A 55621-nucleotide genomic window follows, 5' to 3' on the forward strand; every position below is an offset into this window, starting at 1 on the left:
GCAGGCTGCGTGACATGGCGGTGAGGGGCACCCACGTATATTGCACCTTCCGGCCATCCACGGAATCGCGCGCCATCAGCCAGGTCATTGGCGGCGGCAGGAAGCGATAGGCGATCACCCAGATCAGGCTGAGCACGAAAACAGCCCCGAGCACCCGGAAGAACCAGCTGACAAGAAATCCGATGGCGCGCCCGATCATGGCTGCATCTGCCGCCAGTCGGGCGTGGTCGTCAATGTGTTAGCGCTTGTTTGGGCGTGCGAAGGGTTGGGATAGCGAGCGATTTTTCGTCACCACAAGGAGCAGCCGCAGCCGCGATGTCTTGCGCATCGAGGCAAGGATGCGACGCCGGGGTGGCGGAAAAGCGCCGCTAGGCCGGCCCGCCGCACGGCCAAACAGGCGCTCAGACTTGTTCCGGCAGCAAGCGCTGTTCGGTCGCGGCTTCCTGCATCGCCTTGGCCAGCTTTTCAAACGCGCGCACCTCGATCTGGCGCACGCGCTCGCGGCTAATGCTGTAGCGCTGGCTCAACTCCTCCAGCGTTTCCGGCTCGTCGATCAGGCGGCGCTGGGTGAGAATGTCGCGCTCGCGCTCGTTCAGGCTCGCCATCGCGGTCACCAGCAACGTGTGGCGCTGGTCACGCTCTTCGCTGTCGGCCAGCAGTTCGTCGGCCAGCGGGCCATCATCGGCCAGCCAATCCTGCCACTGGCCTTCGCCTTCCTCGCGCAGCGGCGTGTTGAGGCTGGCGTCACCGCCATGGCCCATGCGCCGGTTCATCGAGACGACTTCGTCTTCATTCACGCCCAGCGTGGTGGCGATATGTTCAACCTGTTCGGGGCGCAGATCGCCATCCTCCACCGCGCCGATCTTGCCCTTCAGGCGGCGCAGGTTGAAGAACAGCTTCTTCTGGGCCGCCGTCGTGCCGATCTTCACCAGGCTCCAGCTGCGCAGGATATATTCCTGAATCGCCGCCTTGATCCACCACATGGCATAGGTGGCGAGGCGGAAGCCCTTTTCGGCATCGAATTTGCGCACGCCCTGCATCAGGCCGATATTGCCTTCTGCAATCAGCTCGTTCACCGGCAGGCCATAGCCGCGATAACCCATGGCGATGCGCGCCACGAGCCGCAGGTGGCTGGTCACCAGCTTGGTGGCGGCCGCCGGGTCCTGATGCTCGGCCCAGCGCTTGGCCAGCATATATTCCTGTTCCGGCGCCAGCAGCGGGAACTTGCGGATTTCGGCCAGATAGCGGTTCAGCCCGGCTTCCGAGCCCAGGGAAGGAATGCTGGTCTGCTTCACGGCGGGAAGATTTGAACTCATCGTGTCACTCCAGTCCGGTCCCATCAAGGCGACCGATCAACGCCACCATATCGGCTGGCAGGGGGCTTTCGAAACAAAGCTTTTCTTGGGTCACGGGATGCACAAACCCCAGTGTCGCGGCGTGCAGGGCTTGCCGCTCAAAGGCCAGATCCTTCAGCAGAGGAGCCAGCTTGCCAGGGGTGCGTCCGTACACGGCATCACCCAATAGGGCATGGCCGATGGACGCCATGTGAACGCGGATCTGGTGGGTGCGGCCCGTTTCCAGCCGGCATTCCACTTGCGCTGCGCCGTCAAAGGCCGCCACGGTGCGGAAATGGGTGATGGCATGCTTGCCGCGGCCATCCTTCACGATCGCCATCTTTTGGCGGTTGGCCGTGCTGCGCGCCAGCGCGCCTTCGATGCGGCCGGCGGGCGGCACCGGCACGCCACCAACAACGGCGGTGTAGCGGCGATCGACATCGTGGCGGGCGAATTGCGCGGCGAGGCCTTCGTGGGCCTTGTCCGTCTTGGCGACGACCAGCAGCCCCGATGTGTCCTTGTCGATGCGGTGAACGATGCCCGGCCGCGCCACCCCGCCGATGCCCGAAAGCCGCCCGGCGCAACGGTGCAGCAGCGCGTTGACCATGGTGCCATCATAATTGCCGGCGGCGGGATGCACGACCAGCCCGGCCGGCTTGTCCACCACCAGCAGATGATCGTCTTCATGAACGATGGTGAGCGGGATATCCTGGGCGACGGTGTCCGATGGGCGGGCTTCGGGCACGTCCAGCGTTAGCGCCTCGCCGCCCTTCATCTTGGTGGCCGGATCCCAGATCACTCCAGCCGGGCCGGACAGGCGCCCGCCCTGCACCAGGTTCTTCAGGCGCTCACGGCTGTACAGCGGCACGGCTTCGGCCAGCGCCTTGTCCAAGCGCTGGCCGGCCGCCGTGGCCGGCAAGGTGATCAATATCGACTTTTCAGCCCCCATAGCCTAGCGATGTTGGCATGAAGTTGCAGATATCAAGCGGGGATCGGCAGATTTTGCTGGAAGCAGCAGCCGCCTCCCCGCAAGCGGAAGTGTGCGGGCTGCTGCTCGGGCAGAACAGGGATGGGGCTGGCCGGGTGGAAAGCCTTGTGCCCGCCCGCAATGTTGCAGCCGATCCGGCGCGCAGTTTCGAGATTGATCCGGCCACGCTGCTTGCCACGCACCGCGCGGCGCGGGGCCAGGGCCGCCAGGTGATCGGCCATTGGCACAGCCACCCCAACGGCCGCACCGCGCCGTCGACCCGCGATGCCGCCCGCGCGACGGAGAATGGCCAGATCTGGCTGATCATCGCTGGCGGCGAGGTCACCGCGTGGGTGCCGCATGCCACTGGTCCCGGTCCGGCCACATTCCAGCCCATCGCCATCGAGGTGGCGTGATGGCCAGTGGCGAAGTGAAGTGGTTTGATGGCAAGAAGGGCTATGGCTTCATCACACCTGATCTGGGGCCGCGTGATGTGTTCGTGCATGTGTCCGCGGTGAATGCTGCAGGGCTGGTGCAATTGCAGCCGGGGCAGCGGCTGGACTTCGAGCTGGCGCAGGATGGCGATGGCCGCCTGATCGCGCTGGGCCTGATGATGCGAGACGATGGCGGGGTCCAGGATCCTTCCGCCGAACCGGGGGTGGTGCGATGAGCGACTTGAGCCATTGGGTGGTGCGCTGGCTGTGCCATGATCTGGCAACGCCGATCGCCAGCGTGATGACAGCGAGTGAGTTGCTGGACGATGAGACGCCCGATGCCGAGATCAACGAGTTGATCATGTCGGGCGCGCAGCGGTTGACCGGGCGGCTCCGGCTGGTGCGCCTCGCGCTGGGTGTCGGCGAAAACGCCATGGCGGGCGCTCCACTGGGCAAGCTGGTGATGGCCGGACTGGATGGCACCAGCGTTGATTGGCAATTTTCCAGCGATGCCATCGATGGCATGGCCCCGCTTGTGGCCGGCTGTGCCATGCTGGTGGCGGATCTGAACCGGATGCGGGCGCTGGTGGTCACACATGATGGGGTGGAGGTGCCGCAGGGCTGCGCCTGGCCTGATTCGGTGGCCGCCGTGTTTGCCGGCGCCCCGGCCAGCGACAACCGCAGCGCCGTGGCGGCGATGCTGGTGGCCACGGCCGCGCGGGCTGGCAAGACTCTTTTCAGTGATAACAAAGGTTTGCGCTGGAGCTGATCAGCACCGGCGGAAATTTGCTGCACCGCAACATACGGCCTCTTGAATCCGGGGCGGCATCTGCATATGTTGCATTGCAGCAAGCCGGAGACACAGATGACCGCCAAGACCTCAGCGCCCAAGTCCAAACCTGCCGCCAAGCGTGCGCCGGTGAAGGCAAACGCGCCGGCTGCGGCGGCGCCTGCACCAAAGGCTGTAGCCCTGACCATCGATTCTGCGCCGGAACCTGCCGTGGCCGAAGTGGTGGTTGAAACTGCCGCGGCACCGGAACCTGTGGTGGCACCTGCCCCCGCCAGGGTGCCGTTCACGCCGGAACCTGCCGATGTGGCGCCCGTCGCGGCTGTCCCTCCGATTACCTCCACTTCCCTCTCTTCTGATTCCGCACGAAAGGAACCGATCATGGCCACTGCCTTTGAATCCACCCAGGACACTGTTCGCTCTGCCGTCACCCAGCTCAGCACCCAGGCCGAAGCTGCACTCAGCAACGGCAAGGCTGCCATGGAGCAGGTGACCGCCAAGTCGAAGGAAGCCGTCGAAGCCAGCATGAAGAGCATGGACGAGATGGGCGAAATGACCCGCGCCAACGTCGATGCGCTGATGGTTTCGGCCAAGGCCGCCACGACCGGCGTCGAGCAGCTGATGACGCACCTGACCGAAGCGTCGAAGAAGTCGTTCGAAGATACCTCGGCCATGGTGAAGACCCTGGCCTCGGCCAAGACCCCGAACGATCTGATGCAGCTGCAGAGCGAATTCGCCAAGACCCAGTTCGACGAAGCCGTCGCTCAGTACAGCAAGATGACCGAAATGATGGTCAAGCTGGCTGGCGAAGTGATGGAGCCGATGCAGAACCAGATGGCAGTCGCCACCGACAAGCTGAAGTCGGCCTGGACTGCCAAGTAAGTTCTGGCACACAAGCGCGCCGCCTGTCTGACGGGCGGCCTGCAACAGCAAGGGGCGAGCGGCCGGCATGGTTGCTCGCCCCTTTCGCTTGGGCCGGCTGTGACGGCAGCGCCCCTTTTTTCGCGAGTATTTTTTGCTATATAGGGGTGGATTGCTCGCCTTTACCCTCCGGAATTTCCTTGATGCTGGCAGGCCTTGATCCGCGCATGACCGATGAAGAGCGCGACGCTGGCAGTGGCGGCGGCGGCCGCACCGGCGTGGGCCTGGCCACCAAGCCGCTCGCCAAAACGGCCAAGCCAGCACTGTACAAGGTGCTGATGCTGAACGACGATTACACCCCGATGGAATTCGTCGTCCTCACCCTGCAGCGCTTCTTCAAGATGAGCATTGAGGATGCGACGCGGGTGATGCTGCACGTGCACCAGCGCGGCGTGGGCGTGTGCGGCATCTTCACCTATGAAGTGGCCGAGACCAAGGTGAACCAGGTCATCGATTTCGCCCGTCAGCACCAGCACCCGCTGCAGTGCACGATGGAAAAGGACTGATCGGCCCGCAGCAATTGCGCCTGCGACCACGCGACCTCTGACCCCGCACTGCTGCCGCGCTAAGCGGTGGGCATGACCCTTCTCCCCAGTTTCCAACCAGGCCTCACTGCGCTGATCGTCGGCGCCACCGGTGGCATCGGTGGCGCCTTTGCGGCCTTGCTTGATGCCGATCCAGCCGTGGCCAGCGTCACGCGCTGGAGCCGCAGCGGCGGCGTTGACCTCACCGATCCCGCCAGCATCGAGCGCGCCGCCGCTGCCCTAACCGTCGCGCCCGATCTGGTGTTCATCGCCACCGGCGTCCTGCACGGGGCGGGACTTGCGCCCGAAAGGGCCAACAACCAGCTTTCTGCAGAGGCGCTCTCCACCGCCTTTGCCATCAATACCATCGGCCCGGCGCTGATCGCCCGCGCCGTGCTGCCGCTGATGCCCAAAGGCCGCAAGACGGTGCTGGCGGCGCTGTCGGCCCGGGTTGGCTCGATCAGCGACAACCGGCTCGGCGGCTGGCACAGCTATCGTGCGTCCAAGGCGGCGCTCAACCAGTTGATCCACACCATGGCCATAGAACAGACGCGGCGCAGCCCGGAGCAGATCCTGCTCGCCCTGCACCCCGGCACGGTCGATTCCGGCCTGTCCAAACCGTTCCAGAAGGGCGTGAGGACGCTCTTCACGCCCGAGGAATCAGCCCGCCATCTGCTGCGTGTGATCGATCAAGCCATACCGGCGCACTCCGGCCTGCTGCTCGACTGGCAGGGCGAAGTCATTCCCTTCTGATATGGCTGCTGCGACAGCGCCGCATCTGGCAGGCCTTGCGCCCGCCCCCATATCGGCTGCATCCACTCCAACCGGAGACAATGACATGCCCACCTATCTGCACCGCAAATCTGAAGACCGTGGCCGCGCCGATCATGGCTGGCTGAAGGCGACGCACAGTTTCTCGTTCGGCAACTATTATGATCCCAAGATCATGGGTTTCCGGGCGCTGCGCGTGATCAACGAGGATCGCATTGCCGGCGGTGGCGGGTTCCCGACGCACCCGCACGACAATATGGAGATCGTGACCTACATCCTGGATGGCGCACTGGAACACCGCGACAGCATCGGCAGCGGCGCCGTGATCCGCCCCGGCGAAGCCCAGCGCATGAGCGCCGGCACCGGCATCCGCCACAGCGAGTTCAATGCCAGCCAAACCGATCCGGTGCATTTGCTGCAGATCTGGCTGCTGCCCAACAGCCAAGGTATTGCGCCTGGCTATGAGCAGAAGACGTTGCCGCAGGTGGCGGACGGCGTATCGCGGCTGGACGTGATCGCCGCTCCGGAAGCGCCGGAAAGCGCCGTCACCATCCACAGCGACGCCAGCATCAGCCGCGCCGTGCTGGCGCCTGGCGGCACGCTGAGCGCGCCCGTGTCGCGCGGCCATGCCTTGGTGCAGGTGGCGCGTGGCAGCCTGGTGGTGGACGGCCACGCGCTGAAGCAGGGCGATGGCCTGGCGGTAAAAGATGCCGCCGAACTGGCGCTGTCGTCGGACGAAGGTGCCGAAGCGCTGGTGTTCGATCTGGCTTAACCCGCTTTCACGGCCGCCCCCTCGCAACTGCAAATGCTTGCAACGCGCGAGCGCGGGCGGCTTCGTGATTGACGATCGGCGCCGGATAATCCCGGCCCAGCTTCACGCCAGCGCGGATCAGCGGCACCCCGGCGTCCCACGGTGCGTGGATCAGATCGTCGGGCAGTTTGGCCAGTTCCGGCACCCAGCGGCGGATATAATCGGCAGCGTCGAACTTGGCGCTTTGACCGATGGGGGCAAAAATGCGGTTGAAGGGCGATGAATCGACGCCCGATCCCATCACCCACTGCCAGCCCTGCGCGTTGCTGCCGTAATCGGCATCGACCAGGCAATCCCAGAACCAGCGTTCGCCGTGGCGCCAATCGATAAGCTGGTGCTTCACCAGGAAGCTGGCCGTTATCATGCGCACCCGGTTGTGCATCCAGCCCGTGGCCCACAATTGCCGCATGCCGGCATCGACAATGGGATAGCCGGTCTGGCCGTGGCGCCAGGCATGAAGGCCCGCCGGATCATCGATGAAGGGAAAGTGATTGAAGGCGTCGCGGTTGGGCGCGTCGCCGTGATCGGGGAATTGCTCGATGATGTTGGCGGCAAAATCGCGCCAGCCCAGTTCGCGCAAATAAGGCTCGGCAACGCCCTCGCCCACCGCATCGGCAATCACGTGCCAAGCGGTGTTTGGGGAGACTTCGCCCAGCGCCAGATGCGGGGACAGGCGCGAGGTGCCCTCCACTGAAGGCAGATTGCGCGCGGCGTCATAACGGGCGGCTCGCCGGGCAAAGTCGGTCAGCCGTGCCGCCGCACCGATTTCGCCCGGCTGCCAGTCGCTGAACCCGCCCGACCAATCCGGCGTCGTCGGCAGCATGCCCCATTGGCTGAGATCATCGCTGGCGATGGCGCTCGCATCGGCCCAGCGCAATTCCGGCACCGGGCGTGGACGCGGTGGCGGCATCTGTTCGAGCAGCTTTTTCCACCACGGCGTGAAGATGCGATAGCGCCCGCCGGTGCCGCTCAAGACGCTTTCAGGCGGTGCCAGCGTGACGCCGAGATGCTCGGTTACCGCGCCCGCTTCTGCCACTTGTACCGCAGCCCACGGCTCATGATGGATCAGCGTGTGCACTTCGGCGCCTAACTCTGCGGCCAGCGCCTGCACGATTGGCCCAGCCCGCCCACGCCGCAGGATCAGCTGGCCGCCACGTTCAGCAATGCTGCGCGACAGGCTTGTGAGGCTGTGATGCAGCCACCAACGTTGCGCTGCACCCATGCGCCATGCTGCCGGCGTCTCATCATCCAGCACATACACCGCCGCCACCGGGCCACGTGCGGCAGCGGCGATCAGGGCGGCGTGATCAGCGAGGCGCAGATCGTTGCGGAACCAGACAAGCTGGATGGTCATCGTGTCTCTCTCGACAATCAGGAGCGTCAGCCGCTAGACGCTTCCCATCATCAAGTCACCGGGGTCGCAACACCATGCCGCAACTGGCCTATGTCAACGGGCGCATCCTGCCGCTGGCCGACGCCAGCCTGCATATCGAGGATCGCGGCACCCAGTTCGGCGATGCCGTGTATGAAGTGTGCGCGGTGATGAACGGGCGCATCCTTGATTGGGACCCGCACCTCGTTCGCCTGCGCCGCAATCTGGCGGAACTGGGCATCGTGCTGGACATCGCCGATGGCCCGCTCACCCTGCAGGCGCGGCGGCTGATTGCGGCCAACGGCCATGCCGAATGCATCATCTACATGCAGGTCAGCCGCGGCACGGCGAAGCGCGATCATGCGTTTCCGGGCGCAGCGCCGGCCAATCTGGTGATGACCGTGCGGCGCTTTGATTTCGCCCAGCGTCTGCGTCAGCTGGAAACCGGCATTGCTGTCATCACTCAGCCCGATACGCGCTGGGGCCGGGTAGACATCAAGACCACCGGCCTGCTGCCCAACGTATTGGCCAAGCAGGCCGCCAAACAGGCCGGCGCGTTCGAGGCGTGGCTGGTGAGCGGGGAGACGGTGCGCGAAGGCAGCAGCACCAACGCCTGGATCGTCAAAGATGGCCGCACCATCACCCACCCTGTGGGCACGGCAATCCTGCCCGGCATCGCGCGGGACAGCCTGATCCGGCTGGCGCACGCGGCGCAACTGGTGGTGGAAGAACGGCCGTTCACGCTGGCTGAAGCCCTGGCGGCCGACGAGGCCTTCCTAACCTCCACCACCGCCCCGATCCTGCCGGTGGTGCGCATCGACGGCACTGCAGTGGGCAGTGGCAGCACTGGCCCGGTGGTGCGGCGGCTGGCAGAACTCGTCTGGAACGAAGTGGCCCGCCAGACGGGCTGGCGGGCCTGAGATGCGGGGCTGAAGCCCCATTCGGGAGGGGTGTGGATCAGCCTTCCATCGGCTGCGCGGTCGGCGCCGGCATCGGGCGTGCTTCACCGTCGCTACGTAGACGGCGAACGCGGTCGCGCCAGCCATCCATGCGGCCCTGCATCCGCGTTTTCATGGCGCGGCTGTCGGTCACGAAGGCCTTGCGGTCTTCGGGGCTCAATTTCTGGAAGGCGGCCAGCATGGCGGCCTGACGCTGCTGGCGGGTTGCATCGGCCAGGCTGCGCTCTTCATCCATGGCGCGCTTGACGGCACTGGCATCGAAACGCTCGGCCTCCAACGCGGCCAGCATCTTTTCGCGCGCGGCTTCCACCTTCTGGCGGTCGTCACGGCGATTGCCGCCGGCCATCATGGCTTCGTGCATGGTCTTGCGACCAGCCTCGCTCATGGAAGGGAACATGCGGGCGCCCATTTGGCCCATCTTGGGACCAGCGCCATGGTGAGGGCCAGCGCGGTTCGCAGCCGGCGGCGCGGGGGGCACCGGCTGGGCAAAAGCGGGGGCGGTAAACAGCGGGCCGGCGATCAGCGCCGCCAGCAGCAGCGTCTTGGGGGTCATATCAGGTCTTCCTCGGCAGCCGTCGGCGTGAATACCAGGGCAAAGGCTTCGGCCTCGCCCGCTCCTGCCTCGGCCGACGGCGAGACAACAGCATCCTGCGTTGGGGGGGACGCAAAACGATCAGACAGGCCGATCCAGCTGCCAACGGCGACCACCAGCGCCAGGCTGGCAGCCATCAGGGCCGGACGCCAGGCGGGGGCCGCGCGGCGCGGTGCATCGCGCAACTGCGGCTGCGCCAGGATGGCGGCAACATCAACCGACGCACCTTCCATCGGCGCCGCGGCCCACTGGCCAAGCAGCGCATCCAGATCGGTTTCGGGGGTTGGGACGGCGGTCACGAGCGTGGGCTTTCGTTCATCAGGGTTCGCAATTCATTACGGGCACGGCCGAGTAATCCCTCGACGGCCTTGGCGGTGGTGTCCATCTGATCGGCGATTTCGGCCATGCTGAACCCGTCGCCATGAAACAGGCTGAGCGCCAGGCGCTGGCGCGGATTGAGGCGGGCCATCGCCAGCTCCAGCCTTGCATGGCCATCGGCGCGGATGGCAGCGGCTTCAGGATCAGGGCGGTGATCGGCCAGTTCGGCAGCGGCATCCAATGGCTGCACCGGGCGGATGGCGCGGCGGCGATCAAGGCAGAGATTGACGAGGATGCGGCGGAACCAGGCCTCAGCCGAGCCACGCGCCGGATCGAAGCGGGGCCCGTGTGTCCACAACCGGGTAAAGGCCTGCTGGCAGACATCCTCGGCTCCGGCGCGGTCATTCAGCGTGCGAAACGCCAGCGCCAGCGCCGGGCGTTCGAGCAGGCGCACCAATTGGGTGAAGGCGGCGCTGTCGCCATCCGCAACGCGCAGCATCAGCACCGTCGCCAAGGTGGCGGCGGGAGGAGCTGATCCGGGCGCGGGTGCTTCCATCTTCACATTGGCCTTACGCGATCAGGCGACCGCATCCCTCGCGCGGGCACTCCACGCCTGCCAACTCGCCGTCAGCGCCAGCGCATGGCGGCGGGCAACGTCGGCCGGATCAATAGCATAGCCGCCGCCCAGCGTGACCGCCAGCGCTGCCCCGGCCCGCGCCGCAAGCCGCGCCACCAACGCCTCGCGGGCGGCGAGGCCATCATCTGTCAGTGCCAGCCTTCCGAGCCGGTCGTCGCGGTGCGGATCGACGCCGGCCTGATGCAACACCAACTGCGGTCGATGCCGGGCGAGCAGCGCGCTGAGCGCCGGTTCCAGCGCCGCCAAATAATCCGCGTCCCCAGTGCCGTCGGGCAGGCCGATATCATGGGTGGAGCGCGCCTTGCGCACCGGGAAATTCTTTTCGGCATGGATGGAGAGCGTGATGATGTCACAGCGCCCGGCCATGATGCGGGCGGTGCCATCGCCCTGGTGCACGTCGCAATCTACGATCAGGATGCAGCGCGCGGCGCCTTCGGCCACCAGCCGGTTGGCGGCGATGGCGAGATCATTGGTGACGCAATAACCGGCACCACCGTCGGGACCGGCATGATGGCTGCCACCGGCGCCGTTGGCGGCCCAGCCGTGGGCGAGCGCATGCAGGGCCGCCGCGTAGGTGCCGCCGGCCACCAGCCGCGTGCGTCGGGCGACGGCGGGGGTAACAGGCAGCCCGATGCGGCGTTCCATGTCGGGCGGCACGGCGGCGGCGAGCACGGCATCGACATAGGCCTGATCATGCACGGCATACAGCCACTCCACCGGCATCAACGGCGGATCGCGCGGATCCACCGCCTGCCCGCGCGCAGCCAGTTCAGGCAACAGCAGGGCATATTTGCTCATTGGAAACCGATGCCCCGGCGGCAGCGGCGGCGCGTAATCGGGGTGGAAGAACAGCGGGAGCGGCGGCGCTCCGTATGTCACGTCAACGCCCGCGACGCCATTTCCAGCACGTCCTTCGACATGCCGGCAGTGCCGGCGATGCGTTCCAGTTCGCCGCGCATCAGGGCGCTGCGGGCGGCATCGAACCGGCGCCAGCGACCCAGCGGCACTGCCAACCGGGCGGCGCTCTGCGGGTTGACGCGGTCCACCGCGATCAACTGATCGGCGAGCAGGCGATAGCCGGCGCCATCGGCATTGTGGAACCAGCGTTGATTGGCCGCGAAGGCCCCGATCAGGCTGCGCAGGCGGTTGGGATTGACGATGGTGAAATCGCGGTGGCCGATCAGCGCCTTCACATTGTCCAGCACGTCGGGCCGGTTGGCCAGCGCCTGCACGCTGAACCATTTGTCGATCACGTCGGGATTGCTGGCAAAGCGCTGGTGGAAATCCGCCAGCACGGCTTCGCGCTCAACCGAGGGACTGTTCACCAGCGCCGTCATCGCGCCCATGCGATCGGTCATGGTCGCGGCCGTGTCGTACTGGCGGCGGGCGGCCGCAAAGGCTTGTTCCGAACCGGCGGTGACCAGATAGCCCAGCGCGACATTGGCCAGCCGGCGGGCGCCCTTGGCTTCCGGGGTGAGCGCCGCCGGATCAGCGCTAAGCGCTGCCGTGGCGTGCGCATAGGTCTGCCACCACTGCTCCTCAAGGCCCTGGGCGATGGCCATGCGCGCGGCATCACGGCGGCGGTGGATGGCCTCTACCTCCACAGTTTCCGCAGCATCGCCGATGAAAGCCTCGGTCGGCAGCAGCACCGCCTCACCCTTGAAGGCGGCATCAAGGCCGGGGTCCTGCAACGTGCCGCGCACCGCCGTCACCAGCTCGGCCGGATCATCATCGGTGGAGAGTACCGAAAGGGCCAGGCGCTGGAACGCTTCCCAGCGCGCGAACGGATCATCATCATGGGCAGCCAGGAAGGCGAGATCAGCGCGGGCTGTCTCGGCCTCCACCACCACCGGCGCCGAAAAGCCGCGGTTGAGGCTGGGGAGCACCGGTTCGGCCACTGCGTCGAAGGTGATGTGGGTGACAGCCTCCTTCAGCTGCACCACCAGCTCCTCGCCGATGCGCTTGCCGCTGCTGCGACCTATCAGCGCCAGGCGGAACGGCATGTGCATGGTCATCTTGTGTGGCTGGCCCGGCGTGGCGGCCAGCGACTGGCGCAGGGTCACTTCCACACGGCCACCCGCCTGGCGCAGATCGACTGTAACGCGCGGCGTGCCGGCTTGTTCATACCAGCGCCGGAACTGGCCCAGCTCGACGCCACCCGCATCTTCCATCGCATTCACCCAATCCTCGCAGGTGACGGCCTGGCCATCGTGACGCTCGAAATACAGATCCGCACCGCGCCGGAAGCCTTCGGCCCCCAGCAGCGTGTGCAGCATGCGGATCACCTCGGCGCCCTTGTTGTAGATGGTCGCGGTGTAGAAATTGGCGATCTCGATATAATGATCGGGACGGATCGGGTGCGCCAAGGGCCCGGCATCTTCGGGGAACTGTACGGCGCGCAGCGCCCGCGCATCATCGATGCGGCGCACCGCGGCGCTGCCCTGATCGGCACTGAACTGCTGGTCACGGAAAACCGTGAGCCCTTCTTTCAGGCTGAGTTGGAACCAGTCGCGGCAGGTGACGCGATTGCCGGTCCAATTGTGGAAATATTCATGCGCCACCACCCCGGCCACCGCATCGAAATCCTGATCGGTGGCAGTTTCGGTATCGGCCAGAATATATTTCGAATTGAAGATGTTGAGGCCCTTGTTCTCCATCGCGCCGGCATTGAAATCAGCCACGGCGACGATGTTGAATTCGTCCAGATCATATTCGCGGCCATAGATGCGCTCATCCCAGTCCATGCTGGCCTTCAGCGCCGCCATCGCATGGTCGCAGCGCGACACATCGCCCGCCGCCGTCCAGATCGCGAGCTTCACATGGCGGCCGCTGGCGGTGGTGAATTCATCTTCCAGCGCGCTCAACTGCCCGGCGACCAGCGCGAACAGATAGGCGGGCTTGGGCCAGGGATCGGTCCAGCTGATGTCGTGACGGCCGCCGGGCAGATCCTGTGACGCGCCACGATCACCGTTGGACAGCAGCACCGGAAACTGCGCCTTGTCCGCCTCCAGCCGCACTGTGTAGCGGGACAAGACATCGGGTCGATCGGGGAACCAGGTGATGGAACGGAAGCCTTCCGCCTCGCACTGCGTCACCAGCCGGCCTTCGCTGGCATAAAGCCCCATCAGCCGCGTGTTGCGCTGCGGGTGGATTACGACTTCGGTTTCCACCACCGCGCTGTCACCGGCAATCAGCAAGGTGAGTGTATCGCCATTTGGCCAGGCCGCCACGCCCACGCCATCAATACGGATGGCGGTGGTTTCCAGCGCGTGGCCATCCAGCACCAGCGGGCGATTGTGGGTGCCATTGCGCTGCACCTGCAGCCGGGCCTTCACCACGGTGCGAACATTATCCAGCCGGAAATCAAGCTCCACCTGCGGCACCAGCCAATCTGGCTCGCGGTAATCCGTCAGGCGCACTTCGGCCAGCGGCGGGTTGGTTCGGGCATCAAGCATGCACCCATGGTGCGCGAAAGGGGTGCCAAGGGGAAGCGGTTTCTGGTGCTACTCCACGGGAACAGGCGGCGGCAGCATCAGCCCGGCCAGCACCTGCCACTCGGCGGCGGCTTCGGCTTTCAGCAAAGCCAACGCATGTCTGTCGCCTTGTGCCAACAGCGCGCCCAGCGCCACTGCCCGGGTATCACGGCCATCCGCGGCAGTGCCCAGCAGCGGGCGAGCCGCATCGGCGCAGGCAGCTTCGCGGGCCGGCCTGGCCGCCGTTTCCGCCGCCGCGATCATCAGGATCAGGGCGGATGTCGCCGCGGTGCCGCCGGCATAATTGGCATCAGGCGCTTCAGCCTGCCCGAGCAATTGCAGTGCGGGCGCCACTTCATTGGCCTGGGCGTTGGCCAAAGCGGCGAGCAGGGCGGGCAGCGGCAGGCTCACAGGACGGCCTCCAGTGATTGCGCCAGGGTGAGCGTGTGGAAGCGATAGGGGATGGTGCCGGCGAACATCAGCACCGGATCATGGCTGCGGCCATCGATGATCTCGCGCGCGGCGCTGATCCAGATCACCAGCCCCTGCACCTGCGCAAACAACCGCCACCAGCGCCAGCTTTCGGGGTTGAGCCTCAGGCCGGAGGCGGCTTCCCATGTCGCAATGGCTTCGGCCAGCGGCAGCGTGGCAGCGGGCCGGCCGGAGAAGTTCGACCACAAGGGATCGCATGCCCAGGCAAGATCCTCGTGCGCATCGCCGGGGTGGACCATTTCCCAATCCAGCACGGCCAGCAGCCTGCCAGCCCCGTCATGCAGGAAATTGCCGGAGCGATAATCGCCATGCACGATGCTGATGCGCGGCGGCGGCGGCGGCAGATTGGCGGCCAGCCAGCGGAAGGCGGCATCGAGCAGCGGTTCCGGGCGGAAGGCATCGGCGTCAAAGGCCGCCTTCCAGTGCGCCAGCCGCGCCGATGCGGCATCAGCCGGCGCCATGGCGGGCAATCCCGCCTTGCCCGGATCCTCGGCGTGGATGTGGCCCAAGGCGGTGAAGAATTGCCGACCGATGGCGGCCGCATGATCACCATAGGGTTCGGGTTCAAGCAGGCCAGCCGCTGCACCGCCTGGCACTTCGCGCATGAGAAACCCGGGCGAACCAAAGCTTTCCGGGCCTTCGTCGCAGAACACGGGTTCGGGCACTGGCACATCGGTCCCGGCGAAACACTGGATGGCGCGATATTCGGCCAGCCGGTCGGTCTCGATCAGGCTCGACGGCGGGTCGCGGCGCAGCACCAACGCTTCGCACCGGCCCGATGCGCCCGTGGCATCAAAGCGATAGGTCTGCCGCGCCGAGCCGCCGTGGAAACGCTTCAGGCCGGTGATGCTGACCGTTTCCCCCCAGCGTGTCGACAGGAAGCGGACGAGATGTTCAGCCGGCAAGGTCGAACAGCTCCTTGAAACCCGACGGTGCGTGCGGGCCGATCGCGAGTTGCTCGAACAGGCCGCGCCCCACGAGCGGAGCCGCACCGCCGATCGACAGGCTGGCCTCGCTCAGGCCCTGCACATGGGCGTTCATCGGGTTGGCCGGATCGACGCCGGCCAGATCAATCACCTCGTGCGCAACGACCTCCGGCCCCTGGAACATCCCGTGCCCGCGCACCGGGTGGCCATAGCCAATGCCGCGCATCATGAAATTGTCGCCGATGCGGAAATCCACCGTCACCGGGCGGCCATCCTGCAGACGCGCCTCCAGCCGCGCGGCACCAGCGTGGCGGCTGCCGGGGCGGAAGGCCAGCGCCATGCGCGGGTCTTCCAGCGGGAATTCGGCGCCGTCCTTCAGACGCACCAGCACGCCGGCACGGTTCCACGGCCGGCCATGTTCATCGTCGTTCGAATGGAAGAACAGGTGCCAATCATCGAAGGCCGTCGGCGTCCACAGCCAGAAGAATTGCGGCGGGATTGCCGGCTGCGGGGTTTGCGGATCGGCCGCGCCAATCGGGCGCACACCCCAGCTGCGATCGCGAGTGCCGCGCCAACCGGTGAGATCATGCGCCACCCCAGCGGCGCTGATCTGCCCACTCCACTGGCCGCCCTGCGTCATGCGCGTCACGTCCATGATGGTGCGTGTGCCGATGCGGCGGATGAAGCGCGGCTCCAGGATCGGCGCGGCGCGGCCGGTGAAGAGCAGTTCCCCGGCGATGCCGGTGTCGTTGGGCGCAATGCCAAGACGCAGTTTGTGCAGCGGTTCAACCACCTCCAGCGTGACCGGGCCAACGCGCAGATCCATGCGCTCGCCGTGGAGGATGCGACTGGCGAACAGGCTGTGTTGCTGGCCGCCTGCCAGAACCGAAACCGCGCAATCGATGATGTTGAGGTGCGGGTAGATGCCCATCGCCACGCCCACCACCGCACCGCCATCCGGCGCCTGCGCGCTGAAGAAATAGCGATCATAGAAATTGCGGTCCGTCCCTGAAACCGCGATCGGCTCCGGAGTCTGGTGGATGGGATAATCGTCGGCGCGGCTGAGCATGTGCGGATGGTGGCATGGCTGCGGGGTGCGGCAAGCTGTGCAAAAGCGGCGGGTCAGCGGTGTGGCCGCGGCACAAGCTTGTCTATCTGTATTGTTCATGCAATACAGACGCCAACAGGAGACACCATGGCATTTGATCCGGAACTGGCCACACAGGCCTATATGGCGACCCTGAAGGGCGCGGCGCGGGCGAAATCCGATGCCTATTTCGAGGGTGGCTACTGGCTGATCCTGGCGGAATTTCTCGTCACACTGGTGGCCAATCTGATCGTCTTGCGCCTGGGCTGGGCGGCGCGGCTGTCGCGCTGGGCGCGCAGCAAGGCGGGTCCGTTGCTCGCCGCTTTCCTGTTTGCCGTGCCCTATCTGCTGCTGATCACCATCATCACCGCGCCCTATGTCCTCTACACCGACTTCTTCCGCGAACATGCCTATGGCCTGTCGAATCAAGGCTTTGCCGAATGGGGCGGCGAGCAGCTGATCTTCATTGCGGTCGATACGCTGCTGGCGGCGCTGCTGTGGATGGGCGTGCACGCAGCCATTCGCCATTTCCCGCGCAATTGGTGGCTGGGCGGCGCCGGCCTGACCATCGGGGTGATGATGGTCACGATCACGCTGGCGCCGGTCTATCTTGATCCGTTGTTCAATGACTACACACCGCTGCCCGATGGCCCGGTGAAGACCGAAGTGCTCAAGCTGGCGCGTGCCAATGGCGTGCCGGCCGACAATGTCTATCTGGTTGATGCCAGCCGCCAATCGGATCGCATCTCCGCCAATGTCAAAGGCCTGTTCGGCACCACCCGCATCGCGCTGAACGACAATCTGATGAAGCAGGACATTCACGAGATCCGCTCGGTGATGGCGCATGAGCTGGGCCATTATGTGCTCAATCACATGTGGAAACTGATCATCACCGTTGCGCTGCTCATCGCGGTCAGCCTGGCGGTGGTGGCGGTGGGCACACCGTGGTTGCTGACACGCTTTGGCGGGCGCTGGGGGATCGAGGGCATGGCCGATCCCGGCGTGTTGCCGGCGCTGACCCTCGTGATCAGCCTTGTGTTTTTTCTGGGCACGCCGATCACCAACAGTATGATCCGCGTGCAGGAACAGGAAGCCGATGTTTTCGGCCTCAATGCCGCCCGCGCGCCCGATGGCTTTGCCCGCATTGCGATGAAGCTGTCGCAATATCGCAAGATCGAACCCTCGCCGTTAGAAGAGGTGATCTTCTTTGATCATCCCAGCGGCCACACCCGCGTGATCACCGCCATGCGTTGGAAGGCGGAGCATCTGGACGCATCGGACATCAAATAGGCCGGCAGCGCTGGCGCCTGCCCGCGTCGTGGCCTAGACAGGTGCCATGCATCTGCTGGTTCTTGGCCTTGGGTACAGCGCGGGTATGATCGCCCAGGCGGCGCAAGCGGCGGGCTTTGCGCTGACTGCGGTGCGCTCGCGCCCCGGCCCGGGTGTGCTCACCCTGGACAGTGCGGAATTGCCGGACGTCATCGCCAGCGCCACGCACATCTTGTCTTCGGTCCCGCCCGCAAGTGACGGCAGCGATCCGGTGCTGGTCGCGCACGGCGACGCACTGGCCAGAGCACCGGCGAAATGGATCGGCTATCTTTCCTCCACAGGTGTTTATGGCGATGCCGGCGGGGCCTGGGTGGACGAAGCCAGCCCGCGCCAGGGTCGCCGCGGCGGGCGCAACCTGGCCGATGAGCAGTGGGAGGCGCTGCACGCTGAGTCCCGCGTGTTCCGCCTGCCCGGCATCTATGGCCCCGGCCGTTCCGCGCTTGATCGGCTGCGCGCGGGGCCGGTCGCCCGCATCGATCTGCCCGGCCATGTGTTCAGCCGCATCCATGTCGATGATATTACAGGCAGCGTGCTGGCCAGCATGCACGGCGGCCCGGCCGGCGTTTACAACATCGCCGATGATCTGCCGGCGCCGGGCGAAGCGGTCACGGCCGCGGCCGCACGGATGCTGGGGATGGAGCCTTCGCCGCTGATCCCGCTGGAACAGGCTGCTCTGTCGCCCATGGGCCGCGCCTTCTATGCCGAGTGCCGCAGGGTGGCCAATGGCCGCATGAAAAGGCAGCTTGGCTATTCGCTGTTATACCCCGATTATCACGCCGGCCTGTTGGCCTGCCTTGAGGAGTCTGCCCCATGAAGTTCGGCACCGGCCAATCGATTACCCGCGTCGAGGACGCCCGCCTGCTCACCGGCCAGGGCCGTTTCACCGATGATCTGTCGCGGCCCGGCATGCTGTATGGCGTTACCCTTCGCAGCCCCCATGCCCATGCCGAAATCAAGGATATCGACGTGTCGGCCGCGCTGGATGTGCCGGGTGTCGTCGCCGTCTACACCCACAAGGATGTCGAAAGTTACGGCCCGATCCCCTGCTTGGTGCCGCTGTCAGGTGAGGTGAAAACGCCGCGCGTGCTGCTGGCCGATGATCGCGTGCGCTTCGTGGGTGATGGTGTCGCCTTTGTTGTCGCCGAAACCCGCGAGGCGGCCCGCGCCGGTGCCGAAGCCATTTTCGTGGATTATGAAGAACTGCCCGCCGTGGCCAGCATCGCTGCCGCGCTTGCGCCTGATGCATCCCTGATCTGGCCGGAAGCCAAGTCGAACAGCCTGTTCGATTGGCAGGTGGGCGATGGCGCGGCGGCCGATGCCGCCATTGCCGGCGCCACACATGTGACGCGCCTGAAGATCATCCAGAACCGCATCGCGCCCACCTCGATGGAGGTGCGCGCCGCGCTGGGCGAATATAGCGAAGGCGAAGGCTTCACGCTGACCACCGGCAGCCAGGGCGTCGCTTCCATGCGCAGGGAGCTGGCCAAGGCCATCTTGCAAGTGCCGATCGAACAGATGCGCGTTGTCACCCACGATGTCGGCGGCGGCTTCGGCATGAAGAGCTTCCTCTACCCCGAATATGCGCTGTGCCTGCATGCCGCCCGTCACTTGCGCCGCCCGGTGAAGTGGACGGGTGAGCGCAGCGACGCCTTCCAGACCGATACCCACGGCCGCGCCATGGAAAGCGAGGCCGCGCTGGCCCTTGATGCGCAAGGCCGCATTCTGGCGCTGAAGGTGGAAACCTGGTCCGATCTGGGCGCCTATCAGGCGCAGTTCGGCCCGGCGATCCAGACGATGGCCGGCGGCCGCATCATGGGCGGCGTCTATCGCATCCCGGCCATCCACAATCTGGTGCACGGCGTTGTGACGAACACCACCCCGGTCGATGCCTATCGCGGCGCCGGCCGCCCGGAATCGGCCTATATCATGGAGCGGCTGATCGAAGCCGCCGCCCGTGAAATCGGCATCGGCGTTGACGAGATGCGCAGCCGCAACCTGCTGCTGCCGGCCGAACTGCCGCACGAAAACGGCCTGGGACTCACCTTCGACATCGGCAATTTCCCCGCCGTGCTGGAACGCGCCAAGCAGGTGGCCGATTGGGCCGGCTTCGCAGGGCGCAAGGCGGAAGCCGCCAAGCGCGGCAAGCGCCTCGGTCGCGGCATTGCCTATTATGTCGAAATCGCTGGCGGTGGCGGCACCGAGGAACATGCCGATGTGCGGGTTGCGGCCGATGGCACAATCGAAATGTCGGTCGGCACCCAATCCAACGGCCAGGGCCATGAAACCGTTTATGCGCAGGTCGCTGCGGCGAAACTCGGCGTGCCGATGGACCAGATCCGCATCGTGCAGGGCGACACAACCCGCATGGAGGTGGGCGGCGGCACTGGTGGCTCGCGATCGATGGCGTTCGGCGGCGGCGCCGTGCTGGTGTGTGCCGACGACATGATTGCCCGCGGCACTGCGCTGGCCAGTGAAGATCTGGGCAGCGACGTCGATTACAGCGATGGCCTGTTCAAGGCGCGCGGCAGCAATGCCACGCTGAGCTGGGCCGAACTCGCCAGCCGCCACCCCGGCGCATTGGATGGCCGCAGCCGGTACACCACCAAGGAATCCAAGCCCGCGCCCACCTTCCCCAACGGCTGCCACATCGCCGAAGTCGAGCTGGACCCGGATACCGGCATGATCGCCGTGACACGCTACAGCTTGGTCGATGATTTCGGCGTGCTGGTGAACCCGATGCTGGTGGAAGGCCAGATCCACGGCGGCATCGCGCAAGGGCTGGGCCAAGCCGTACTGGAGAATATCGTTTATGATGAGGCCGGCCAGCTTATCACCGGCAGCCTGATGGACTATGGCATCCCGCGCGCCGACGTGATGCCGCCGGCGGTCGCCTTCGAAACGCTCAACACTCCCTCGCCCACCAATCCGCTTGGCGTGAAGGGCTGTGGCGAAGCTGGCACGATTGGCGCCATGCCATCGGTGATCAACGCCATCATCGATGCGCTGGATGGCCAGCAGGTGGAAATGCCGGCCACGCCGGAGAAACTGTGGCGGCTGGCACAGGCGCTGCCGAAGGCCGCGTGACACACCAGAAAGAAGGAAGGCCGTCGTCCCTGCCCGGGTCGACGGCCTTCCGTTGGTTGATCGGCCCGGCGTCACCCCCCGCAGGATGGGTGGGAGACGGAGGATGCAGTCCGGTCGACAACCAACCCCTGAAACGGGGAAATCAGGTAATCACGGCCACGAAGATGGCCCAGGCCACCATCAGCAACGGCACCGTCATCACCTGGGCATAGGCTGCCCGGCCTGAAAGATAGCCGCTGGCGGTATCAATTCCCCACGCTCCCTTGCGCGGGACGTCATCCTTGTTGGGGCCCGACGCCTGCTGCATCATCAAGGGCAACCCATAATAGGCCACCAGCACCAGACCGAACACCACGAAGATCAAACCAAGCCCGGTGCCTGCCTGAAACGCAACATACATGATGGAAAGATAAGCCGCTCCAGCCCCCAACAGTTGTGCTAAGAGTTTGTTTGGCAAGTCAAAATCCAGTCGCCTTACACCTTGTTCAGGTGCAGGAACGCCCTGTTTGGCGCCTTCGATCGCCACGCCATGCTCTTCGCGGAATTCGAATTTCATTTCCCCTCTCCCAAGCTGCGCCCGCCACCGGGCGTCCCTCAAGAAACTGCCAAGCCCGGCTGGCCTTCGCCTTGATCCAGATCAATGGGCGATCAGGATTGGTGCCGGCGCATCCGCCAACAGCCCACGCGTAACCCCGCCAAACAGCATCTGGCGCATGCGGCTGTGGCCATAAGCGCCCTGCACGATCCACGCCGCCTGCCGTTCCGCCGCCACCGAACGGATCACCTGTTCGATGCTGGAACTGCCCTGTGCGCGTTCCACCACATCGGCATGGATGCCATGGCGAGACAGGAAGGCCGCTGCGGCGCGCACACCGAAGGCCGTGTCTTTCTCTTCCACCGTCAGCAACGTCACCGCCTCGCTCAGGGCCAGCAGCGGCAGCGCCGCGCGCAGCGCCCGCGCTGCTTCCTGTCCGCCATCCCAGCAGACAAGGGCGGGGCCGGCCACCGTGATGCCGCGGGCGTTGGGCGGCACCGCCAGCACCGGCGCCGGGGAACGGATGGCGACATCGCCGGTGATCCCCAGTTGCAACGCGGCCTGGCGCGAGAACGGCCCGGCGCTCATCATCACCACATCGGCGAGCCTCGCATATTCAACCAGCCGATCGCTGGAATCGCCATCGGCCGATAGCCATTCCCAGCTGACACCTTCCTGGGCAAGCCGGGCTTCCACCGCGACCCGCTCTTCCTTGCGGCGGGCTTCCACCGCATCGATCAGGGTGGTCACTGGAAAGGCGCCCATCGCCGGATCGCCCAGCGCATAGGCAGCATAGGGCATCACCGACAGGCAGACGAGATGGCCACCAGTGGCGCGGGCCAGATCGAAGGCGGCGTTCAGCCTGGCCTCCTGGCCATCGTCACCTTCGATATGCACAAGGATCGTTTTCATCAGTCTGTCTCCCTTCAGACAAGTTCTTCGGCGGCTTCGGCCAGCGCGTCGGGATCATGGATCTCCACGCGGCGGCCGCCGGGCAGGCCGATCACCCCGGCATTTTTCAATCGCGTCATCTGGCGGCTGACGGTTTCGATGGTCAGGCCGAGCAGATCGGCCATTTCGCCGCGGCTCAGCGGCAGTTCGATGATGGTCACCGTTTCGCCATCGTCAACGCCGCTGCGGTGGGCGGTTTCGGTGATGAAGCCGGCAACGCGGGCCAGGGCGGTGGCCCGCGCCAGCCGGCTCAACCGGGTGCGCACCGCACCCAGTTCGGCCAGTGTGCGGCTCAACAGGGCGCGCTCCATCGCCGGATGCGCGACCATGGTGCGTTCAACACGCGCTTGCGGAAACTGGCACAGGCTCACAGGGGTGAGTGCCACGATATCATGCGTGGCCGGGAGCGGCTGGCCACCGGCAAAGGGCGTGCCAACGAAATCGCCCGGCCATAACAGGCCCACGATCACTTCCTGCCCGGCCGGATTGATATGGCTGATCTTCATCAGGCCGCGCTGGATATTGGCGCAAATCGGCGCTTTGTCGCCGGCGTGCACAAGCGTTTCGCCGCGCGCCAGGCTGCGCTGCACACCGCAGGCGGCCAGCGGTGCCAGCTCCTCATCGGCCAGCACGCCGCACAGGGCCTGCCCACGCACACCGCATTGCTTGCAGCTGTTCCCGAAAACCATCGTCTCTCTCCCGCGCCGATATTGGCAGGTCGGACGGGCCGTGGAATCGGGGCGGTTACGTAGGGGAAATTACGCTTGCTTGGCTTTCAGCGCGATGACGAGGCCGATCAGCGCCAGCGCAATGCCGGCGACGGCCGTCAGGGTCCATTGATAGCCTTCCAGCACGGTGGAGAGCGCCATCGCCACCACCGGCACCGCCACCCCGTTCCACGCCGCCGGCCCCGCCCCCACGGTGCGGATCAGGATGTAATAGAGGTTGAAAGCCACTGCCGAAGCCGCGATGCCCAGATAGGCGAGGCCGGCTAGATAGACGGGCGCCGTCGAAATGACCGGCGGGCCCGAAATGCCCCACGCCACCGCGCCATCGATCAGCGCGCCCCACGCCATCGCCCAGGCGATGCCAGCTTCCAGTGGCATCGCACGGCCCTGCGGCGTGGCCTGCAGCACATTGGCAACGCTGGCGGAGATGACGCCGCCGAACGCGAGGGCAAGGCCAAGGCCCATCTGTTCACCCCCAGGCTTGCCCAGATCGGGCGCAAACAGCAGGGCGACGCCAGCGAGGCCGATGGCGCTGCCGATCATGAAGCGGCCGGTAACGCGTTGGCCGAGGAAGACGGCCGAGAGCGCCGTGTTGGTGACGAGCAGGAAAGCGAAGGTGAGGCTGACCAGGCCGGAGGCGAGATATTGTTCGGACCGGTAGACGAGATTGAAGTTGAGCACGAACTGGCTGATCGCGACGAGCAGCGCAAAACCATGCTGGCGGCCGGTGAGCCGCAAGGATTTGCCCCTGACCAGGCACAGGCCGAACATCACGGCGGCGCCCAGCGCAAAACGCCAGGTCACCGACCAGCTGGGCGGCACTTCACCCAGCTGCGTGCGGATCACGAACCAGGTGCTGCCCCAGATCAGGGTGCAGACGATGAAGGCAAACCAGGCCAGCGGGGTGAAGCGGCCTTCCGTCGTTGCCATCAGCCCGACGCCAGCGCGCGGGCCAGTGCCTCGACGTGGGCGGCCGGTGTGTCCCAGCTCACCACCAGCCGAGCTTCGCCCGAACCGGCATCGCCCCAATCATAGAACTTGAAACCTTGGGCGCGCAGCCGGTCGGGTTCACCGGGGGCGAGTTGCACGAAGACTTCATTGGCCTGCACCGGGTGCAGCAGGCGATCGCTGGCGGCGGCGGCGAGCGCCTGCGCGCCGGCATTGGCGGCGCGGGCATTGCGCAGCCAGACATCATTTTCCACCATGGCGATGATCTGCGCCGCGTTGAACCGGCCCTTGGAGGGCATCTGCCCGGCACGCTTGCGGCGCCAGCGCAACTGATCAGCAAGGCTGAGATCGAACAGCACCAGCGCTTCGGCCGAAAGTCCGCCGTTCTTGATGCAGCCAAAGCTGATCGCATCGACGCCCACCGCCATTTCGCTTGGGTTACAGCCCAATTGCGCGACGGCATTGGCGAACCGCGCGCCATCCAGATGGACACGCCAGCCCTTTGCAGCGGCATGGGCGGTGAGCGCGGCGATTTCGGCCGGGGTGTAGACGGTGCCGCATTCGGTGGCCTGGGTGATCGAAAGCGCGCTCAGCTGCACCTGGTGCACATCGTTGCGGTGGCTGGCCAACGCGACATCCAACCCGGCCGGCGTCAGCTTGCCGTGTTCGCCGGCGCACAGCATCAGCTTGGCTCCACTAGTATAGAATTCCGGCGCGCCGCATTCATCGACATGGATATGCGCTTCGGTGTGGCAGGCCACCGCGCCCCACGGCGGCACCAGGCAGGCCAGCGCCAACGCATTGGCGGCCGTGCCGGTGCTGACCGGCAGCGCCATGCATGCGCGCCCGAACAGGGTGGTGAACAGCGCATCGAGCCGGCGGGACCAGTCATCGCCGTCATAACCCGCGTTCTGGGCTGGAGCGGCGGCGGCAAGCGCGGCCAACACTTCCGGGCAAGGCGCCGCGGCGTTGTCAGACATGAAGTTGGCGGCAAAGGTCATGCGGGTTCCGATAGGAAGGCAAGGGGTTGCCGGTCAATGGCACAATGCGCGCCAGGCGGCCCCTGCCCTGTGTGGCAGGTCGAAGCAGGGGGGCAGGGCCAAAAGCGAAACGGCGGCCCCCGAAGGGACCGCCGTTCGTTTGTTCAGCCTTGGAGGCTTCGCGATCAGAACGCGAAGTTCAGGGTGGCGCGACCGCCGTGATCGTCGTTGCGTGCGCCAATATCCGTGAAGCTTCATCGCCCTGCCCCCGTTCCGCCCCTTGTCTGTGTCCGGGGCCGGCAGCCCCTATTTCTTGTGATATGGGTTGCGCCCGCCGCGGAACGTCAGCCGGATCGGCAGGCCGCCAAAATCCAGATCGGTCGACAGGCTGTTGGTGAGATAGCGGGCATAGCTGGCCGGCAGACCTTCGGTGCGGTTGCCGAACACAACGAAGGTGGGCGGCCGCGTCGCGACCTGCGTGACATAGCGCAGCTTGATGCGCACGCCGCCCGGTGCCGGCGGCGGGTTGCGATCGGTGGCGGTTTCGAACCAACGGTTGAGCGCGGAGGTCGGCACCCGCCTCGACCAGCGCTGGCGCGTCGTCATCGCCACTTCGATCAGCGTGTCGAGGCCCTTGCCGGTGGCGCCCGAACAGGTGAGCAAGGGCACACCCTTCACCTGGCTCAGACCATCGTCCAGCGCTCTCCTTACACCCTGGAACAGGCGGCTCTGGTCGTGGGCGGCATCCCACTTGTTGAGCGCGATGATCAGCGCGCGGCCTTCGGATAGCACCTTGTCGGCAATGCGCAGATCCTGCGCCTCCAGGCCCAGCGTTGAATCGAGCAGCAGCACCACGACTTCGGCAAAATCGATGGCCAGCTTGGTATCGGCGGCCGACAGCTTTTCCAGCTTGTCGGTGACCTTGGCGCGTTTCCTGAGGCCCGCGGTATCGATCAGGCGGACGTGCTGCACATTGCCGTCGCGGTCCACCCAGTCCCAATCAATGGCGATGGAATCGCGGGTGATGCCGGCTTCCGGCCCGGTGACGAGGCGCTGTTCACCCAGCAGCTTGTTGATCAGGGTAGACTTGCCGGCATTGGGGCGGCCGACGATGGCGAGCTTAAGCGGGCCGGGCGGCGGTTCCGGGATTTCGCTGTCTTCGTCGGCAGGCGGCGCGTCGTCGTCTTCGCTCTCGGCAACAGGGGCTTCGGCCAGAAACGGCGCCAGCGCCTGATAGAGATCAGCCAAGCCGAGGCCATGTTCGGCCGAAAGCCCGATGGGTTCGCCAAAGCCCAGTTCATGGCCTTCGTTGATGCCGGTTTCAGCCTGCATCCCTTCGGCCTTGTTGGCAACCAGCACCATCGGCACACCGCTGCGCCGCAGCCAGGCGGCGAAATGCCGATCCATCGGCGTCACCCCGGCGCGGGCGTCGTACACCAGCAGCGCCACCGTGGCGCGGCCCACCGCAGCCTCGGTCTGGGCGCGCATGCGGCCCGACAGGCTTTCCTCACTGCCGTCTTCGAAACCAGCGGTATCCACTGCGACGAAGTTCAGATCGAACAGGCTGGCCGAGCCTTCGCGGCGATCGCGCGTCACACCGGGCTGATCATCAACCAGCGCCAGGCGGCGGCCGACCAGCCGGTTGAACAGGGTGGATTTGCCGACGTTGGGGCGGCCGACGATGGCCACGCGCGGCGCGTCGACGTCGAAATCGAGAATGTTGGCAGAAGACATGCCGCGCGCTTTAGCAGCGCGCGGCCATTAACGATAGGCTGTCAGCGAACCATCGTCGGTGAGCATGTACATCATGCCGCCTGCCACCACCGGCGGCAGATAGGCTTCGGCCTTCAGCTTGATGCTGGCCACGCGATTGCCTTCATAGGCATCAAGCGCCACCAGTTCGCGGTTGGAACTGGCCACCCACAGCCGTTCGCTGGCCAGAACCGGCCCGGCCCACAGGATCGGCCCCTTCTGCGTGCCCGGCTTGCCGTTCTTGCCCGGCTTGTCCTTCTTGAAGCGGGCGAGCCGGCTGACCCAGCGCAACTTGCCTTCGCTGCGGGTGATGCACAGCACTTCGCCATCCACCGTGACGAGATAGAGGAACTCACCGGCAGCCCACGGCGTCCACACACCAGCAAAATTGCGTTCCCACACGCGCTGGCCCGTCGCCAGTTCCAGCGCGACCATGCGGCCACCATGGCCCACGGCAAACACCCGGCCACGATCGATCACCGGCGAACCATCGATATCGGCCAGCGCCGCCATTGCGGTCGATCGGCCGGTCCGAGCCAACTGGTCTTCCCAAACGGTGCGGCCGGTTTCACCGCGCAGCGCCTTCAGTTCACCCGAGCAGAAACCCGCCACGACCGTATCCAGCGACACCGCCGGCGCGCCCGTGCCCAGGATGCAGGCCGGCTCCACCGTGCCGGGCACCGTCCAGCTGATCTCGCCGGTGGCACCGTCGAGCGCGTGCAGCTGATTGTCCTGGCTCAGGAAAAACACCCGCGGGCCCGAAACACTGGGCGCACCGCGCAGCGGCTGCACCAGCGGGCGTTCCCACACTTGCTTGCCGGTTTCGGCGTCATAGGCCAGCGCCAGACCATAGCCGGTGGCAACATAGACCCGGCCATCGCCATAGGCGACACCGCCGCCAAAGGCCGCGCGGCTGCCGCGCTTGGGAATCTTCACGGTGACGCGCCACGCCACGGCGCCGGATTTGGCATCAAAGGCGCTGACCTGGCCGCCGACATCAACGGTGAAAACCTTGCCGGCGCCCACCACCGGCGCGGCGTTCAGGCGCGCGGTGCCGCTGCTTCCCTTGCCGATGCTGGCGCTCCACGCCTGCGTTGGCTGTTCGGCCAGCACGAGGTGGCCGCCAACTTTCGCGGCCGAACCGCCCGGCTGGGCCCATTCCGCATTGGCTTCCGGCGGCGGCAGCACGATGGCCAGATCCTTCAGCTCGGTCTCCGCTTCCACGCGGGTTTCAAAGCTGAGGATCGGAATACGCTCCCCGATCGTCGGCGTGCGGGACCTGCCACCACCCTTCTTGAAAACGCCGCAACTGGCCAGCGCGAGGCTGGCCATGGCCACGATGGCGACGGTGCGGACTGTGCTGCGGTTGTTCACCTGTTATCCCTCATTTCGCCGGCTGGGTGTTGATGCCCAGCGTCGCGATATCCACCCCGGCGGCAATCGCCAGCTGCGCCGCGCGGCTGCGCAAGGACGGGCTCAGCAATTCATCCTTGGCCAAGGCGATCAGGATCGGCTTGGCCAGTTCCGGCTTGCCATCCTTGAAATGGGCCACCGCCACCAGTTCACCGGCCACGCCGAACCAGGCATTGCCCGGCACCGCCAGCGGCTTCAGCTTTGCCACCACCTCGGCCGGGCGCATCTGATCAAAACCAACGCGCACCGCCTTCACCAGCGCGGCATCGCGCAGCGGCTGCGGCAACGCGCTATCGTTTGCCACGGCGTCATACAGGCCGCGGGCCTTGGGCTTGTCACCGCCAGCCAGCGCATCATTGGCCAGTACCATGCGGGCCAACCCCGAATAGGCACCGGGGCCATCGCGGGTCATCGCTTCCAGCACCGGGCGGGCACGGGCGCCATCGCCCACTTCCAGTTGCTCGATGGCGCGGGTCAGCGCGGCACCGGCTTCGCCAGCGGCCTTTTCCTGCCTGTCCTGCCAGAACAGCCAGCCGGCAAGGCCAGCCAGCGCCAGGATCAGCGCGGCAATGGCCAGCGTGCCAAACCGCTTCCACAGGTTCGCGAGCTGCGAGCGGCGATATTCCTCGTCCACTTCACGCAGAAAGGCATCTTCGGGATTGGCAGGCGTGTTGGCCAAGGTCGTCAAGCTCCTCAAGCGTGGGAATGGCATCGCCACTCTTGCCGGGGCGTGAATGCCCGACAGCGCATCAAAGGTAAAGACTTACCGATAGAGCTGCGCATCACCCGGAAAACGCCGTTCCCGCACGGAGCCGGCATAGCGCGCCGCCGCATCGGAAATCCGCGCGGCCAGATCGTCGAAACGTTCAACGAAGCGCGGCACGCGTTCGAACATGCCCAACATGTCGTCCACCACCAGCACCTGGCCATCGCAGGTGGGCGACGCGCCGATGCCGATGGTTGGGCAGGCCACGGCCTGCGTGATGGCGACCGCCAGCGGCTCCACCACACCTTCAACCACCAGCGCAAAGCAGCCGGCCTCGGCCACGGCCTTGGCATCATCCAGGATCTTGGCCGCTTCAGCTTCGCTGCGCCCGCGCGCGCCATAGCCGCCCAGCGCATTGACCGCCTGCGGGGTGAGGCCGACATGCGCCATCACCGGGATGCCGCGTTCACTAAGGAACTTAACCGTGGGCGCCATCACCGCGCCGCCTTCCAGCTTCACCGCCGCCGCACCGGTTTCCTGCATCACACGCGCCGCCGTGCGGAAGGCGGCCTGCGGGCTTTCTTCATAGGAACCGAAAGGCAGATCAATCACCACCACGCTGCGATAGGAACCACGAACAACTGCGGCGCCGTGCGCGATCATCATGTCGAGCGACACTTTCACCGTCGTATCGAGGCCATAGATCACCTGCCCCAGCGAATCGCCGACCAGCAGCAGATCGCAATGCGGATCGAGCAGCTGCGCCATGCGCGCGGTGTAAGCGGTGAGCATCACGATCGGCTCACCGCCCTTGCGCTTCTGGATGGCCGGCACTGTAAGGCGGCGCACGGGCTCCGGCACCGGGTGGGCGCGGCTTGTTGCGGTGTCCAGCGTGAAGGTGGTGCTCATGGCCGGGCCTTTACCCCCCCGGCCCCTGCACATCAACCAGACTGCTTGGCCGCCGACCGTACGATCCGATCGCCTTGGCAGCGCACAGGCTGAAGGCGGCGGTCAGACCGGCTTTACAGGCCGCCCTTCCCCGCTGATAGTGCAGCACAAAGTGGCCAACGCCGGCGCATGATCGGCAACGCCAAGGGGACGATCAGCATGGCAGCAGCTGCAGCCGAACATTCCGACAAGCCGGGCCTGGGGACGCGCATCGCCTATGGCTTTGGCGCCGGTGCCTATGGCGTCAAGGATGGTGGCTTCAGCTATTTCCTGCTGCTGTTCTACAGTCAGGTGATCGGGGTGGATGCGCGGCTGGTGGGCCTGGCCATCACCATCGCGCTGGTGATCGATGCGGTTGCCGATCCGGTCATCGGTTATTGGTCGGATAATCTGCGCTCGCGCTGGGGGCGGCGGCACCCGTTCCTCTATGCTTCGGCGCTGCCCACCGCTGCGACCTATTTCCTGATCTGGGATCCGCCAGCCGGCTGGTCGCAGACTTCGCTGTTCTGGTATCTTCTGGGGCTGGCCACGCTGATCCGCATCAGCATCAGTTTCTATGAAATTCCCAGCACCGCGCTCGGGCCAGAACTGGCGCGCAGCTATGATGAACGCAGCGCGCTGTTCGGCTGGCGGCTGTTCTTTGCCTGGGTGATCGGCAGCATCATGACGGTGGCGAATTTCACCCTGATCTTCCCGGCCTTTGTCACAGCGGCTATCCCCAACGGCCAGTTCAACCGCGATTCCTATCAGCTCTATGGCCTGATCGCTTCGGCGTTGATCTTCGTGGCGATCATTGTCTCCGCGCTGGGCACGCACAGCCACATCAAGCATCTGCGCGCTGCCCCGGCCCAGCGCGCGCTGGGCCTGAAGGCGATCTTCGGCGAGATTTTCGAAACCATCGCCAATCGCGATTTCTCCGCGCTGTTCATGGCGGCGCTGTTCGGCGCCATCGCCACCGGCATCTCGGCTTCGCTCAGCTTCTATTTCTCAGCCTATTTCTGGGGTTTCAGTTCCGAACAGATCGGGCTGATCACCATGAGCGTGTTCCTTTCTGCCGCCATCGGCGGGGCCATGTCACCCGTTGTCAGCCGCACGCTGGGAAAGCAGCGCGGAGCGGTGGTGATCGGTCTGTTGGCCGGTATCGTGCTGCCGCTGCCGATCATCCTGCGGCTGTTCGGGCTGCTGCCGCCCAACGGCGATCCGGCGATCTTCTGGATCGTGTTCTTCGTCACCATGATCGATGTTGGCCTGATCATCTGTTTCCAAGCGCTCACGGCCTCGATGCTGGCCGATCTCGTCGAACAGGCTGAAGTGCGCACCGGCCGGCGCAACGAGGGCATTTTCTTTGCCGCCAACACCTTCATCCGCAAGGCCGTGCAGGGCCTGGGCGTGATGGCCGCCAGCTTCGTGCTGACCCTGGCGCAATTCCCCAAAGGCGCCAATCCAAGCCAGGTTCCCGAGTCCAGCCTGTGGCAGCTGGGCGCGACCTATGTGCCGGCGATCTGGCTGGTGTGGGCGCTGATGATCTTCGCCGTGTCGCGCTATCGCCTCAGCCGTGCCGGGCACGAAGCCAATCTGGCCACGTTGGCAGAACGGGGCTAGCGCGCCCCATATCGGCGCCCGCTATCGGGCGACAAACACCGATTTGGGCAGCACGACATGCACGCCCTTGTTGCGGTCCACCAGTTCGGTGATCTCCACGTCGCCCGAAACGCTGATCAGCATATAGGCATCATCACGGCTCATGCCTTTGGCGGTCACCAGGAAATCGATCATGTTGCGCACCGCCTTGCGGGTGGCGTTGCTCAGATCATCATCGAAACCCATCGCGATATAGGCGGTGGGCGTTTCAGCGCGCGGATAAGGGGTGGCGGTCTTCTTGTGCAGGATGAATTCGAACGTGCCGATCAGCGAGGTTTCCAGCGCCGTGATCGTCACTTCGCCATTGCCCTGCGCGGCATGGCCATCGCCGGCCTGGAACAATGCGCCGGGCACATAGACCGGCAGGAACAAGGTAGTGCCGGCGACCAGCAACTTATCATCCATATTGCCGCCGTTGATGCCGGGCGGGGCGGAGTCCACCCGGCCGAAGGTGGCGGGCGGCGCCACACCCATGCTGCCAAAGAACGGCGCCAGCTTCACCTCGATACCCGGGCCGAATTTGCCGACCATGCGCTCGCGGTCCAGGGGCACGATCTTGATGCGGGAATAAGGGAAATCGTCGGTGAGGAAACCGGCGCCGTACCGGAACGACGTGTAGCTGTAGGGGATGGCCAGATCGATCTTCCTGATCCGCACTTCCAGCGTGTCGCCGGGTTCGGCGCCTTCGATGGCGATCGGCCCGGTGAGGATATGCCCGCCGGGCCCGCGCGCGGAGAGCGGCACGCCGTCGAACACGGCGCGCAATTCCGGTTCGATATCGTGCGGTGCAACCCCGGCCCGTTCCAGGCCAATGGGGCTGTTGGTGAGCAGCGTGTGCATCACCACCGTGTCACCCGATCTGATGGTCAGCACCGGCTTGTTGGCGGCATCATAATGGCCCCACGCCACGGTTTGCGGGGTGGGCTTCAAATGGTGGGTGGCGGCAAAAGCGGGGCCGGCAAGCACGAGAGCGGCGAGAAGAGGCAGGCGCATGGCGGTTTCCTTTGGCAGACCGCGCCACCCTTGCCCGCCGCGCCGCGCCGCGCAAGCGGGCAAACGGACTGGCTCAGGCGCCGGCCATCTCCATCACCACGTCCCACTCATCATCGCTGATCGGCACAACGGAAAGACGGAACTGGCGGAACATCGCCATGCCGGCCAGCCGCGGTTCAGCCTTCATTTCGGCGAGCGTGATGGGGCGCGGCATCGGCGCTTTCGGGCCGACCAGCACGGCCGGGAAACGGCCCTTGGGGTCGCTGGGATCGATGAAATGCTCGCCCACCACCTGCGCGATGCCAACGATGCACAGGCCTTCGTTCGAATGGTAGAAGAACAGCTCGTCGCCGATCTTCATAGACCTGAGGTAGATCGCGGCCTGATTGTTGCGCACGCCGTCCCACGCGGTCTGGCCGTCCTTGTTCAGCTGGTCCCAGCTGTATTTGAACGGTTCGGATTTCACCAGCCAGCGCGCCATCTCACTTCTCCAAAACGGCGGACCAGGCATCCGGCTTGAATCCGATCAGGGCAACGCCCTCCCCTTCAACGATCGGCCGCTTGATCATAGACGGATTGGCCAGCATCAGCGCCATCGCCTTGCCCGCATCCAGACCCTGCTTGTCCGCATCGGGCAGCGCTTTGAACGTGGTGCCGGCACGGTTGAGCACCGCTTCCCACCCCCAGCGCGCCACCCAGCGGGCGAGCGCATCGGAAGGCACGCCGGCCTTTTTGTAATCATGAAAATCATGCGCCACGCCGGCAGCCGTCAGGAAGGTGCGCGCCTTCTTCACCGTGTCGCAGTTCGGAATGCCGTACAGTTGCAGCGCCATCGCCCGCCTCCTTTGCCCGGCGCCTCCATGCCAAGTCACAGGCCCGCTGCCAAGCCGGCGCGCATCAGGTCGCAGGCGTTGGGTGGATTCCGAAGCTGTCAATCAATCAGGGAACTGATGATCATATTGGCTGTGATAGGCTTCGCAAGGAACGGATATGGGTAAAAGTCTCCTGCTGTTGCTGTTCGGTGTGCCAATACCGATCATCATCATCCTGTATTTCGTGTTTTTCCGTTGAGAAGAAATCGCTCACCATGTCGGCGAAGAAGAACGCGCCCGGGTTGGACTGTTTGCGCAGGCCAAGAAGGGCGGCCTTGATCTCGCTGCGTTGGGTGCGCAGATGGCGGTGGAAAAGACCCGCCTGACCGCCGATTACAAGGCCAATGGCCTGCCCATGCCGGATGCCACCACATTGTTTGCCACCAGCATCGGCCAGCTCCAGCCGGCCTGAACGAAACGCATGCGACACGCCGCCCGGCGCAAACCCGGAACAAAGCGGCTACACCGGCGCGCATGTAGATTGTCTGGTTCAAGCGCGACCTGCGGGTGCATGATCATGCGCCGCTCGCCGCTGCCTGCGCCAGCGGGCGGGCGGTGCTGCCGCTGTATATCGTCGAGCCGGAATTGTGGGCGCAGCCCGATGCCAGCGGGCGGCAGTTCGCGTTTCTCGTTGAAAGCTTGACCGATCTGGACCGCAGCCTCGCCGCCCGCAGTGGCCGGCTGGTGGTGCGGGTGGGTGATGCCGTGCAGATCCTGCACGATCTGCATGCAGCGCACGGCATTTCCGGCATCCACGCCCATCAGGAAACCGGCAATCTGTGGAGCTTTGCGCGCGACAAGGCGGTGCGGCGCTGGGCACGGGGTGCCGGCGTGCCCATGCATGAAGCGCAGCAGCACGGCGTGTGGCGGGTGCTGAACAACCGCAACGGTTGGGCGGCGCGGTGGGAGGCGATGATGCGTGAACCCCGACTGCCGGCACCGCAGGCGATCCCTATGGCCGATGTCGCCAGCGAGACCTTGCCGGAAGCGGCAGCGCTTGGCCTGGCGCCAGACCCCTGCCCCGGCCGCCAGCGCGGCGGGCGGCGCGCGGGACTGGCCTTGCTGAGGAGCTTTCTGAGCGAACGCGGCCGGCCGTATCGGGCGGCCATGTCTGCGCCCGACAGCGGGGCGGATCATTGTTCTCGCCTGTCACCCCATCTGGCGCTGGGCGCGCTTTCGATGCGCGAAGTGCTGCACGCCGCCGCCGCCGCACGGCTCCGTTTGAAAGACGCTGGCGACACGCGCTTCACGGGTTCCATCGACAGTTTCATCAGCCGGCTGCACTGGCATTGCCACTTCATCCAGAAACTGGAAGACGCGCCGTGGCTGGAACAGCACTGCCTGCACCCGGCCTATGCCGCCCTGCCCGCCCATGATGCCGCGCAGCTGGCGGCGTGGGCGGAGGGGCGCACCGGCTGGCCGTTCGTCGATGCCTGCATGCGCAGCCTTGCTGCCACCGGCTGGCTGAATTTCCGGATGCGGGCGATGGTGATGGCGGTGGCGAGCTATCACCTGCGGCTGGATTGGCGGCACAGCGGCGCGGCGCTGGCGCGGCTGTTCACCGATTATGAGCCGGGCATCCATTGGCCGCAGGTGCAGATGCAATCAGGCACCACAGGCACCAATATCCCGCGCATCTATAACCCGGTGAAACAGGGCCATGATCAGGATCCAGATGGGGACTTCATCCGGCGCTGGCTTCCGGAACTCGCGCACTTGCCGACGCCCCTTGTGCACGAGCCTTGGCTGGCCCCAGACGATAGGGTGATGCGCCCCGCATACCCTGCGCCGCTGGTTGATCATGAACAGGCGGCGCGCGATGCCAAGGCCGCCATCACCGCCATCCGCCGCGATCCCGCGCACGGGGGCCCGGCCCGCGCCATCGTGGCCAAACACGGCAGCCGCAGGGCCGGCTTGCCAGACACCGCCCGCCGCCGCAAAACTGCAGCCGTGAACAACCAGGGCCAACTTGATCTGTGACCACAGAGGGCAACCCGATCACGCCCGCCGGCATGGCGGCCCTGCGCGCCCGTTACGAGCAATTGCTCCACACGGACCGGCCCGCCATTGTGGAGGTGGTGCGTTGGGCCGCTGGCAATGGCGATCGCAGCGAGAACGGCGATTATATCTATGGCCGCAAGAAGCTGCGTGAGATTGACCGGGAGCTGGGCCATCTCGCCAAGCGCATGGCGGCCGCCCGGGTGGTCGATCCCGCCCGCCAGACCGAGCGGGATCGCGTGCTGTTCGGCTGCACGGTGGAGATCGCCGATGACGACGACAATCGCCGCACGCTCACGCTGGTGGGCGATGACGAGCAGGATGCAGGCCTTGGCCTGATTGGCTGGAGCGCCCCCATCGTGCGCGCACTGCGGGGTGCACGCGTGGGTGATGTGCGCAGCGTTCGGTTGCCCGGCGGCGAGAAGAACTGGGAAGTGCTGGCTATCCTGTGGCCAGCTGGACATCCCGGCTGACCATCTCCCCTGCCATCTCAGCCGCCGCAACCGTCATCGGCCGGGACGACTGATCACGGCAGAGTTCAGAATGGCCCCGAGTTGCGCTTCGTCAAACCCAAGACCGGTCAGAACAGACGTGGCGCAATCGCGAGGAACGCCATAGCCACCCTTGAGCACCGATATCTCGACATCCACGCCATGAGCCCTGAACAGGTTGCGCAAGCGGCAGACGTAGACTTTGACGATCTGCGGTGACTCGGTTCCCAGCGCCTTACGGAAATCATCGTTTGAAACGATCCGGCCGTGATTGGCGAGCAGCGTGGTCAAGACCACCAGCGGTGCCATGCTGAGATCCGGCAGCCGTGATTTGAAAATCTGCAAGAGATCGACGTCGAAATCCATGTGCTCGTAACGACGCCATGTCCGCTTGTCGCTCTTGTCGGATTTGCCCGACGGCGAGCGCGCACGCCAATCCGTGCCGGTCTCGTCATGCGGTTCCTGCGCGTCCCTCATCGCCTGAGTTGGCCACAGGAGCTCGCCGTTTGCTGGCGTTTCGCGGGCCTGTGCCACAAGGGCGCGACAGGTCCGGAGCAACGTTTCAGCTTGCAGGATCATCGATTGCAGCGCGCCAGCCGGATCGGCGAAATCAATCACTTCGACGGCCCGGCGTTCGGGAATGGCAGTCCGCACGCCATCCAACATGCTATCTACCTTCTCCGTCATACCGTTATCCTTGTCGCCTGGCGCGGTGCGGCAGGCTGCTGTTGATGTTGAACGCGACTGACCAAAGCCCTTATGGCGACACCCGATTTGGACGGCTCGCCATGACCCGAGAATAGGATGTTAAGTTCATCAAATTGCCGCCAACCCCGTTCACGATGATTGACCTCACGACAAGCATCATTACTTCCGATACCGGAACATTTACGTTTGTGTGCGCCGGCGCAATTCAACAAGCCAATCAGGCACGAGACGGCTTTATATGCTCCAATAATCCTATCCTGCTTCACTCGGATGCAGGATTTTCATCGTGAACTGAAAGATACGCAGATAAAAGGCGGATATTGATTATGATCCGAAATGAATAAATTATTCATTTCCTCAAACCTCTATCATCTATCCGCACCAGAGCTGCTCATTGAAATATATTGTAACTTTTTTCCAATGAAAAATATTGATTCATTAGAATTATTTTTCATAAATATTCAACAAGCTCGGCTTTTTCTGATGATCGCTGAGAATGCTCACGATTATTTTTCATTTCATCATCAATGTTTTTCGCCCTGAGCAATCGCGATATGAACAAAACCCCCAATTTATCTCGATCGTAGCCAGTGGTTTTTTCATTTGTCGCATAATGTTGCAACGCAATCTGGGTGACGAGCAAAGACACGAGCCAAACGGGCACAAGAATTACCCATAAGGACATATCCGACAACAGCAGGACCGCCAGGATCGCTACCGCGGCCATGGCGAACACCCTATTGGCTTGTCGTTCCCGTTGTTTGCGCATCGAATTAACCTCTGTGTGCGGAGTTATCGCAGTTTTTTAGCCGGGTCGGCAAAACGCTTCACATCCACAAGCGAACGAATTTGTTTGATCAGGCAGCATGATCGCGGGGCTCCCCGTCTCTGCCGCCCACGGTCCGCCAGGCGCAAACTTTCACCGCTACCGTTGGATTTGGCGCGCCTGATTGGCCCCGCCTTCCCCGCCGACGCCATTCTCGAACAGATCATCGTGGCAGTGATGGCCGATTGAACCCTGTCGGCGGGTGGGAGGAGGCTTCGCTGATCGCGCGCTAAGCTCTTGATCTCGAAGTCAGGATATCGGCAGCGCACGGCCTGACGGCCAGCCAGGTTTTGCGGGCCGCCCTTCCTCGGCCGCTCAGCCCAGAATGAATTCGGCAATATCGGCCTTGTCCGCGAACCCCATCCTCCGCACCCGTTTGTCGACAGCGTCCGCGATGACTGTGATGAGGCGCAAACTGCTCAACCCGTTAAGCAATGTATAAGATCCGCGATTGGACAGATCGCTTACGCTCATCGCCTGTTTTATGCTGAGCGAACCCGTTTTATTGATGAGCAACAGCAATTTGGCGTCAAGTCAAAATGCGCCCAGCCCAACGCGAGTCCATGACGTGTCGTTCCATATCAAGCGAATGCATGATGAAAATGTCAGATGATGGCTGCGCATCATCTGTTTTTTAAGGATCTTTTTCAGCAGACCAGTGGCCCGTGGTGAACAGAGTAACTTATGAACAATATGGTATTTATACTGATATCCATTAAGAATTTCACAAGTTCATGGGCTTCTGGGTGAACCACGCAGTCATTCGGTTTAAACAGGGTTCGCTTCTGGATGTGATAGTCTTGGCGATGAAGCGCGATTCCGATGCGGCGAGGTAAACCACACCGTTTGGAGACGGTCCGGTCATCGAAACGTTCATGAATGAGACGCCCTCTCAACACGATCTGTAACCAACAAACTGTGAGTGGCACGGAAAGCCGCAAAATGCTGGCCTGTTTTGCCACAGGATCGGCGACAATCAGCAACGATGGACATGGGTTTATACGCTGCTGGCAGCCGCGTGTGCGCATGGCCTTGCGCAAAGGCTGCTTCAGCGATGCCGTGACAGGCCTTGTCGCACGCGGTCGGGCGGCACAATGGCCCGTTTGCGTTTACAGGTCTGCCAGATCGGCAATATAGCTCTTGAGCGCCCGTTCGACGGTTGGCTCGATGGCCAGGAAATGGCGCCGGCCATCACTTTCATCCGGGACACGCATCAACACGCCATCGTCCACCATGCGCGTGATCAAGCGCAGCGCAGTGGTGGTCGCCACCCCAGCGACAATGCAGGCGCTCGAAACGGCAACTTTGCGATCTTCCAGCGAGGCCAGAATCAGATCAAGCAGGATGTTCCAGGCCGGGTCGCCCAACGCCTTGCCGCCAATCGCCATCGCCCGGGTGGATTCTGCACGGATCAGCTTCCGGAGCAGGGCTGCGTCTGGATTGGTCCGCATGGACGCGGGGACATCCACCGGAGCCGCCGCATGACCAGCCTGATTCTGCAGCAGGCTGCCGAGCAGGCGGATTTCGCCGGTCAGGGTTGAAAGCTTGTCGTCCACGGACTCCGTGCGCGCGGCCTTCGCCCGCATCTCCCGGATCAACGCGAGCGGGACATCGAGGGCCGCCATCGCAAACGGCTTGATCAGCAGGTCCACCGCCGACGCCCGCAGCGCCTCGATTGCCAGTTCCACCGTCGGATCGGCCGTTGTCAGGATGAAGCGCGGCCACCCCTCACCCAGGGATGAAGGGCGCAACGCCACCATCTTCATCAGGGCAATCGCGCCGCCGCCGTTCAGGCCGCCATCAACGATCACTGTCGAAATGGCCGGATCGGCCAGTTCATCAGCAGCCTGCGCATAGGCGTGAGCGATCACAACCGCATATCCCAGATTTTCGAGGTGATTCTGGCACGCCTTCGCAAATGCGAAATCGCTATCGGCGATCAGGATCTTGTGCGTTTGACCCATTTTCAACTCTTTGCGGCCGTTGTTTACGGTAGTTATTTTTTATAATCCGAAAATAAACGATCGAATTACAAATACTTTTTCCATTGTTTGCAGGTGTAGTGGTGGCCGTTATCGGCCCAAACTGCAAAAAGATGCAATACCGGATATATATTCATCCATTTCTGACGAGAAATCCGATTTCGGTCTTATAAGTATTTTCACGCAGATAGATCATAGATCAATTATTCATTAAAAACAGACACTTGCAGGATTATACGGTTACATCCGGAATCCGCACCAACTTGATTTGCCGCTGGTTGGTGGATGCCGCTACGTTTTCAGCACTCCGAAAGGAGGTCTGCCGGATGGCGTTGGCCTGCAGGTTGAATGGCGGCGCATTCGTTCCGTTGGCGACCAGGGGGGTGAGCCGCCGGAGATGCGCGTCCACTGCGCGCATCTCCCGGAATGTCCAGCAGACGAGACGCCACGGTTGGGGTTGGTTGCGCCCCATCCCACTTGATGCGCAACGGCCCACGGGTCCTGCCGTGGCGTCTCCCCGCTCTCACGACATCGCCGGGGAAGCGCACAGGATGCCGGCGATCTCTTGCAAAATAGATTGGTTACATTCTTGCAAGGTTCGCCTAGCCTCTGCATATCAAGTTAACATGTGTAGTGGGGGTTAATGGCACTTCTGCCCCTCTTATTCGGCCAATCAAGATCCCGCCGCTTCACGTCGGCCGCCGCGGCCGCCGACGCCCTGTCATCAACGATACCCAGCCTGCAGATGTTCGATTTGCCCGGCCCGGTGATCCCCGCCTTCGCCCACGCGGATCTGGTCTGCGGTGGCGTCAAGGTCGCAACCAATTCGGTGACTCCGTGTCAGGCCACGGTAACGGATACGCAGGGCTGGCACGTCATGGTTTCCGTTGCGGGCCGATCGGAAACCCTGTGCGATGGTAAGCAGTTCAATCTGCTCCCCGGCCAGAACATGATCACCTTGCCAAACCTGCCGCGCACCAGCGAACGAACCACCGGCAGCGCCTTCGTTGCCGCCTTTGATATTGACTAACTCATGAAACGACAGATGGCCATGAGCGGCACCGACCGCATCGTGCATTTGCCTGACGACCGGCCCACGAAAATCCCTTTCGGCTTTCAACCCGCCCTCTGGCGGACATTCACCCATATCTGCAAGATCATTGACGCCTGCGGCGAGGATGTCGCGCTCGCAGCCCGCCTGGGCGTCGATGATGTCCTGTATCGATGGGTGGCGACGACCCTGCTCGAAGGCGAAGACACGGCAGAAACGCAGCATGTTCCACGAGGCCGCGTTGATTTCGTGTGTGATTAAATCCGCGCCACCATCGATGTGCGCCCCTTGACGTTGACCGAGATGGAAAACGCAAGCGCACTTTCGGCACGATCACTGCAATATAGTTTCATGAGACGGTTCGGCTGTTCACCCATGCAATGGCAGCAACGTGAACGCATGATCAGGGTGCGGGAACGGCTGTTTCTCCTGCCTCCCGATGCCACTATTACCGAATTGGCCTATGAAATGGGTTTTTCAACACTCAGCGCATTGACAACATTATACAAACGGCATTTCGGAGAAACACCGATCCAAACCATCGCATCGGCGCGATTTCAGCGAATTGCGTGAATTTGAAGGCTGAGTGCGTTTTTTGGTCTGCACTTTCTTACGCTTTTGGTTCATGGCTAGTCTACGCCATCCCCCCCAGATGTGCTGTCGTTTTGGAGAAATGTCTTGAAGTGGCAGGTCGTCACTCTGCATCCCTGTGAAAATTTCAGGCTGGCAATCGATGAGAAACTTTTTCAACTGGGCTATCAGACAATTGCCTTGCCGCGCGTTGAGGACCTGATTGCCGCCGGCCGTCGTGATGACCATTGCATCCTGCTGTTTGATATGTTCGATGATGAAGCGTGGGTCTTCGTGAAATCGGCGTTGCAGCATTGGTTGCCAAACGCCGTCACGCTTCCTGTCAACGCCATGAATTTTACAGAACGCGATGCAACGAAGATCGACACCTATTGCGACATGATCGCGTTGTCGAAAAAATTGTTCGTTGTACATTCTTCAGTCGTTGGCGAAGCCGCCTACGCTTGAGCCATACGGCACCGGTTTCCCGCTGCCGCACCCTTTCTGCCTTCACCCCAAAATTGCTCGCCTGATCCTGTCACGCAGAATCGATCAGTTTGAATGCCGGGAATCTGGCAAAGTGAAGTCCGGAAATCTTTTCTAGCAAACAGGTTGGCGCTGGAAATCCGCTCGGATCAGCGGCGCTTGCGCGTGGCCGCCGCGGCGATCAGCACGAGGCCGAGGAAACCCATGCTGGCCCAGAATTGCGGTGCCAGATCGGGGGTGAGCGCCATTGCCGCTAACACGCCCAGCATGGCCGCAACCGCCACAAACCGCCCCCAGCGCAGGAAGCCGCCGCCAATACCCATCCGGATCGCCGCGACAACCACCAGCGAGTAGACGAACACCATGGTGGCGCCGGATGCATTGACCAGGAACGCAAACACCAGCGACGGCGACAGCACGGAAGCGAACACGCAGGCCAGGCCCACCAACGTGCAGGCGATGATGGAACGAGCCGGCACACCGCGGCTGTCCACCGCCACGCTCCAGCGCGGCGCATCGCCATTGGCGGCCAGCGTGAACAGCGCCCGGCTGGCGACATAGATGGACGAGTTGAGGCAGGACAGCACGGCAACCAGCACCAGCAGGTTCATCAACAGCGCCGTGCCCGGTACACCGATCACATCCAGCGCGGCGGCAAAGGGTGATTGGCCAGCCACGATGCTGCGCCAGGGCACGATGCAGACAATCAGGCTGATGGCGCCGATGTAGAAGACGCTGATGCGCAGGATCAGCGTGCTGGCCATCTTGGCGACCATATCGCCCGAATCCTCGGCTTCGGCGGCGGCCACAGTGACTATCTCGGCGCCCACCAGGGCAAAGATCACCGTGGTGACGCCAGCAATCACTGCGCCCCAGCCCATCGGCGCCAGCCCACCATCGTTGGTGAGATTGGCAATGCCGGTGGAGGCCGGCGATCCGAACAGGAACACGCTGCAGATGATGATGAACAGCGCGATGGCCACCACCTTGATGGTGGAGAACCAGAATTCGAACTCGCCGAAACTGCGCGCCGAAAGCAGATTGGAACCGGCCATCAGCAAGGTGAGCACGGTGCCAATCAGCCACACGGGCAGATCAACCCAAAGCGCGACGATACCGGCCCCGGCGATTGCCTCGATGCCGATCACCACCGCCCAGAAATACCAATAGAGCCAACCAGCGGTGAAACCGGCCCAGCGGCCCAGCCCGGCACGGGCATATTCGGTGAAGGTGCCGGCATGCGGCACCGCCACGGCCAGCGCCGCGATCACCCGCATCACGATCAGCACGATGGCACCAGCCAGCGCATAGCTGATCACCACGGCCGGACCGATCGAGGCGATGGCGGCACTGCTGCCGACGAACAGGCCGGCGCCGATGACGCCGCCCAGCGTGATCATGGTGACATGCCGGCGCTTCAATGTGCGCGCCAGTGCCGGGGTCGTATCCGCTTCGCTCATTCCCGCCCCCGTTTTGCCGGCCTCATTCCCACTCGATGGTGCCGGGCGGCTTTGACGTATAGTCGTAAACCACGCGGTTGATACCCTTCACCTCGTTGACGATGCGGGTGGCAGCGCGCGTGAGGAAGCTGGCCTCGAAGGGATAGACATCGGCGGTCATGCCATCCACGCTGGTGACAGCGCGCAGGCCGCAGACCCGATCATAGGTGCGGCCATCACCCATCACACCGACGGTGCGTACCGGCAGCAGCACGGCAAAGGCCTGCCAGATCTCGTCATACAGGCCCGCCTTGCGGATCTCGTCGAGATACACCGCATCGGCCTTGCGCAGCGTGTCGCAGGCTTCCTTGGTCACTTCGCCGGGGATGCGGATGGCAAGGCCGGGGCCGGGGAACGGGTGGCGGCCGACAAACGCCGGCGGCAGGCCGAGCTCGACACCAAGGCGGCGAACTTCGTCCTTGAACAGTTCGCGCAGCGGCTCAACCAGCTTCATGTTCATGCGTTCCGGCAGGCCGCCGACATTGTGGTGGCTCTTGATCGTCACGCTGGGGCCGCCAGTGAAGGAGACGCTCTCGATCACGTCGGGATAGAGGGTGCCTTGGGCCAAGAAATCAGCGCCGCCGATCTTCTTGGCTTCGGCCTCGAACACCTCGATGAAGGTCTTGCCGATAAACTTACGCTTGGCTTCCGGATCGGTGACGCCGGCAAGGCCACCGAGGAACAATTCCCCGGCTTCGACGTGCACCAGCGGGATGTGATAATGTTCACGGAACAGGGTGACGACCTGTTCGGCTTCGCCCAGCCGCATCAGGCCATGATCGACGAACACGCAAGTGAGCTGATCGCCGATCGCTTCGTGAATCAGCACGGCGGCCACAGCAGAATCGACCCCGCCTGACAGACCGCAGATCACCTTGGCCGATCCCACCTGCTCGCGGATTTCGGCGATCTTGGATGCACGGAAGCCGGCCATCGACCAGTTCGGCGTGATACCGCAGACATTGACGACGAAGTTCTTCAATAGCGCGCCGCCATCGGGCGTGTGCACCACTTCGGGGTGGAACTGCACGCCGTAACGGCGGGCTTCGTCGTTGGCGATGGCAGCGAACGGCGCGCCGGCGCTCACCGCCACGGCGCGGAAGCCGGGGGGGATCGCCTCGATGCGGTCGCCGTGGCTCATCCACACGGTCGGGCGGTCACCCTTGGCCCACACGCCGGCAAAGAAGGCGCAATCGTCGACAATGTCGATTTCGGCGCGGCCGAACTCGCGGTGATCGGAGGCGACAACGGCGCCGCCCAACTGGTAGCAGAGCGACTGTTCACCGTAACAGATGCCAAGCAGCGGCACGTCGGCGGCCAGCACGACATCCGGGATGCGCGGACCGTTTTCATCGCTGATATTGGCCGGGCTGCCCGACAGGATGACGCCCTTGGGCTGCATCCGTGTGTATGCTTCGCCGCCTTTGGCGAAGGGCACGATCTCGCAATAAACGCCCACTTCGCGGATGCGCCGGGCGATGAGCTGCGTCACCTGGCTGCCGAAATCGAGGATGAGGATCGAGTCGTCTGGCGTGTGCATCGCGGGCGCTTAGGGCGTGGCGGCGTTTGGCGCAACCACCAGCGGCAACAGCACCTGCCGCCATGCATCGGGCAGCGGCGCGGGCCGGCGCGTCTCCCTGTCGACATAGACGTGGACGAAATGGCCTTCCGCGGCCGGCGCTTCATGGCCGGCGGTGAACAGGCCCACCTCCCAACGCACGCTGCTGTTGCCGAGTTTGGCGATGCGCAGGCCGGCCTGCACGATTTCGGGGAAGGCGACGGAGCGATTGTACCGGCAGCCGGTTTCCACCACCAGGCCGATGGGGTTGCCATGGTGGATGTCGAGCAGGCCCTGCTCGATCAGCCAGGCGTTCACCACGGTATCGAACCAGCTATAATAGACCACGTTGTTGACGTGGCCATAGGCATCATTGTCCATCCAGCGGGTGGGGATCAGGCGGTGGACGCGATAATCGGATCGGCTGTTCATGGCGATGCGCCTTGCCAGCGATTCGCCTGAAAAGCAAAAACCCCGGCCATCTCTGGCCGGGGTTTTTAGGTTGGGATGGTGGAGCCTAACGGGATCGAACCGTTGACCTCTACAATGCCATCGTAGCGCTCTCCCAGCTGAGCTAAGGCCCCACATCCCAATGTGGTCGTTGCTGTTACCAGCAACGCCGGGAGCGGCCGGTTAGGCGATGTTTCGCGGCCTTGCAAGCCCGAAATTCGCAAAGCCGGCCGATATCCTCAATTCTCGTCGTGCGTGCCTTCCGAGACGACACCCAGATCATCATCATCACCCAGATCGACATCGGCATCAGCTTCGCCGGCTTCCACGTCGGCGTCCTCGATGTCCAGATCCTCATCCACGGCCACCACGGCGTCTTCCTCGGCCGCCTGCGGCTTGGTGGCTTCAAACGGCGTCGTCTGCTTGGACTTCAGGACCGGTTCCGGCGCCCAGCCAAAGCCGCAGGAAATGCAGGTCACCGGGTCTTCCTTGCCCAGATCATAGAATCGGGTGTTGCATTTCGGGCAGGCACGCTTGGTGCCCCATTCAGCCTTGACCATATCGTCTCCGTGATCGTCCCGGCCGTGGGTCCAGCCGGGCAAACGCAATCGAGCCGGGGCAGCACAGCCATCCCGGAAAGACCGGCGCATTGCCACAGCCGGCAAGCCCTGTCAAAGCGCCGCGTCATGAATCACGTCGCCGGAAAACCCGCCCCGCTCTGCCTTGCCGCTTCAGGCCCGCTCAAGGGCGATGTGACGGTGCCGGGCGACAAGTCGATCAGCCACCGCTCGCTGATGCTCGGCGCGCTGGCGGTGGGCGAAACCCGCATCACAGGTTTGCTTGAGGGCGAGGATGTGCTGGCCACTGCCGCGGCGATGCGGGCGATGGGGGCCGATATCGAGCGCACTGGTACCGGCGAATGGCGCGTTCACGGCGTCGGCGTTGGCGGGCTGTTGCAGCCGGCGACCGCGCTCGACATGGGCAACAGCGGCACCTCCACGCGGCTTTTGATGGGCCTGGTCGCCTCCCACCCGATCACCGCGACGTTCATCGGCGATGCCAGCCTGTCGGGTCGGCCGATGGGGCGGGTGATCACGCCACTGTCCCTGATGGGCGCCACCATCGCCGCCACGCCAGGGCCGGGACGGCAGACCCTGCCCCTCACGCTCACCGGTGCCTGCCCGGCGATTCCGCTCCGCTACACGCTGCCGGTCGCCTCGGCGCAGGTGAAATCGGCGGTGCTGCTGGCTGGCCTCAACACGCCGGGCGAGACGGTGGTGATCGAACCCATCCCCACCCGTGATCACAGCGAGCGCATGCTGGCCGGATTCGGTGCCCAGCTTTCGGTCACCGAATCGCCGGAGGGCCGCATCATCACCATCCGCGGCGAGGCCGAACTCAAACCGCAGACCATTCAGGTGCCAGGCGATCCGTCGTCAGCCGCCTTCCCGATGGTCGCCGCGCTGATCGTGCCGGGTAGCGACATCATCATTCGCAATGTTGGCCTGAACCCCACACGCGCCGGGTTGGTAAGAGTGCTGCAGGCGATGGGCGGGCGCATTGATCTGTTGAACGAACGCACCGTTGGCGGCGAACCGGTCGCCGATCTCCACGTCCGCCACAGTGCGCTCACTGGCATCGACGTGCCGCCTGACGGCGCGCCCAGCATGATTGATGAATATCCGGTGCTGTTCGTCGCCGCCGCCTTTGCGAAGGGGCGCACGGTAATGCGCGGGATCGAAGAACTGCGGGTGAAGGAATCCGACCGGATCGCGGTGATGGCGCAGGGGCTACAGGCCTGCGGTGTGCAGTGCGAGGAGCTTGAAGACGGCCTGATCGTCGAAGGCCGTGACGGCGATCTCGTCCCCGGCGGCGCTACCATCGCGGCACGGCTCGATCACCGCATCGCGATGAGCTTCGCCGTGCTGGGCCTGAACGCGGCCCGGCCGGTGGTCATTGATGATGCCCGGCCGATCGCAACGAGCTTTCCAACGTTCGTGGCAATGATGGAGCAGCTTGGCTGCAGGCTTCTCCCAACAGCAGATCATTGATGGCGCGGGCAGCACCGCCGCTTCCATAAGGCAAGGATGGTTCTGCCATCGTTGCCCGCAACGCGTAATCGGCCAGAACACGCTGCGCCGCTGCCACGATTACCGCCGGATCACGCCCCACCAGCGCGGCATTGCCGCTGAACAGCCCCTCGCGCCGCTCCGTGGTGTCGCGCAGCACCAGGCAGGGCAGACCGATGGCCGGTGCCTCTTCCTGCACCCCACCCGAATCGGTCAGCACAAGGCGACGCTGTCCCATCAGAGCGACGAACCCGGCATAGGGCAGCGGCGGCAGCAGGTGAACGCTGGGATGGCCGCCCAGAGCGGCACGCAGCGGGCCTGAAACCGCCGGGCTGGGATGCACCGGCAGGATGATCTCTGCTTCGCCCGCCAATTCGGCCAGCGCGTCCAGCAACCCGCCCAGCACGTGACCCTGGTTCTCGCGACGATGGATGGTCGCCAGCACCCACGGCCTCCCACGTGGGATGCCGGCCAGCGGCGCCACCGCCGCCCCTGCCAGTGCTACATCGCCGGCCAGCCGCGCCTTCATCAATAACAGCGCATCGATGCCGCTGTTGCCGGTGACGTGCACGCCATCGCACACACCCTCTGCGGCCAGCGCCGCTGCTGCTGCCGCTCTGGGTGCCAGGTGCAACTGCGCCATTTGCGCAACCAGCTTGCGGTGCATTTCCTCTGGGTGCGGATCGTGCGTTCCCGTCCGCAAGCCCGCTTCGACATGCGCCAGCCGCGCCCCGGCATAGCGGGCCGCCAAGGCACCGGCGAGCGTCGAACTCGTGTCGCCCTGCACCACGACCCACGCCGGCCGCGTTTCCCGCACCACGTCCGCCAGCGCAGGCACCAGCCGCCCCACCACTGTATCTGGCGAGGCCGCCATCACACCCAGATCATGATCCGCCTGCAGCCCGAACCCGGCCAAGGCTTCATCAAACATCTCACGATGCTGCCCGGTCGCTACCAGCAAGGGGCAGTGCCCACGCGTCTGCAGATCAAGCAGCAACGGTGCCAGCTTCACCGCCTCCGGCTGCGTACCCGCGATAAACATGACTGGAAACGATGCAGAACCCGGGCCGCCAGCAGACATCATTCGCCCCCGCGAAGTGACTGACCCTGAAAGTCATTCTGCGTGAACTAGGTCTGTCTGGCAACTGCCGGGCTTACGGTCGCGCCGCATCGTGTTCAGAACTTTTCATCCTTCACGCGGAACAGCGCTTCCAGCGCCGGATCGGTTGGCCGGCCCAGCACGCGTTCAGCGATATACTCGCCCACCACCGGGCCATGCTTGAAGCCGTGGCCGGAACCGCCGCCGGCGATCCAGACATTGTCCCAGCCCGGGTGGCGCTGGATCATGAAATGCTCGTCCACGCTGTTTTCCAGCTGGCACACCCGGGTCTCGATGATCGGCTGGTCCTTCAGCCCCGGGAAGCGGCGGGCGATGTAATCGCGCGACCGGCGCACCTGGAACGGTGTGACGATGCGATCATCATTGTCAGGGTCCATGATCGTGTCGCCGCCAACCGGGCAGACCTTGATGCCCTTGCCGTCAACATTGGGGAAACCATAGTGGCTGGCTTCCGAAAACACCGGCAGGTTCGGGCAGGAATAACGGTCATCGCCGGCCGGTGCGCCAAAGAAATAAACCTCGCGGCGCGGCGTCTGCAGCTTGTTGCCCAACAGATCAGGGAACAACCGGCCCAGCCACGGCCCGCAGGCAAACACATATTTCGCGCCGCTCACCGTCTCGCCGCCCTGCAGCGCCAGATTGGCCATGGCGCCGCCACTGGCCTGCCCGGGCTGGGCGCGGCCCGACACCAGTTGCACGCCCTTGCGCGCGGCCGCTTCGGCCACGGCCAGGCAGGCCCGATGTGCGCGCACGATCAGGGCGCCGGGTTCATACAGGCCAACCATGTTCTCGCCCGGCTCCATCTGCGGCCAGCGCCGGCGCATGTCGGCCGCCGTCATCAGTTCGTGATCAACCTTCAGCCGAGTGAACACATCGCGCGAGCCGCGCAGGCCGGCATTGAGATCGGTCGCCAGTTGCAACCGCCCGGCTTGGGAGAGCAGCGGCAACCCGAACTCGCGCTCCCGCTCCCGCCACAGTTCCATCCCGCGCAACACCCAGCGCGAATAGACTTCACGATCGCCATAGCCCACCCGGATCTGCCGGGTTTCCCCGCCCGACGTCGCCCGCGCATTGCCCGGCCCATAAGCATCAACCAGCGTGACCGTATGGCCCATCTCGCGCAGCCGCAGCGCCGTCCACCCACCGAACGCGCCGGCGCCGATCACCACCACATCCGCCGGCTTCGCCGTGCGCTGCCACTTCAGCGCCGATTGTGCTGAAGCGGTCGAACCAGCCACGCCACTGGCCGCTGCCAAGCCTGCCGCCTTCAGAAATGTGCGACGCTCCATGTGTCCCCCCGTTTATGGCGCGTCCGGTCTTGATGGCCGTGATCAACTGCCTGTAAGCAAAGCCTAGGTCTGCGCCCCGGCCCCGTCAATTGCGCGCCGCCCTGCCCGCCACTTGCCCACCTGCGACCGGCCCGCTAACGCCAACCGGTGATCACCACCCCTTCCCTCGTCATCGCCGTTGATGGCCCGGCTGCCAGCGGCAAGGGCACCATCGCCAAGGCGCTGGCCCGGCATTACGGCCTGCCGTTCATGGATACCGGCAAATTGTATCGCGCCTGCGGGCTGGCGGTGCGGCTGACGGGGCATGATCCGTACGATGCCGATGCGGCTGCACAGGCAGCACGACAACTTGATCCGGCGCTGCTGGATGATCCTGATCTGATGAGCGCGCTGAACAGTGATTATGCCTCGATCGTTTCCAGTCATCCGGCAGTGCGGGCGGTGCTGTTCGATGTGCAGCGCAGCTTTGCCAAGCAATCCGGTGGGGCGGTGCTGGATGGGCGGGATATCGGCACGGTGATCGCGCCCGATGCCATGGCCAAATTGTTCGTGACGGCGGCGCCCGAAGTGCGCGCCCAGCGCCGCCATGCCGAACAGGCCGGGCGCGCCAAAGAAACTGGGGGCAGCGATCAGACGCTGGCCGATGTGCTGGCTGACATCCATGCGCGTGATGCCCGCGATTCCGGGCGCTCTGCCGCGCCCTTGGTGCAGGCCAGTGATGCTGCCTTGCTTGATACCAGTAATCTCAGTATAGCCGCCGCCGTCGCTGCAGCGATTGCCTTGGTTGAAAAGGCACGCGCACAGCACAGCCGGTAAGGGGTTATCGGCGTCCCGGCAGGGTTTTCCCTGTGCGGGCGCTTGGTTTTTTTCCGGTTTCTCTTGAGCGGCTGGCATGGTGCCACCGCGACGGCGATGAACGGCGGGCAATGGTGCCTTGTCGAGGGGTTTCGTGGGTATAGGCGGCTTTTGCCGTCCATCCTTGCCCGCGCCGGCCCAAATGAAGGTGAATGATACTCTATGGCTACTTCTGCCCAGCCGACCCGTGATGATTTTGCGGCTCTGCTTGATGCCTCGCTCGGTGAGAACCAGAGCTTTGAAGGCCGTGTTGTCCGCGGTGTTGTGACCGCGCTTGAAAATGAATTTGTCGTCATCGATGTCGGCCTGAAGAGCGAGGGCCGCGTGCCCCTGCGCGAATTCGCCGGCCTGGATGGCAAGACCGACCTGAAGGTTGGTGATGAAGTCGAGGTGTTCGTCGACCGCGTGGAAAACTCGCAGGGTGAAGCCATGCTGTCCCGCGATCGCGCTCGCCGCGAAGCCAGCTGGGATGCGCTGGAAACCAAGTTCGCTGCTGGCGAGCGCGTCGAAGGCGTGATCTTCGGCCGCGTCAAGGGCGGCTTCACCGTCGATCTCAGCGGCGCCGTGGCCTTCCTGCCCGGCTCGCAGGTGGATATCCGCCCGGTGCGCGATGTCACCCCGCTGATGAACCTGCCGCAGCCCTTCCAGGTGCTGAAGATGGACCGCAAGCGCGGCAACATCGTGGTGTCGCGCCGCTCGATCCTTGAAGAATCGCGCGCAGAAGCCCGCACCGGCCTGATCAGCAGCCTTGCCGAAGGCCAGATCGTTGACGGCACCGTGAAGAACATCACCGATTATGGTGCGTTCGTGGATCTGGGCGGCATCGACGGCCTGCTGCACGTGACCGACATGAGCTACAAGCGCGTCAACCACCCGTCCGAAGTGCTGAACATCGGCGACGTGCTGCGCGTGCAGATCGTGCGCATCAACCGCGACACCCAGCGCATCAGCCTGGGCATGAAGCAGCTGGAAGCCGATCCGTGGACCACTGCTGCTGCCAAGTACGCCGTGGACACCAAGCACAAGGGCCGCGTGACCAACATCACCGAGTATGGCGCCTTCGTGGAACTGGAAGCCGGCATCGAAGGTCTGGTGCACGTTTCGGAAATGTCGTGGGTCAAGAAGAACGTCCACCCCGGCAAGATCGTTTCGACCAGCCAGGAAGTGGAAGTCATCGTTCTCGAAGTGGACGAGGAAAAGCGCCGCATCAGCCTTGGCCTCAAGCAGGCCCAGCGCAATCCGTGGGAAGTGTTCGCTGAAACCAACCCGGTCGGCACGATCGTGGAAGGCGAAGTCAAGAACGCAACGGAATTCGGCCTGTTCATCGGTCTCGACGGCGACGTCGACGGCATGGTGCACATGAGCGACATCGCCTGGGGCATGACCGGCGAAGGCGCCCTGGCGCGCCACCACAAGGGCGAGCGTGTTTCGGCCCGCGTGCTGGAAGTGGACATCGAGAAGGAACGCATCAGCCTGGGCATCAAGCAGCTTGATGAACAGGGCGGCACGGGCGCGGCCACTGGCACCCGCAACACCAGCGGCGGCGATTGGAAGAAGAACGACATCGTCACGGTGACCGTGGTTGCCGCCCGCGATGGCGGTCTGGATGTCAAGATCGGCGAAGATGGCCCGGATTGCTACATCAAGCGCAACGATCTGAGCCGCGACCGCGAAGACCAGAAGGCCGAGCGCTTCCAGCCCGGCCAGAAGGTCGATGCCATGGTGGTTGGCTTCGAAAAGGGCCGCAAGCCGATGCTGAGCATCAAGGCGCTGCAGATCACCGAGGAAAAGGAAGCCGTGGCCCAATACGGCACCTCCGATTCGGGTGCGACGCTGGGCAACATCCTGGGCGCTGCCTTCAACAAGGCCCGCGAAGAATCCGAAAAGAACTGATCGCGCTTTTTCCAAAAAGCCGTGAAATCCGAAAAGAACTGATCGCGCTTTTTCCAAAAAGCCATGAAACGCTCCCCGGCAGAACATCTGCCGGGGCGTTTTTCGTTGGTGCGGCGCCGCCACGCGGCCTCAGCCCGGAGATTGTGGCACGATGGTTGCGTTTTTTTGACAGGCGCGCCTTGACCATCCCTGCCAATGCAATAGAATTACTTTGATTTTTGGGGGGTATGCGCCGGGGTGGCGCCAAATGAGGTAGGCCAAGATGATCAGGTCTGAACTGGTTGCCATCGTCGCCGAACAGAACCCGCATCTGACCATCAAGGATGTCGAGCGCATCGTCGCCACCATCTTTGACGAGATCACTGATGCCTTGGCCCAGGGCCGACGCGTTGAACTGCGTGGCTTCGGTGCCTTTTCCACCCGCGCCCGCGATCCGCGCACCGGCCGCAATCCGCGCACCGGCGCCGCCGTGAAGGTGGATGCGAAGAAGGTGCCCTATTTCAAGCCCGGCAAGGAATTACGCGAACGCCTCAACGGCTGATCGTCGGCCCCGCCAGGCCGGACGACCGGTCTGACAAGCGGGCGTGGCGGAACCGGTAGACGCAGCGGACTTAAAATCCGCTTTCCCAACGGAAGTGCGGGTTCGAGTCCCGCCGCCCGCACCACATTTTCTGGCCGCCAGCGCAGGGCCGCCCCCAACCCCCTGCTCTGGCGGCGATTTTTTGAGCGAACTTCACAATGCCGCCCACCATCAGCCTGATCGGCATCCCCACCGACCAGCACAGCAGCTTCCTGCGCGGGCCGGCCGGGGCCCCGGCGGCGATCCGGGCTGCGCTGGCCAGTGAGCACGGCAACAGCGGCACCGAACGCGGCACCGAGATCGGGCTGGATTTTGCGCTGGCGGATCGCGGCGACGTCGCGATCGCTGAAGATGCCGGCGATGATGAGCGTATCCGCGCTGCCATCGCCGCCTGCCCCGGGCAACTGATTGCGCTGGGCGGTGATCACGCCATCAGTTTCCCGGTGGTCGAAACACTGGCCCGCCGCCACGGCGCCTTCGACATATTGCACTTCGATGCCCACCCTGACCTCTATGACGAGCTCGATGGCAATCGCCGCTCCCACGCCTCACCGTTTGCGCGCATCATGGAAGGCGGCCATGCCCGCCGACTGGTGCAGGTCGGCATCCGCACGCTCAATCGCCACTGCCGCGAACAGGCGGCGCGGTTCGGCGTGGAGATCATCGAAGCCCGGCATTTCCGCGACGATTGGCGACCGCGATTCGACCGGCCACTCTATGTGTCCATCGATATCGACGCGCTCGATCCAGCCTTTGCGCCGGGCGTATCACACCATGAACCGGGAGGGCTCACCGTCCGCCAGATCGTCAACATCCTGCTTGATCTCGACACCCCGATCATCGGCGGCGACGTGGTGGAACTGAACCCGACACGCGATATCAATGGCATGACCGCAGTGGTCGCGGCCAAGCTGGTGAAGGAACTGGCCGCCGCCATGGCCGCAACTGCAGCGGCCTGACAGGCTGGCGGTAATGCCGCATTCCCTTGCAATCAGCACCATAAAAGCCGATTATGAGATGAAGTCGGGTTAATTCTTGCGTGATTCCCGCATTGTGCCGGTGGCATGATCGGTTTCACGCCAATCTTTGACCAGTTGGCCATCCGGTTCGATGGCGGTTTTCATTCAGGCCACCGATGCCGATGGTTTTTTGGCGCGGTGGTTGGGGATAATAAATGTCCGAAGGCAGTGGTTGGGTCGAGATTGTGCTGCTGGCGTTGCTGGCCGCTTTCATCGGCCTGCGCCTCGTCTCCGTGCTCGGCAAGCGCACTGGGCAGGAGCGGCCGATCGGTGACGCGTTCCGGCCCAGCGCCGAAGTAACCGCGCCGCCGCGTCGTGAAGCGACAAACCCGGTGCGCGGCCAGTTGCTACTGCCGCCCGGCACCGATCGTGGCCTGTTACCCGCTCTGGAAGCCGTGGCCGATGCCGATCCCGGCTTCGCCCCCGATCGTTTCCTGGCCGGCGCGCGCAGCGCCTACGGCATGATCCTCGAAGCCTTCTGGACCGGCGATCTTTCGAGCCTGACCGGCCTGGTGTCGGACGAAGTGCATCACAATCTGTCGAACGCCATCGAAGCGCGCGGCGGTGGCAGCCTGCCCAACCGACTGGCCGGGCTGGGCGCCGTTGCGCTGCGCGACGCCACGGTGGTTGGCCAGATGGTTGAAGTGACCGTGGGTTTTGTCGCCCGCATCGCCACCAGCGACGGTGAGATTGAAACCCGCGATCTGTGGACCTTCAGCCGCCTTGCCGGCAACACAGATCCGGCCTGGGTGCTGATCGCGACCGACAATGAAGACGACAGCGATCAGATGCCGCCCGATCATCTGGGCGACGCTTCCGACAACAACGCCTGATCATCGTTCCGTGCGCCGGTGGATTGCGCTGGCCAGCCTGTTGCTGCTGGCTGCCTGTGCCGGCAAGCAGGAGCGGCAGGTAACCCCTTTAGCTCCGCCGTTGTCACCTCCGGCCGTCGCACCACCGACTGAGCCAGCCAAGCCGCCTCTCGTCACCCGCGCTGCGGATGCCGGTGTTGCGCTGGTTGATCTTCCGGCTCTGCCCGAGGCTGCTGCCGCACTGACCGCCTTCCGCAAATCCTGCGCCGGCCTCACCCGCCGTGAAGACCTGTCGGGCCTGACCCGGCCCGAAGACTGGCAGCCCGCCTGCACGGCTGCCGCCAGCGTGGCACCGGGCGAGGAGGACGGCTTTTTCCGCAGCCAGTTCCACGCTATCACCGTGGCCGGCGGCGCAGGCTTTGCCACCGGCTATTACGAGCCGGAAATCGCCGCCAGCTTGAGCCCTCAGCCGGGATACGACGTGCCGCTCTATCGCCGCCCGGCCGATCTGATCGACGTGCCGCTGGGTGATTTCGCCGCCAGCCTGAAGGGCCGCACTGTTCGCGGCCGCGTGCAGGGCACGCGCCTGGTGCCCTATGCGACGCGCGAACAGATCGCGGCAGGCGCACTGGTGGGCCGGCAGCTGGAACTGGCGTGGGCGGCTGACCCCTTTGAAGCCTTCTTCCTCGAAATTCAGGGCAGTGGCCGGCTGCGCCTGCCCGATGGGCGCATCATCCGCATTGGCTATGATGGCCAGAACGGCCGCGATTATGTCGCCATCGGCCGGCTGCTGATCGAACAGGGCAAGCTGGAACGCGGCAAGGCCGGCATGAAGGAAATCATCGCCTGGCTGCGCGCCAACCCCGCCGGGGCGCCGGCTATGCTGAATGCCAATCCGTCGAAGATCTTCTTCCGGGAACTGAAGGGCGACGGCCCGATTGGTGCAATGGGCGCGGCGGTGACACCGTTCGTCAGCGTCGCCGCCGATCCAGCCTTCATTCCGCTTGGCGCGCCATTGTTGGTGGAAACCACGCTCACCGGCCCGGCGACCCCGTTCACCCGGCTGATGGTGGCGCAGGA

General features: G+C 64.3%; 59 protein-coding genes and 2 tRNA genes (2 of these 61 only partly in view). 26 read left to right on the top strand and 35 right to left on the bottom strand.

All coding sequences use genetic code 11. From position 1 onward, the window contains the following. From mtgA to G566_RS0107875, 3 genes are all read right to left on the bottom strand, one after another. Positions 1-199 carry the 5' portion of a monofunctional biosynthetic peptidoglycan transglycosylase gene (mtgA, locus tag G566_RS0107865; RefSeq protein ID WP_022680129.1) on the bottom strand. Its footprint begins 494 nt before the window's first position, so only the first 199 of its 693 coding nucleotides appear in the window; it begins with the start codon at positions 197-199; the stop codon falls past the left edge of the window. A gap of 202 nt (positions 200-401) precedes the next feature. Then, positions 402-1316, bottom strand: a complete 915-nt coding sequence (gene rpoH / locus G566_RS0107870; RefSeq protein WP_022680130.1) for an RNA polymerase sigma factor RpoH — start codon at positions 1314-1316, stop codon at positions 402-404. Positions 1317-1320: 4 nt separating this feature from the next. Next, positions 1321-2283 carry an RluA family pseudouridine synthase gene (locus G566_RS0107875; RefSeq protein WP_022680131.1) on the bottom strand — a complete coding sequence of 321 codons (963 nt, stop codon included), beginning with the start codon at positions 2281-2283 and terminating at the stop codon, positions 1321-1323. A gap of 17 nt (positions 2284-2300) precedes the next feature. On the opposite strand from G566_RS0107875, the gene G566_RS0107880 reads away from it, so the two are divergent. From G566_RS0107880 to G566_RS0107910, 7 genes are all read left to right on the top strand, one after another. Continuing rightward, a complete protein-coding gene (locus G566_RS0107880) occupies positions 2301-2717 on the top strand; it encodes a M67 family metallopeptidase (RefSeq protein WP_022680132.1) in 417 nt (138 codons plus the stop codon). Beyond that, on the top strand, positions 2717-2971 hold the full coding sequence (locus G566_RS0107885; protein WP_022680133.1) for a cold-shock protein: 255 nt from the start codon (positions 2717-2719) through the stop codon (positions 2969-2971). Before G566_RS0107880 ends, G566_RS0107885 begins: the two co-directional genes overlap by 1 nt. Next, the gene (locus tag G566_RS0107890) at positions 2968-3504 is read left to right on the top strand and encodes a hypothetical protein (protein ID WP_022680134.1); all 537 of its coding nucleotides are present in this window, start codon (positions 2968-2970) and stop codon (positions 3502-3504) included. The genes G566_RS0107885 and G566_RS0107890 overlap by 4 nt, the downstream gene beginning before the upstream one ends. A gap of 96 nt (positions 3505-3600) precedes the next feature. Next, on the top strand, positions 3601-4404 hold the full coding sequence (locus tag G566_RS14790) for a phasin family protein (protein ID WP_022680135.1): 804 nt from the start codon (positions 3601-3603) through the stop codon (positions 4402-4404). A gap of 182 nt (positions 4405-4586) precedes the next feature. Further along, positions 4587-4949, top strand: a complete 363-nt coding sequence (gene clpS, locus G566_RS0107900) for an ATP-dependent Clp protease adapter ClpS (RefSeq protein ID WP_022680136.1) — start codon at positions 4587-4589, stop codon at positions 4947-4949. Between the two features lie 72 nt (positions 4950-5021). Beyond that, positions 5022-5720, top strand: coding sequence for an SDR family NAD(P)-dependent oxidoreductase (locus G566_RS0107905; protein ID WP_022680137.1), 699 nt, complete (start codon positions 5022-5024; stop codon positions 5718-5720). Positions 5721-5805: 85 nt separating this feature from the next. Next, positions 5806-6510 (top strand): pirin family protein, encoded by a 705-nt coding sequence (locus G566_RS0107910; protein WP_022680138.1) that lies wholly within the window; start codon positions 5806-5808, stop codon positions 6508-6510. A 7-nt stretch (positions 6511-6517) separates the two neighbouring features. On the opposite strand, the gene G566_RS0107915 is transcribed toward G566_RS0107910, so the two are convergent. Next, complete coding sequence (locus tag G566_RS0107915) at positions 6518-7903, bottom strand: cryptochrome/photolyase family protein (protein WP_022680139.1); 1386 nt, start codon at positions 7901-7903, stop codon at positions 6518-6520. A gap of 74 nt (positions 7904-7977) precedes the next feature. Between G566_RS0107915 and G566_RS13905 the strand changes: the two genes are divergently transcribed. Then, positions 7978-8841, top strand: coding sequence for a D-amino-acid transaminase (locus G566_RS13905; protein ID WP_040605516.1), 864 nt, complete (start codon positions 7978-7980; stop codon positions 8839-8841). Between the two features lie 37 nt (positions 8842-8878). On the opposite strand, the gene G566_RS0107930 is transcribed toward G566_RS13905, so the two are convergent. The 8 genes from G566_RS0107930 to G566_RS0107965 form a co-directional block, all read right to left on the bottom strand. Beyond that, positions 8879-9433 carry a periplasmic heavy metal sensor gene (locus G566_RS0107930; RefSeq protein WP_022680142.1) on the bottom strand — a complete coding sequence of 185 codons (555 nt, stop codon included), beginning with the start codon at positions 9431-9433 and terminating at the stop codon, positions 8879-8881. Continuing rightward, the gene (locus G566_RS0107935; protein WP_022680143.1) at positions 9430-9771 is read right to left on the bottom strand and encodes a hypothetical protein; all 342 of its coding nucleotides are present in this window, start codon (positions 9769-9771) and stop codon (positions 9430-9432) included. The genes G566_RS0107930 and G566_RS0107935 overlap by 4 nt, the downstream gene beginning before the upstream one ends. After that, on the bottom strand, positions 9768-10346 hold the full coding sequence (locus G566_RS13910; protein WP_084706814.1) for an RNA polymerase sigma factor: 579 nt from the start codon (positions 10344-10346) through the stop codon (positions 9768-9770). The genes G566_RS0107935 and G566_RS13910 overlap by 4 nt, the downstream gene beginning before the upstream one ends. A 21-nt stretch (positions 10347-10367) precedes the next feature. Beyond that, on the bottom strand, positions 10368-11225 hold the full coding sequence (locus G566_RS0107945; protein WP_022680145.1) for a histone deacetylase family protein: 858 nt from the start codon (positions 11223-11225) through the stop codon (positions 10368-10370). 77 nt (positions 11226-11302) lie between these two features. Next, entirely contained in the window at positions 11303-13882 is a 2580-nt protein-coding gene (gene pepN, locus G566_RS0107950; protein WP_022680146.1) for an aminopeptidase N, read from the bottom strand. A gap of 48 nt (positions 13883-13930) precedes the next feature. Next, positions 13931-14311 (bottom strand): hypothetical protein, encoded by a 381-nt coding sequence (locus tag G566_RS0107955; protein ID WP_022680147.1) that lies wholly within the window; start codon positions 14309-14311, stop codon positions 13931-13933. Continuing rightward, positions 14308-15297, bottom strand: a complete 990-nt coding sequence (locus G566_RS0107960) for a phosphotransferase family protein (RefSeq protein WP_022680148.1) — start codon at positions 15295-15297, stop codon at positions 14308-14310. The genes G566_RS0107955 and G566_RS0107960 overlap by 4 nt, the downstream gene beginning before the upstream one ends. Beyond that, a complete protein-coding gene (locus G566_RS0107965) occupies positions 15287-16387 on the bottom strand; it encodes an Rv3169 family protein (RefSeq protein ID WP_022680149.1) in 1101 nt (366 codons plus the stop codon). Before G566_RS0107965 ends, G566_RS0107960 begins: the two co-directional genes overlap by 11 nt. A gap of 126 nt (positions 16388-16513) precedes the next feature. Here G566_RS0107965 and G566_RS0107970 point away from each other — a divergent pair, with 126 nt between their 5' ends. From G566_RS0107970 to G566_RS0107980, 3 genes are read left to right on the top strand one after another with little or no spacing between them, the layout of a single operon-like run. Then, positions 16514-17695, top strand: a complete 1182-nt coding sequence (locus G566_RS0107970) for a M48 family metallopeptidase (RefSeq protein ID WP_022680150.1) — start codon at positions 16514-16516, stop codon at positions 17693-17695. 46 nt (positions 17696-17741) lie between these two features. Beyond that, positions 17742-18548: a Rossmann-fold NAD(P)-binding domain-containing protein gene (locus G566_RS0107975; RefSeq protein ID WP_022680151.1), complete on the top strand. Its 807-nt coding sequence runs from the start codon at positions 17742-17744 to the stop codon at positions 18546-18548. Then, positions 18545-20818: a xanthine dehydrogenase family protein molybdopterin-binding subunit gene (locus G566_RS0107980; protein ID WP_022680152.1), complete on the top strand. Its 2274-nt coding sequence runs from the start codon at positions 18545-18547 to the stop codon at positions 20816-20818. Before G566_RS0107975 ends, G566_RS0107980 begins: the two co-directional genes overlap by 4 nt. Before the next feature lie 142 nt (positions 20819-20960). Here the strand turns inward: G566_RS0107980 and G566_RS15385 are convergent, their stop codons facing one another. The 9 genes from G566_RS15385 to panB form a co-directional block, all read right to left on the bottom strand. Further along, complete coding sequence (locus G566_RS15385) at positions 20961-21374, bottom strand: hypothetical protein (protein ID WP_156874462.1); 414 nt, start codon at positions 21372-21374, stop codon at positions 20961-20963. Positions 21375-21455: 81 nt separating this feature from the next. Beyond that, positions 21456-22265 (bottom strand): universal stress protein, encoded by an 810-nt coding sequence (locus tag G566_RS0107990; RefSeq protein WP_022680154.1) that lies wholly within the window; start codon positions 22263-22265, stop codon positions 21456-21458. Between the two features lie 14 nt (positions 22266-22279). Next, positions 22280-22993 (bottom strand): Crp/Fnr family transcriptional regulator, encoded by a 714-nt coding sequence (locus G566_RS0107995; RefSeq protein ID WP_022680155.1) that lies wholly within the window; start codon positions 22991-22993, stop codon positions 22280-22282. Between the two features lie 69 nt (positions 22994-23062). After that, entirely contained in the window at positions 23063-23962 is a 900-nt protein-coding gene (locus G566_RS0108000; RefSeq protein WP_022680156.1) for a DMT family transporter, read from the bottom strand. Further along, a complete protein-coding gene (locus G566_RS0108005; RefSeq protein WP_022680157.1) occupies positions 23962-24981 on the bottom strand; it encodes a threonine aldolase family protein in 1020 nt (339 codons plus the stop codon). Before G566_RS0108005 ends, G566_RS0108000 begins: the two co-directional genes overlap by 1 nt. A 285-nt stretch (positions 24982-25266) precedes the next feature. After that, positions 25267-26694: a ribosome biogenesis GTPase Der gene (der, locus tag G566_RS0108010; RefSeq protein WP_022680158.1), complete on the bottom strand. Its 1428-nt coding sequence runs from the start codon at positions 26692-26694 to the stop codon at positions 25267-25269. A gap of 27 nt (positions 26695-26721) precedes the next feature. Next, positions 26722-28086 carry a PQQ-like beta-propeller repeat protein gene (locus G566_RS0108015; RefSeq protein ID WP_022680159.1) on the bottom strand — a complete coding sequence of 455 codons (1365 nt, stop codon included), beginning with the start codon at positions 28084-28086 and terminating at the stop codon, positions 26722-26724. A gap of 10 nt (positions 28087-28096) precedes the next feature. After that, the gene (locus G566_RS0108020) at positions 28097-28804 is read right to left on the bottom strand and encodes a tetratricopeptide repeat protein (RefSeq protein ID WP_029131421.1); all 708 of its coding nucleotides are present in this window, start codon (positions 28802-28804) and stop codon (positions 28097-28099) included. Between the two features lie 84 nt (positions 28805-28888). Further along, on the bottom strand, positions 28889-29740 hold the full coding sequence (gene panB, locus G566_RS0108025; protein WP_022680161.1) for a 3-methyl-2-oxobutanoate hydroxymethyltransferase: 852 nt from the start codon (positions 29738-29740) through the stop codon (positions 28889-28891). Between the two features lie 168 nt (positions 29741-29908). Here panB and G566_RS0108030 point away from each other — a divergent pair, with 168 nt between their 5' ends. Beyond that, the gene (locus tag G566_RS0108030; RefSeq protein WP_022680162.1) at positions 29909-31381 is read left to right on the top strand and encodes an MFS transporter; all 1473 of its coding nucleotides are present in this window, start codon (positions 29909-29911) and stop codon (positions 31379-31381) included. 21 nt (positions 31382-31402) lie between these two features. Here G566_RS0108030 and G566_RS0108035 read toward each other — a convergent pair whose 3' ends face one another. The 4 genes from G566_RS0108035 to G566_RS15390 form a co-directional block, all read right to left on the bottom strand. Continuing rightward, positions 31403-32413 carry an acetamidase/formamidase family protein gene (locus tag G566_RS0108035; RefSeq protein WP_022680163.1) on the bottom strand — a complete coding sequence of 337 codons (1011 nt, stop codon included), beginning with the start codon at positions 32411-32413 and terminating at the stop codon, positions 31403-31405. Positions 32414-32486: 73 nt separating this feature from the next. After that, positions 32487-32894, bottom strand: coding sequence for an EVE domain-containing protein (locus G566_RS0108040; RefSeq protein ID WP_022680164.1), 408 nt, complete (start codon positions 32892-32894; stop codon positions 32487-32489). 1 nt (position 32895) lies between these two features. Next, the gene (locus tag G566_RS0108045; protein ID WP_022680165.1) at positions 32896-33246 is read right to left on the bottom strand and encodes an arsenate reductase; all 351 of its coding nucleotides are present in this window, start codon (positions 33244-33246) and stop codon (positions 32896-32898) included. Between the two features lie 121 nt (positions 33247-33367). Then, positions 33368-33715 carry a hypothetical protein gene (locus G566_RS15390; protein ID WP_156874463.1) on the bottom strand — a complete coding sequence of 116 codons (348 nt, stop codon included), beginning with the start codon at positions 33713-33715 and terminating at the stop codon, positions 33368-33370. A gap of 50 nt (positions 33716-33765) precedes the next feature. Between G566_RS15390 and G566_RS0108060 the strand changes: the two genes are divergently transcribed. Together G566_RS0108060 and G566_RS0108065 are read left to right on the top strand one after the other, a co-directional pair. Beyond that, positions 33766-35265 (top strand): FAD-binding domain-containing protein, encoded by a 1500-nt coding sequence (locus G566_RS0108060; RefSeq protein ID WP_029131423.1) that lies wholly within the window; start codon positions 33766-33768, stop codon positions 35263-35265. Beyond that, a complete protein-coding gene (locus tag G566_RS0108065; RefSeq protein ID WP_022680168.1) occupies positions 35262-35756 on the top strand; it encodes a GreA/GreB family elongation factor in 495 nt (164 codons plus the stop codon). The genes G566_RS0108060 and G566_RS0108065 overlap by 4 nt, the downstream gene beginning before the upstream one ends. 33 nt (positions 35757-35789) lie before the next feature. Here the strand turns inward: G566_RS0108065 and G566_RS0108070 are convergent, their stop codons facing one another. The 3 genes from G566_RS0108070 to G566_RS14795 form a co-directional block, all read right to left on the bottom strand. Continuing rightward, a complete protein-coding gene (locus G566_RS0108070; RefSeq protein ID WP_022680169.1) occupies positions 35790-36461 on the bottom strand; it encodes a helix-turn-helix domain-containing protein in 672 nt (223 codons plus the stop codon). A 472-nt stretch (positions 36462-36933) separates the two neighbouring features. Further along, positions 36934-37251, bottom strand: a complete 318-nt coding sequence (locus tag G566_RS0108075) for a hypothetical protein (protein ID WP_156874464.1) — start codon at positions 37249-37251, stop codon at positions 36934-36936. 1166 nt (positions 37252-38417) lie between these two features. After that, entirely contained in the window at positions 38418-39272 is an 855-nt protein-coding gene (locus G566_RS14795; RefSeq protein ID WP_022680173.1) for a response regulator, read from the bottom strand. A gap of 661 nt (positions 39273-39933) precedes the next feature. On the opposite strand from G566_RS14795, the gene G566_RS0108105 reads away from it, so the two are divergent. From G566_RS0108105 to G566_RS0108115, 4 genes are all read left to right on the top strand, one after another. After that, positions 39934-40320: a hypothetical protein gene (locus G566_RS0108105; protein ID WP_156874465.1), complete on the top strand. Its 387-nt coding sequence runs from the start codon at positions 39934-39936 to the stop codon at positions 40318-40320. A gap of 21 nt (positions 40321-40341) precedes the next feature. After that, positions 40342-40602, top strand: coding sequence for a hypothetical protein (locus G566_RS0108110; protein ID WP_156874466.1), 261 nt, complete (start codon positions 40342-40344; stop codon positions 40600-40602). 42 nt (positions 40603-40644) lie between these two features. Further along, positions 40645-40914: a helix-turn-helix domain-containing protein gene (locus G566_RS15080; protein WP_156874467.1), complete on the top strand. Its 270-nt coding sequence runs from the start codon at positions 40645-40647 to the stop codon at positions 40912-40914. Positions 40915-41019: 105 nt separating this feature from the next. After that, entirely contained in the window at positions 41020-41379 is a 360-nt protein-coding gene (locus G566_RS0108115; RefSeq protein ID WP_022680178.1) for a hypothetical protein, read from the top strand. 167 nt (positions 41380-41546) lie between these two features. On the opposite strand, the gene G566_RS13925 is transcribed toward G566_RS0108115, so the two are convergent. The 5 genes from G566_RS13925 to G566_RS0108140 form a co-directional block, all read right to left on the bottom strand. After that, on the bottom strand, positions 41547-42857 hold the full coding sequence (locus G566_RS13925; protein ID WP_022680179.1) for an amino acid permease: 1311 nt from the start codon (positions 42855-42857) through the stop codon (positions 41547-41549). Positions 42858-42879: 22 nt separating this feature from the next. Next, complete coding sequence (gene guaA / locus G566_RS0108125; protein ID WP_022680180.1) at positions 42880-44436, bottom strand: glutamine-hydrolyzing GMP synthase; 1557 nt, start codon at positions 44434-44436, stop codon at positions 42880-42882. A gap of 9 nt (positions 44437-44445) precedes the next feature. Next, the gene (locus G566_RS0108130; protein ID WP_022680181.1) at positions 44446-44886 is read right to left on the bottom strand and encodes an acyl-CoA thioesterase; all 441 of its coding nucleotides are present in this window, start codon (positions 44884-44886) and stop codon (positions 44446-44448) included. A 76-nt stretch (positions 44887-44962) separates the two neighbouring features. Continuing rightward, positions 44963-45038 (bottom strand) — tRNA-Ala (locus G566_RS0108135). A 105-nt stretch (positions 45039-45143) separates the two neighbouring features. Continuing rightward, positions 45144-45464, bottom strand: a complete 321-nt coding sequence (locus tag G566_RS0108140) for a TIGR02300 family protein (protein ID WP_029131427.1) — start codon at positions 45462-45464, stop codon at positions 45144-45146. A gap of 126 nt (positions 45465-45590) precedes the next feature. Between G566_RS0108140 and aroA the strand changes: the two genes are divergently transcribed. Next, positions 45591-46955 (top strand): 3-phosphoshikimate 1-carboxyvinyltransferase, encoded by a 1365-nt coding sequence (aroA, locus tag G566_RS0108145; RefSeq protein WP_022680183.1) that lies wholly within the window; start codon positions 45591-45593, stop codon positions 46953-46955. Here the strand turns inward: aroA and wecB are convergent. Both wecB and G566_RS0108155 read right to left on the bottom strand, forming a co-directional pair. Further along, complete coding sequence (gene wecB, locus G566_RS15085; RefSeq protein WP_169522812.1) at positions 46858-48015, bottom strand: non-hydrolyzing UDP-N-acetylglucosamine 2-epimerase; 1158 nt, start codon at positions 48013-48015, stop codon at positions 46858-46860. The two genes, aroA and wecB, sit on opposite strands and share 98 nt — an antisense overlap. 134 nt (positions 48016-48149) lie before the next feature. Beyond that, positions 48150-49382 carry an FAD-dependent oxidoreductase gene (locus G566_RS0108155; protein WP_084706818.1) on the bottom strand — a complete coding sequence of 411 codons (1233 nt, stop codon included), beginning with the start codon at positions 49380-49382 and terminating at the stop codon, positions 48150-48152. Between the two features lie 147 nt (positions 49383-49529). Between G566_RS0108155 and cmk the strand changes: the two genes are divergently transcribed. The 7 genes from cmk to mltA form a co-directional block, all read left to right on the top strand. Further along, positions 49530-50198 (top strand): (d)CMP kinase, encoded by a 669-nt coding sequence (gene cmk, locus G566_RS0108160; RefSeq protein WP_022680186.1) that lies wholly within the window; start codon positions 49530-49532, stop codon positions 50196-50198. A 201-nt stretch (positions 50199-50399) separates the two neighbouring features. Continuing rightward, complete coding sequence (gene rpsA / locus G566_RS0108165; RefSeq protein ID WP_022680187.1) at positions 50400-52130, top strand: 30S ribosomal protein S1; 1731 nt, start codon at positions 50400-50402, stop codon at positions 52128-52130. Between the two features lie 262 nt (positions 52131-52392). Continuing rightward, positions 52393-52671, top strand: coding sequence for an integration host factor subunit beta (gene ihfB / locus G566_RS0108170; protein WP_022680188.1), 279 nt, complete (start codon positions 52393-52395; stop codon positions 52669-52671). Between the two features lie 37 nt (positions 52672-52708). Further along, positions 52709-52795: transfer RNA gene (locus G566_RS0108175), tRNA-Leu, on the top strand. A 73-nt stretch (positions 52796-52868) separates the two neighbouring features. Further along, on the top strand, positions 52869-53669 hold the full coding sequence (locus tag G566_RS0108180) for an arginase family protein (RefSeq protein ID WP_022680189.1): 801 nt from the start codon (positions 52869-52871) through the stop codon (positions 53667-53669). A 215-nt stretch (positions 53670-53884) separates the two neighbouring features. Next, positions 53885-54562: a Tim44/TimA family putative adaptor protein gene (locus G566_RS13930; RefSeq protein WP_022680191.1), complete on the top strand. Its 678-nt coding sequence runs from the start codon at positions 53885-53887 to the stop codon at positions 54560-54562. Positions 54563-54572: 10 nt separating this feature from the next. After that, positions 54573-55621: the 5' portion of a murein transglycosylase A gene (gene mltA, locus G566_RS0108195; RefSeq protein ID WP_022680192.1), read on the top strand. The gene runs 148 nt beyond the window's last position; only the first 1049 of its 1197 coding nucleotides appear in the window; its start codon is at positions 54573-54575; the stop codon falls past the right edge of the window.

It is taken from the genome of Sandarakinorhabdus limnophila DSM 17366, from assembly GCF_000420765.1.
Lineage (GTDB): Bacteria > Pseudomonadota > Alphaproteobacteria > Sphingomonadales > Sphingomonadaceae > Sandarakinorhabdus > Sandarakinorhabdus limnophila.

What these genes read in the sequence shown, in the direction of transcription:
- rpoH (WP_022680130.1), bottom strand. Translation starts at nt 1,316, where the DNA reads ATGAGTTCAAATCTTCCCGCCGTGAAGCAGACCAGCATTCCTTCCCTG.
- G566_RS0107875 (WP_022680131.1), bottom strand. Translation starts at nt 2,283, where the DNA reads ATGGGGGCTGAAAAGTCGATATTGATCACCTTGCCGGCCACGGCGGCC.
- G566_RS0107880 (WP_022680132.1), top strand. Translation starts at nt 2,301, where the DNA reads ATGAAGTTGCAGATATCAAGCGGGGATCGGCAGATTTTGCTGGAAGCA.
- G566_RS0107885 (WP_022680133.1), top strand. Translation starts at nt 2,717, where the DNA reads ATGGCCAGTGGCGAAGTGAAGTGGTTTGATGGCAAGAAGGGCTATGGC.
- G566_RS0107890 (WP_022680134.1), top strand. Translation starts at nt 2,968, where the DNA reads ATGAGCGACTTGAGCCATTGGGTGGTGCGCTGGCTGTGCCATGATCTG.
- G566_RS14790 (WP_022680135.1), top strand. Translation starts at nt 3,601, where the DNA reads ATGACCGCCAAGACCTCAGCGCCCAAGTCCAAACCTGCCGCCAAGCGT.
- clpS (WP_022680136.1), top strand. Translation starts at nt 4,587, where the DNA reads ATGCTGGCAGGCCTTGATCCGCGCATGACCGATGAAGAGCGCGACGCT.
- G566_RS0107905 (WP_022680137.1), top strand. Translation starts at nt 5,022, where the DNA reads ATGACCCTTCTCCCCAGTTTCCAACCAGGCCTCACTGCGCTGATCGTC.
- G566_RS0107910 (WP_022680138.1), top strand. Translation starts at nt 5,806, where the DNA reads ATGCCCACCTATCTGCACCGCAAATCTGAAGACCGTGGCCGCGCCGAT.
- G566_RS0107915 (WP_022680139.1), bottom strand. Translation starts at nt 7,903, where the DNA reads ATGACCATCCAGCTTGTCTGGTTCCGCAACGATCTGCGCCTCGCTGAT.
- G566_RS13905 (WP_040605516.1), top strand. Translation starts at nt 7,978, where the DNA reads ATGCCGCAACTGGCCTATGTCAACGGGCGCATCCTGCCGCTGGCCGAC.
- G566_RS0107930 (WP_022680142.1), bottom strand. Translation starts at nt 9,433, where the DNA reads ATGACCCCCAAGACGCTGCTGCTGGCGGCGCTGATCGCCGGCCCGCTG.
- G566_RS13910 (WP_084706814.1), bottom strand. Translation starts at nt 10,346, where the DNA reads ATGGAAGCACCCGCGCCCGGATCAGCTCCTCCCGCCGCCACCTTGGCG.
- G566_RS0107945 (WP_022680145.1), bottom strand. Translation starts at nt 11,225, where the DNA reads ATGAGCAAATATGCCCTGCTGTTGCCTGAACTGGCTGCGCGCGGGCAG.
- pepN (WP_022680146.1), bottom strand. Translation starts at nt 13,882, where the DNA reads ATGCTTGATGCCCGAACCAACCCGCCGCTGGCCGAAGTGCGCCTGACG.
- G566_RS0107965 (WP_022680149.1), bottom strand. Translation starts at nt 16,387, where the DNA reads ATGCTCAGCCGCGCCGACGATTATCCCATCCACCAGACTCCGGAGCCG.
- G566_RS0107970 (WP_022680150.1), top strand. Translation starts at nt 16,514, where the DNA reads ATGGCATTTGATCCGGAACTGGCCACACAGGCCTATATGGCGACCCTG.
- G566_RS0107975 (WP_022680151.1), top strand. Translation starts at nt 17,742, where the DNA reads ATGCATCTGCTGGTTCTTGGCCTTGGGTACAGCGCGGGTATGATCGCC.
- G566_RS0107980 (WP_022680152.1), top strand. Translation starts at nt 18,545, where the DNA reads ATGAAGTTCGGCACCGGCCAATCGATTACCCGCGTCGAGGACGCCCGC.
- G566_RS15385 (WP_156874462.1), bottom strand. Translation starts at nt 21,374, where the DNA reads ATGAAATTCGAATTCCGCGAAGAGCATGGCGTGGCGATCGAAGGCGCC.
- G566_RS0107990 (WP_022680154.1), bottom strand. Translation starts at nt 22,265, where the DNA reads ATGAAAACGATCCTTGTGCATATCGAAGGTGACGATGGCCAGGAGGCC.
- G566_RS0107995 (WP_022680155.1), bottom strand. Translation starts at nt 22,993, where the DNA reads ATGGTTTTCGGGAACAGCTGCAAGCAATGCGGTGTGCGTGGGCAGGCC.
- G566_RS0108000 (WP_022680156.1), bottom strand. Translation starts at nt 23,962, where the DNA reads ATGGCAACGACGGAAGGCCGCTTCACCCCGCTGGCCTGGTTTGCCTTC.
- G566_RS0108005 (WP_022680157.1), bottom strand. Translation starts at nt 24,981, where the DNA reads ATGACCTTTGCCGCCAACTTCATGTCTGACAACGCCGCGGCGCCTTGC.
- der (WP_022680158.1), bottom strand. Translation starts at nt 26,694, where the DNA reads ATGTCTTCTGCCAACATTCTCGATTTCGACGTCGACGCGCCGCGCGTG.
- panB (WP_022680161.1), bottom strand. Translation starts at nt 29,740, where the DNA reads ATGAGCACCACCTTCACGCTGGACACCGCAACAAGCCGCGCCCACCCG.
- G566_RS0108030 (WP_022680162.1), top strand. Translation starts at nt 29,909, where the DNA reads ATGATCGGCAACGCCAAGGGGACGATCAGCATGGCAGCAGCTGCAGCC.
- G566_RS0108035 (WP_022680163.1), bottom strand. Translation starts at nt 32,413, where the DNA reads ATGCGCCTGCCTCTTCTCGCCGCTCTCGTGCTTGCCGGCCCCGCTTTT.
- G566_RS0108040 (WP_022680164.1), bottom strand. Translation starts at nt 32,894, where the DNA reads ATGGCGCGCTGGCTGGTGAAATCCGAACCGTTCAAATACAGCTGGGAC.
- G566_RS0108045 (WP_022680165.1), bottom strand. Translation starts at nt 33,246, where the DNA reads ATGGCGCTGCAACTGTACGGCATTCCGAACTGCGACACGGTGAAGAAG.
- G566_RS0108070 (WP_022680169.1), bottom strand. Translation starts at nt 36,461, where the DNA reads ATGACGGAGAAGGTAGATAGCATGTTGGATGGCGTGCGGACTGCCATT.
- G566_RS0108075 (WP_156874464.1), bottom strand. Translation starts at nt 37,251, where the DNA reads ATGCGCAAACAACGGGAACGACAAGCCAATAGGGTGTTCGCCATGGCC.
- G566_RS14795 (WP_022680173.1), bottom strand. Translation starts at nt 39,272, where the DNA reads ATGGGTCAAACGCACAAGATCCTGATCGCCGATAGCGATTTCGCATTT.
- G566_RS0108105 (WP_156874465.1), top strand. Translation starts at nt 39,934, where the DNA reads ATGGCACTTCTGCCCCTCTTATTCGGCCAATCAAGATCCCGCCGCTTC.
- G566_RS0108110 (WP_156874466.1), top strand. Translation starts at nt 40,342, where the DNA reads ATGAGCGGCACCGACCGCATCGTGCATTTGCCTGACGACCGGCCCACG.
- G566_RS15080 (WP_156874467.1), top strand. Translation starts at nt 40,645, where the DNA reads ATGGAAAACGCAAGCGCACTTTCGGCACGATCACTGCAATATAGTTTC.
- G566_RS13925 (WP_022680179.1), bottom strand. Translation starts at nt 42,857, where the DNA reads ATGAGCGAAGCGGATACGACCCCGGCACTGGCGCGCACATTGAAGCGC.
- guaA (WP_022680180.1), bottom strand. Translation starts at nt 44,436, where the DNA reads ATGCACACGCCAGACGACTCGATCCTCATCCTCGATTTCGGCAGCCAG.
- G566_RS0108130 (WP_022680181.1), bottom strand. Translation starts at nt 44,886, where the DNA reads ATGAACAGCCGATCCGATTATCGCGTCCACCGCCTGATCCCCACCCGC.
- G566_RS0108140 (WP_029131427.1), bottom strand. Translation starts at nt 45,464, where the DNA reads ATGGTCAAGGCTGAATGGGGCACCAAGCGTGCCTGCCCGAAATGCAAC.
- aroA (WP_022680183.1), top strand. Translation starts at nt 45,591, where the DNA reads ATGAATCACGTCGCCGGAAAACCCGCCCCGCTCTGCCTTGCCGCTTCA.
- wecB (WP_169522812.1), bottom strand. Translation starts at nt 48,015, where the DNA reads ATGTTTATCGCGGGTACGCAGCCGGAGGCGGTGAAGCTGGCACCGTTG.
- G566_RS0108155 (WP_084706818.1), bottom strand. Translation starts at nt 49,382, where the DNA reads ATGGAGCGTCGCACATTTCTGAAGGCGGCAGGCTTGGCAGCGGCCAGT.
- rpsA (WP_022680187.1), top strand. Translation starts at nt 50,400, where the DNA reads ATGGCTACTTCTGCCCAGCCGACCCGTGATGATTTTGCGGCTCTGCTT.
- ihfB (WP_022680188.1), top strand. Translation starts at nt 52,393, where the DNA reads ATGATCAGGTCTGAACTGGTTGCCATCGTCGCCGAACAGAACCCGCAT.
- G566_RS0108180 (WP_022680189.1), top strand. Translation starts at nt 52,869, where the DNA reads ATGCCGCCCACCATCAGCCTGATCGGCATCCCCACCGACCAGCACAGC.
- G566_RS13930 (WP_022680191.1), top strand. Translation starts at nt 53,885, where the DNA reads ATGTCCGAAGGCAGTGGTTGGGTCGAGATTGTGCTGCTGGCGTTGCTG.